The organism is Paenibacillus lignilyticus, assembly GCF_017942085.1.
GTDB classification, from domain to species: domain Bacteria; phylum Bacillota; class Bacilli; order Paenibacillales; family Paenibacillaceae; genus Paenibacillus_Z; species Paenibacillus_Z lignilyticus.
The window spans coordinates 1-43861 of sequence record NZ_JAGKSP010000028.1; the positions used below are offsets into that span (position 1 = coordinate 1).

The following is a 43861-nucleotide window of genomic DNA, read 5'->3' on the forward strand; positions in this document are numbered from 1 at the left end:
CCTGCGGCTTCGCCGCCGGCCGCAGCCCCGGCTGCGCCAGCCTCGCCTGCGGCCGCGTCAGGCTGCGCCCCGTTGCCTGCCTCCCCGGCAGGCAGCAGGGCTTCGCCGGCGGCACCGCTGCCCGGTGCCGCAAAACCCGGCGTCGGCTCAAACGGCAGCCAGCCGACGCCCGGGAAAAACACCTCCACCCAAGCGTGCGCATCACTTGCACGCACGGTGTACAGCCCCGCTGCACCGCCGGCTGCGCGCTGGGCGGGCTCGCCAGGGGCAAACCCCTTCACATAACGCGCGGGAATGCCTTGCGTCCGCAGCATAACGGTCATCGCCGATGCAAAATGAACGCAGTACCCTTGCTGCTGGCGGAACAGAAAATCATCGACGAAGTCGGCTCCCTCAGCCGGAACCGACGACTGCAGCGTGTACGCGTATCGGCTGCGCAAATACGCCGCGATCGCCTCCACCTGATCGTAGCGGCTCGCCGGATTCCCGGCATCCGCAATAACCTGCGAAGCCAGCTCGCCAACCCGCGCAGGCAGTTCCTTAGGAAGCTGCGAATACGCATCCTCCAGGGCTACCGTCTCGACAAAAGCACGCGTCCCCGCTGCCTCCGTACCGCTTCTGTCTTCGCTAGCAGCCTTGCTCTCCGCACTACTTACATTTCCCCCTGCACCTGCCTCCGTACCTTTTCCTGCTTCATCCGCACTACCCTCTTCATCACTTGTCCCTTGTTCTCCGGCACTCCCCGCGCCTCCCGCCACCGGCTCCACACTCGCCGACAGCTTCCTCAGCTCGTCCAGCGCCAGCTCCGGCAGCTCCGCCGCTACCGTATAACTCACTACCCGGTCCTTCTCATCGATCGGATAGAGCGCTCCCGTTGCCGCATCGCGCCGGTAACCGGCCGTTTCGCCGTCCAGCATCCGGATAGCGGTAATCTTCGCCTCCGCACCGCCTGCCAGCAGCGGCCATCCGGCTGTCGGATGAACGGCCGTTATCGTTTGCACCAACAGCCGCGCGTCTTCCTCCGCTTCGTAGGTCGAGACGTTCAGCGTGAGCCAATCGTGGACATTTTGCACCCAGCCTTTGCCGGTATAGTCGGATTTGCTTTCCGCACGCAAATAGGTCGCTTCCTTCGAAGCTACGGTGAATAAGACCGCACGGTCCGGCGTTAACGATCCGCCAAGCACCTGATCATCGATCCCATAACCGGTTAAGCCCGAGTCGCCTAATCCCGCGGCAGCCATCGCTTCCTCCGCAGTAGTAACGTGACCTTGTCGTCCCGCTCCCCCGCTCTGATGCTCCAGCAGCTTCTGCTGTCCCCAATCTACGGCTTCCGCAGCCCATGGGGCAGGCTCGTTTGGCGTCTGTCTCGCTAAGCCCCAAACGGCGCCAATGCCTACCGCCAGAATGAGAACGACCATCCATGCTGAGCCGTTCCACCAAGGAAGCGACCAGCCTGCCATCTGATTGTTGCCATCCTCCCTCGCGCGGACGAACAGATTGGATCCGATTAAACGCTCCATCCGGGGCACCGTAACCAGCGCGCCGAGCAGCAACCCTTCCGCAAGCGCGCGCATCAGATTCGGAAACACCTGCAGACCCAGGAAACCATACAGCATCAGCAAATACACGACCGTCAGCGCGGCAAGCCCAAGCCCCCACTGCCTTAGCCACACTAAGGACTGCAGCGCCAGCGCCATCATCCCAAGACCGCTGACAAGCAGCACCGTTCGCATTTCTCCGCTCAGCACGATTTTTCCCTGGAGCAATTGGCCTACATCATGGGTGAACGCATGCACCAACCCCATCAGTGCATCCTGCCCCGAAGCATACTGCCCCTGAAACAGAATAAGCACCGTCCCCATCGTAATGACGCTATTGAGCACAATCGATAACCACGTCGGAGGCACAAAAAGACCGACGGCGAGAAACAGACCGACAGTCGCCAGCAGCGGCTCAACCTGATACAGCTCCGTATATTCCTTCAGCTGCGCAAGCGGGAGAAGCCATTCCACGATCAGCCCAAACAGCAGCAAGCTCGTTATGAGCCGGCGCGATCCCACTTGAAAAAAATCCAGTCCCGTCCGCTCTCGCTGCCGCCTCGACAGCTGCGCACCGCCGCCACCGCTGTTAGCTGCTTGCTGTGCTGACATCCAAGGCGCCTCCTTCCCTGTTCGCAGTCATACTGAGTTCCGCCATCGCAGGCGCTTGTTTCCGGTAGGACAGCGGCACAGGCAGCGCCTTCACGCTGCAATCCGTGCCTTGAAGCCGCGCGCGCCAATTCACTTCCGCCGGAGCCGCCTCGGTCTCCGCAAATGAAAGCAGCAGCACCAGCTTCACGCCCCGCACAGCCGCTAGCTTGGCGCCGTAGAAGACATTTTCGGAGGCATTGGATTCCCTCGCTACAGCACCGGCGGCTTTTGTACCCGCAGTCAGGCAAATCAGTGCCGCGCCCCGAGGCATGCCCGCCACAACGTCAGAGAGACGCTGGGACATCGGCTTCCGAGGCGAAGTTCCCCACTGTAAGCGGGCAAGCTTCTCTTCCGCAGCCAGCAGCGTACTTCTCTCTCCCGCGCGCACGACAAGCTCCAATTCATCGGTGGTCAGCACGACAACGCTTTTGCCTTCTCGTACCGCCTGCCTCATTACAAGCACCGCACGTCCGACATGTGCATCGAACAGCCTCATGTCAGCGCCGTATGCGGTTCTCGATGTATCGAGCAGCACAATGAGCTGACCGGCCTCTTCCGCATTGCTGATCCTCGTCTGCATCCCGAGCCCTCTGGCCATCGCCCGCCAATCGACTCGCCTTGGCGAATCGCCGGGGATGTAGCTGCGCACATCCGGACCCGCTCCGCCGCGGCTTGCACGCGCAGCAGCCGTTATCATCTGGCCGCCAAGCGACGCGATCGGCTGGCGCTCGCTGCTCTTTGCACTTGGCCGGAAACCCGGCAGGTCTGCAAAAGCTTCCCCCGCCGGCGCCATCGCATGAACAAGCAGACTTCCCGGACACTCCACTTCGATTTTGCGAACCGTCAAACCCAGCATATCCCCAGCCGATACTTGCAGCGGGTTGAATTTGAACTCCCCCCTGCGCAGTCCTCGAACCGAATAACGAATGTGGAATACGCGCTTAAATCCGGGCAGAAAAGCATACTCCACCTTCAGTCCCTTCCCGGACTGGGCGGTACCCGGCACGATAGCTTCGCTCATCCCCAGCCACATGAAAGGCACGGGCCTGCTAAGCCGCAGCGTCAGCTGCACCTGCATGTCCCCTCCGTCGTATAGTCCCTCAGCATCGACTATGGAGCGTTCAACCGTCATTTTCCCTACCGCCATATACGGCAAAATAATACAGCAAAACGCCACCGCCGCCGTCACCGTAGCAAGCAGCCACTCCACTGCGCCCCCTCGCGCATGAAGCGCCGCCATGCTGGCGCCAAGCAGCAGAATCAACGCTGCGCGCGCCACGAAGCGACTGCGCAGCCTCACTCCTTCGCCTTGCTCCGCCCGTTTCATCGACGCCGCCCGCCATCTCCGGACGGAACCGGAATCGGCTGCGCAGACATAATGGCGCTAAGCACCGCGGCGGCGGTTTTCCCGCGCACCAGCGCTTCATCGCGCACGAGCAGACGATGCGCAAGCACATGCTCCGCCGTTTGCTTCAAATCATCCGGCACGACAAAACGCCGCCCGCTGATATAGGCCGTAGCTTGAGCTGCTCGCACCCAGTCCAGCGTTGCCCGGGGACTGGCGCCAAGCAGCAGATCCTGCGACGTTCTGGTCGCACTTACAATGTGAACCGCATAGGCCATCAGCGCCGGATGAACATGAACGGACAGCGCATCCCGCTGCATCCGCAGCCATTCCTCCGGGATGATGACCGGACGCAGCGATTCCGGCTGCAATCGCTGCGCGGTTTTCCCCTCCAGCATCGCGATCTCATCCTCTGCTGCCGGGTAGCCGATCGACAGCCGCATCATGAATCGGTCCAGCTGCGCTTCAGGCAGCGGGTACGTGCCGTCGTCGCGCAGCGGATTTTGCGTCGCAAGCAGCATAAAAGGCTGCGGCAGCAATCGCGTCTCGCCATCTGCCGACACGCTCCGCTCTTCCATCGCTTCAAGCAGCGCGGACTGCGTGCGCGGCGGTGTCCGGTTGATTTCGTCGGCAAGCACGACATTGGCCATCAGGGGCCCCTGCCGGAATACGAGCTCGCCTCGTTTGCCATCCCAAATCATACCGCCGACCACATCGGCAGGCTGCATATCTGAAGTAAACTGAATGCGGCGGAACTCGCCTCCCATTACACGGGCAATGGCCCGCACGAGAAGGGTTTTGCCGACTCCGGGGACATCCTCCAGCAGCACATGCCCGCCGGCCAGCAGGCTGCTAAACACCTGCGTGACGACTTCTTTCTTGCCAAGCAGCACACTATTCACTCTGGCCATCATGAGCTGCAAGGATTGCTGGGCTGCCTCCGGCCATGCATCCTGCTGCAGACCCTTATCCTCCGACTCCGCCATTCTGCTGCCATACGGCTGCTCCGACATTTGTTTCGGTATCATTTGAGCTTCATCTCCTACTCTTTCAACCTATGAATTCCTCTAGTTGATAGTTTCGCCAGACTGCGCACTCTTTACACCTTCCCCTCAGGTTTCTATTTACATGGAACAGGGCAGGCTGTAGGATGATTTTTACGTACGAGACGCTTTCCCTAAGATGATGCGATGGAGGGTTTGCCATGGATCCCATTATGATTGATTTCCCGAATGAATTTACGACGGACCGTTTGTTCATTCGCCTGCCATTGCCGGGAGACGGCAAAGCCGTTCTTGAGGCTCTGAATGCCTCGATGAACGAGCTGAAGCCATGGATGAAATGGGCACAAGAGGAGCATTCGGAGTATGAGGCTGAACGGGGTATTCGCGAGGCTCACGTGAAGTTCTTGCAGCGGGACAATCTTCGCCTGCATGTGTTTCTTAAAGAATGCGGAACCTTCATCGCGTCGGCGAGCTTGCATGGCCTGGACTGGGATGTGCGCAAGTTCGAGATCGGGTATTGGATCGATAGCCGGTACAGCGGGCAGGGGTATATGATCGAAGCCGTCGAAGGGATCTGCAGCTTTGCCTTCGGGCAGCTGCAAGCACGGAGATTGGAGATTCGCTGCGACACCCTCAACACCAGGAGCATGCTGATTCCACAGCGGCTTGGCTTTGAGCTTGAAGGCATCTTACGGAACGAGGACCTCTCTGCTGATGGCAGCCAGTGGCGGGACACGTGTATTTTTGCGAAGATTCGATAATATCGTTGTTCATCCGGCTATACAAAAATAGGGTTGTCCGGAAGCCAGTCGGCTTCCGAACAACCCTTTTCTACGGCAACCTACAGCGCCTGCGCTGCTTCGAGCACCTCTTGCACATGCCCCTTCACGCGCAGATTGCGCCACTCTCGTACCAGCTTGCCTTTCTCATTGATGAGAAAGGTCGAGCGAACGAGTCCCATATACTCTCTGCCGTACAGCTTCTTCATCTGCCACACGCCGTACAGCTCGCACACGCGATGCTCCGGGTCTGCCAGCAGCTCGTATGGCAGCTCATATTTCTCCGCAAACCGCTCATGCGTCTGTACATCGTCGATGCTAATGCCGAGCACAACCGTATTGCATTCGCCGAAGGCTGCATAGGAATCCCGATAATCGCATGACTCTTGCGTGCAAGCCGGCGTCAAATCCTTCGGATAGAAGAACAACACGACCTTCTTGCCCGCGAATTGACTTAAGCTGACCTCTCTTCCGCCCAAGGCAGGCAGCGTGAAATCGGGTGCTTTTTTCCCTACGAATGCTTTTGCTTTAATCGCTCTTGCCATCGGACTTCTCCCCCACTACTTAAGATCCCGCACCCCGGTAACGCTTCACGCCATGATTCCAGATCGTCAGGCCAATCGCGAATACGACAATCCCCACAACCGGCGTAAGGAGCGCAAGCGACGATAATCCTTCATGATCCTTCTCCAGGAAATAAGAAGCCGGGATGACGCCGACGAATGCAAACGGAAGCAGCCACGTCAGCAGGAATCGAATGATTTTGTTATAAATGTTAACCGGATATCGGCCGTAGTTCGAAATATTGTACATCAGCGGCAGTATACCCGTTGGCGCATCCGAATAGAATGAGATGGCCGTCAGCGAAGTGAACAGCCCTGCGTAGATCATCACCGAACCAATCGTAAACACGGCAAGCATGATAATGTCGGTAAAAGAGAACGCGAGCCCCAAATCTCCCCAGCTAAGCACCATAATTATAAGGCCGACAAGCGAACCGAACAAGGACGGCGGATCGAGATTTTCCAGCAGCACCTGATACAGATTATAGGCCGGCCGCGTTAGAACGCGGTCCATTTCCCCTTTGACAATATACCGTTCGCTGAAGTTCCAGATATTGAAGACGGCACCGAAGATGCCTGCAGGCACCATGAAATAGCCATAGACGAAAATCACTTCCGCCTCGGACCAGCCTCCAAGCGACGGCGTATGTTGAAATACGATCAGGATAAAGATCAGATTGACCCCTTGGAACAACAGGTCGGATAAGAGCTCCACCCAGAAGTCCATCCGGTAGGTCAGTTTTGTTTTGGCATAGTTCTTAATGTATTCCACCGCGAGCGACCAATAAAACATGTCCTCAACCTCCCTGCACGAACAATCGGGACCGCGCCTGACGCCACACCCATGCGATGGGAATGATTAAGACGACGAACCAGATCAGTTGAATTCCGAACACTCGCAGCACGTCGTCGCCTGCCGTACGGCCGGTGAAGACGGAGCTCGGCAGGTAAGTGATCGCTTGGAACGGCAGCCATTTCATCGTGACGGCAAGCCAGCCCGGGAAGAAGGAAATCGGCACGATCACGCCGGAGAACAAGTCGACAACGACGCGCTTCATCCGCAGCATCCCCTCGTTATTCTCAACGAAGAAAGCAAACAAACCCACGAGCATATTGATTTGCGTATTGATTAAGAAGCTGAACAGCAGCATCACTACATAGATGCCCCATACGCCGGGATCCGTCGGCAGCTTCACCGGGAAAATAAGACAAACGATAGCAAGTCCGGGTCCCATGAACAGCAGCAAACGGAACAAACCTTCGCCGAAGCCCTGCATGAGCTTCACGAACAAATAGTTATAGGGCCGGATGAATTGAACCGCCACGCTGCCATCACGGATTTCATTGGCGATTTCACGGTCCAGGTTATTGAAGTAGAACGCCCTCGCCATCCAGGAAACCGCTACATAGGTCGTCATTTGGGCCAGCGTGAATCCGGCCAGCACCTTCTGCTCGCCGAAGATCGCTTCCCACAAGAAATAATAAGCGCCGATATTGATCGTGTAGATGACAATGCCGCTGTAATAATTGACGCGATAGGCCAGCATCATGAGAAACCGAATACGGATAAGGTCTAGGTAGGCGCTGTTCATGATTGCGGCTCCTTCTCCCTATCCGAAGCGGCGGCGACCGGCACTTTGACAGCTTCATTGACGGCTTCCGCCGTTACGGAGCTTTGGCTCAGCTTCTCTGTCGCTTCCGTCGATGCGGAGCCGGATTGGTAAATCTCGCGAACGATATCGTCGGTATTCGTCTCCGTGATCTTAATATCCCGGATATCCGCTCTGCTGCCGACTACGCGGGCAAGGGCGTCCGACACATTGACTTCATGCGGCAGCCACATCGTTGCGGTCAGCTCGTTGTCGATCGTCCAGTGTACGCCTTCCAAACCTTCCGTCAGCTGTTTCAGCACATCATGCGAAGGCATCTCGCCGAATTGGAATTGCAGCTCGCGGCCTTTTCTCCATCTCGACTTCAGCTCCTCCAAGCTGCCGTCATAAATGATCCGTCCATCGTCAAGCATAATAACGCGTGAACACAGGGCTTCAATGTCCTGCAGGTCATGGGTGGTCAGCAGAATGGTCGTGCCGTGCTCGCGGTTTATTTTTTTGAGAAACTCCCGAATCTCCGTTTTCACTACGATATCCAGTCCGATCGTCGGCTCATCAAGGAACACGATCGATGGATTGTGCAGCAGTGAAGCAACAAGCTCACAGCGCATCCGCTGACCAAGGCTCAGCTTCCTTACGGGACGGTTAAGCAGATCGCCAAGGTGCAGCCTTTCCACGAGTTCATCCAGCCGCACGCGAAACTCCGCTTCCGGTACGCGATACACCTTGCGAAGCAGCTGGAACGACTCGATCACGCCGATATCCCACCAGAGCTGGCTGCGCTGACCGAAAACAACCCCGATCTCGCGAACGAACTTTTCCCGCTCCTTATATGGAACGTAGCCGTTCACTTGGAGATGGCCGGAGGTCGGCACAAGAATGCCAGTCAGCATCTTGATCGTGGTGGATTTGCCCGCCCCGTTCTCGCCTATGTAGCCGCAAATCTCCCCTTGAGGGATTTGAAAGGTGATGTCATTAACCGCCGTGATATCGTTGTATTCCCGCTTGAACAGATCCTTCAGCGCACCGCCGAGCCCTTCGCGGTTCTTCTGAACCTGGAACTGTTTTCGCAAATCTCTTACATCTATTGCCAGCATAGGATGCTAAGCTCCTCTCTTCTTCGCCTTCGACATTTCCTGGGAAATATCTGGCTTTTTCGATTCTATCAGATAAAACTTGCTTCTCTACGACAAACCATTTTATAATTTTATGATATGTAATGCTATAGTGAATTTATCGGCACCGGACAACTAACCCTAAATTATAGCTGTTCACTAGGACTCATTACCCCTGCTCCGCGTCGGCTTCGGATTCTCCGCCGCACACGGACCTATTACAAGGAGGAACAGAACTTTAATGTCACGCTCCCAGAAAAATAAGAAGAAAAAGCCCTGGAAATGGGCACTGTTTGGCGGACTCGTCGCAGTTGCTTTGGTAGTCGGCTATTTCGTTTATCAAGGTGTCGGCGTCTACAACGGACTCGATAACTTCAGCAAGCCTAAGGAAGAATCCCGCTTCGGTCAATTCGAAGAGGTTGCTGAGGAGAAGCCTCCTGAATGGGAAGGCACGGAACGCGTCAACATTCTCATTATGGGCGGCGACAACCGCGGCTTGAAGAAAAGCGAAACCGCTCGTTCTGACTCCATGATGGTCGTTTCGGTGGATCCGGTGACGAAGAAAGCTCATCTGTTCTCCGTGCTGCGCGATACGTACGTCGACATCGAAGGACATGAAGATGGCCGAATTAATACGGCGCTGGCGCTTGGCGGTCCTAACCTGGCCATGAAGACCATTGGCGGCTTGCTTGGACTGGATATTCAATATTATGTGTATACGGACTTCGAAGGATTCAAATCTCTGATCGATGCGATCGGCGGCATTCAGAACTTCGAGGTCGAGAAGAATATGAACTACGTCGATAATGCGGACGGCAACCGGTACGACATTCATTTGAAGAAAGGCATTCAGGATCTGGACGGCACGACAGCGCTGCAATATGTACGTTTCCGTCACGATGCAATGAGTGATTTCACCCGTACCGAGCGCCAGCGCAAGCTGCTCAACGCGGTTGCGGATAAGATGAAGAACGGCTGGAACCTGCTGAAGATGAAGAAGATCGTGGACAGCATTCAGCCTTACGTAGAATCCAACATTGATGTTTCCGACATGATCAAACTTGCGCAGCTGGGTGTTCAAACCCACATTGCGGGTCAAGCGCAGGTGCCTCCAATGGAGCTTATCGGCGACAAGAAAGTCGGCGGCGCTTCCGTACTGTCCGTACGCGATGACAATGAACTGCTGCAGTTCGTGCAAGACGAGCTGACGAAGGATACAGCCGCAACTCCACCGGCCGTTGCCGGCAGCGGCAATGCTACCGAGAGCAATGGCACGAATGCCGGCTCGAACGGGAATACGGCAAACGGCAGCAAATAAACGCAGGATATGAGGGTGAATGGGCCGATGGCGGTCTGTTCACCCTCTCTTTGGTTGTACTGCTGCAGTTTCTAGCGTTACAATAAGGTATTGTATAGATTGTACGAAGTAGTACAACTGCAAGGAGTATCGTGCGTATCGCGTGTATCGTACTCGTAAAATATTTAGGAGGTTTCACCATGTCCATTCAACGACCGCGCTCGGAGCAGCTATATGCCGAAGCGCTTGAGCATATTGTCGGCGGCGTCAACAGCCCGTCCCGCTCGTTTAAAGCGGTAGGCGGCGGTGCGCCTGTCTTCATGAAACGCGCGCAAGGCGCGCATTTCTGGGATGTCGACGACAATCGCTATATCGATTATTTGTGTGCTTATGGACCGATTATTACCGGTCATGCCCACCCGCATATCACGGAGGCGATCACGACTGCTGCCACGAACGGCACGCTCTATGGAACGCCAACGGAGCTGGAGATTCAACTGGCGCGCATGCTGAAGGAAGCGATCCCTTCCATGGATAAAGTGCGATTCGTCAACTCGGGCACGGAAGCCGTTATGACGACCATCCGCGTCGCGCGCGCCTACACGAAACGCAGCAAAATCATCAAGTTCGCCGGCTGCTATCACGGTCATTCCGACCTGGTGCTCGTTGCGGCAGGCTCAGGACCTTCCACGCTCGGCATTCCGGACAGCGCAGGCGTACCAACCAGCATCGCCAGCGAAGTCATTACGGTGCCGTTCAATGATCTCGATGGCCTTCGTGTCGCGCTCGACACCTTCGGCGACGAGGTCGCAGCCGTTATGGTCGAGCCCATCGTCGGCAACTTCGGCATGGTCATGCCTATGCCGGGCTTCCTTGAGGGTCTGTGCAAAATGACCCGCGGTGCCGGCGCGCTTGTCATCTACGACGAAGTCATCAGCGCCTTCCGCTTCCACTACGGCAGCGCGCAAACGTACCACGCCTTCCCGGATCATGCTGCCATCGAGCCGGACCTTACCGCGCTTGGCAAAATCATCGGCGGCGGCTTGCCGATCGGCGCCTACGGCGGCCGCAAGCATGTGATGGAGCAGGTCGCGCCGCTCGGACCTGCTTATCAAGCGGGTACGATGGCCGGCAATCCGGCATCCATCTCCGCCGGGATTGCCTGCTTGGAAGTGCTGCAGCAGCCCGGCGCTTATGAGCGCATGGATGCTTTGGCCGCGCAACTCGCGAATGCGCTTCAAGCGTCAGCGGATAAGCATGGCATCGCGCTTACGATCAATCGTATTCGCGGCTCGTTCTCCGCTCATTTCTGCGATCATCCCGTTACCAATTACGATGAAGCGCAGGACACGGACGGCGAGAAGTTCGCGGAATTCTTCCGCCTCATGCTGGATCAAGGCATCTGCCTTGCCCCATCCAAGTATGAAGCGTGGTTCCTGACCACCGCTCATACGGACGAAGATATCGCAGCGACCATTGCCGCTGCTGAGCAAGCTTTTGCCGCGATGGCGAAGTAAATGAAGAAGGCTGACCAGGAGTGGATCTCCTGGTCAGCTTTTTTTGTGTGAATTGGTCTCGGGTCGGGCGGGCCCTTCGCCTTCTTCCTGCGCCCGATGGATCGCGCATGCTCACTTTTCGATCCCCGAAATTCTAACGAATCCTACGAGCCTTATTTCATCAAAAAGCAGCGATTTGATATTCTAACGAATCCTACAGGTCTTATTTGCTCCAAAACCCGTGTATCTCTGCCCATTTCGGCCAAATAAGACCTCTGTGATTCGTTAGAATAATGAATGAGCCATTTCCCCTCAAATAAGGCTTCTACGATTCGTTAGAATATCCAAGGAGACGATTGGCTGCCGTGAAGTTAGCGAATGAAGGAAGGAGCGGCTTGGGCTGTTGATGTGAAGGTGGCGATTGACAGCGAGAAGTTAGCGAACGAAAGACCGGCTTGGAACTGTTGATGTGAGGGCGGCAATTGACAGCGAGAAGTTAGCTAACGAAGGACCGCTTGGAGCTGCTGATGTGAAGGGCGGAGATTGGATGACGTGAAGTTAGTGAATGAAGGAGCGACCTGTGCCTGTTGATGAGAAGGTAGCGATTGGCAGTCGAGAAGTCAGATGAAATATCGCGCACGTTCACTTTTCGATGCCCAAAATTCTAACGAATCATACGAGCCTTATTTCATCAAAAAGCAGCGATTTGAAATTCTAACGAATCCTACAGGTCTTATTTGCTCCAAATCCCATGTATCTCTGCCCATTTCGGCCCAATAAGACCTCTGTGATTCGTTAGAATAATGAATGAGCCATTTTCCCTCAAATAAGGCTTCTACGATTCGTTAGAATATCGAAGGCGGAGATTGGCTGACGTGAAGTTAGCGAATGAAGGACCGGCCTGGAGCTGCTGATGTGAAGGGCGGCGATTGACAGCGAGAAGTTAGCGAACGAAAGACCGGCTTGGAGCTGTTGATGTGAAAGAGGCGATTGACAGCGAGAAGTTAGCGAACGAAAGACCGGCTTGGAACTGTTGATGTGAGGGCGGCAATTGACAGCGAGAAGTTAGCTAACGAAGGACCGCTTGGAGCTGCTGATGTGAGGGACGGCGATTGACAGCGAGAAGTTAGCGAACGAAGGACCGACTTGGGGCTGTTGATGTGAAGGTGACACTTCGACGCTGCATGATGATCACGGCAAGAAGAGAAAAGGGCAAGCCATACAAGGTGGTCGCCGATCGCTTGAGCAAACAAGCTTCTCCTTCGCATTCACGCCATCCTATGTATAAGGGAGCCCTATAAGTCATATCCCCATTCACCCAAAACCCTTCGCGCAAATGAACCACACGCTATTCCATCAGCGCCACCACGCCGGCTATAAGGAACGGAATCGCGAACAACGTCGCGATCACCAGCCACCCCATCGGCCTCCCGAAATTCAATGTCCAACCGATGCCATATTTCTTAGGCACAAATATGGACGGATCCTGCGGATTATAATAGATGCCGCCTGCCATCCAGCGTCCCTCTTCTCCCAGATCGCCATCACTCTGCTGCGATAAACGCAGCCTCCTGATGTATATGATGAGAAAAGCTAAACCCCCAATAATGAGCAGAAACAAGGCTATCGTTCCAATGAGAAGAAGCGGTCTCGACCAGCCGTAAAGTGTAGTGGCTTGTACATAACTGAAGTACAAGACGAGCAAGAGCGACAGTCCATATAGAAAAACACTGTTCGCATACCGAAATTGCCGGCTTTTCTCATTCGTCATCTCCAGTCCCCTTTGCTGCTTCGCATGCTTTACAGCGTAGTCCGCTCCCATCAGGATGGCGAGCAGAAACAGCTGCACGATGTTAAAGAGGAACACCGGACCGAAACCCTTCGCAGCGTAGCGATCGGGGTGAAAGGAACTATTGTAATGCACCGCAAGCGTATCGGGAATCTGTTCCCACAGCAGTACTGCGGATATGGCCGATACCGCAATTAAACCCACTTGAAGCAAATACCAGCCGGGTGCAACCGACTGTTTGTGATTCTTGTTCATTCCAGTGAATCTCCCATCCTCGTCAAATCGCTTCGATATATGGTCAGACAAGCTTTGCTGAATTCAGCTTCCGTCATCCCTCTGGCTCGGCCTTCCGCTGCTAATGCACGCAGCTGCTTTGCAAGCCGTTCCCTGTAGCCGTCCGTTACGCGCGGCATTTCGTTAAGTGCAGGGATGAGTACGCCTAATTTGCCATCATACCGCTCCTGCAGAAATCCTTCCTCCATCAGCGTATGATAAGCTTTATGAACAACCGTTGATTTTACCCTTAGATCCGAAGCCAACCGCCTTGCCGAAGGCAAGGTTTTGCCGGGCTTCAGTGTTCCGGAGGCAATGCCCGCTATGATTTGGTGCGCAATTTGCTCCTGAAGCGGCACGTCTCCGTGCACATCGAGCTCAATAAACATTCTGCCCGCCTCCCCTCATGAAAGCTCCCTACGCTATCATATGCAAAAGAACGCCTCTTCTCCCGTCATACTTGACGGTTGCAGAGACGTTCTCGAAACTTAACTGCCTGATTCCGCTTGCTGGAGCGCTTGCACAAACTCGTCGTGAATATGTCCGTTTGAAGCTGCCACATGGCGTACACCCAGATCATATGGACTGCCTTTTACATCTGTTACCCGTCCGCCGGATTCTGTAATCAGCAGCGAGCCCGCCGCCAAATCCCATGAATTAAGGCCGATCTCCCAGAAACCGCTGAGGCGCCCGGATGCAACATAAGCCATATGCAGCGCCGCCGAGCCGCCGGAACGAATATTCCGCACCTGCGGTACCAGCGCTTGAAGCCCTTTCATATTGAGCGGAAGCGCATACTGCTGATCTGCCGGGAAGCCTGTCGCGATCAAGCTGTCACGCAGCGTTTCCTCCGCGGAAACCCCCATGCGGCGACCGCGCACATAAGCGCCTTTGCCTTTCTCCGCCACGAACAGTTCGTCTCGAATGGGATCATACACCACGCCAACGATTACTTCGCCTTTATGCGCAAGCGCAATCGATACCGAGAAGAACGGGAAGCTATGTACGAAATTCGTCGTTCCGTCCAGCGGATCTACGATCCACAGATACTCCGCATCTCGCACGCTTTGCAGCGCTTTGGTCGATGCCTCCGGTCCCGGCTGCACGCCTTCCTCACCCAGAAAAGAATGCTGAGGGAAATGCGTCATCACCAAATTGCGAATCATCGTCTCCGCGCCTTTGTCCACTTCCGTAACCAAGTCTTGTGCGGAATATTTTAGCGAAAGGCTTGTATGATTGCCAAGCTTCGTCTTAATCCATTCTCCGGCCTTCGCTGCACAGTTAATCGCGACAGCGGTAAAGCTCTTACCTCCGACAACCTGCTCACTCATGGTTAAACCACGCTACTTTCCTATGAGTTCATAAATGCTTTACTACTATACGTTCGTGTTTGGGCAAAGTTTCGTTCAAAATCAAGGAAGTCAAGTTCAACATCTTACCTATTTTACTCTAATTAACATTACAAATGCCAGCAGTGATCCCATAAAGAAAACCCCGAACTGCCAAAGCTATAGCAATACGAGGTTTCAGCGTCAACAGTCGCTCTGCGTTCGAACGATCGCATTTCATATTTATCCACAATTTGACTGCAGAGCAGTTGATCTTTTTCCTCAAGAATAAGATACAAGTTGTATACAAGAGTGTGTCGAATGATGCTTTTTTGCAAAAGAATTCAATTTCTCCAATCCAACTGCTTGTTTGCTACCTATTCACCGAGCTTACCAGACTTAAAATGTCGAATAATCGCGAATAACAGCGGCTTTCTTTTATCAAAATCGCAATCTCGACTTCCACCTCTAATTTGCCTGCTTATCGGAGACGTTCACACTATTACTATTACATTTCTCCATACACTGTTTCACTTTTTCAATGGTTTCACCTAGCGCTTGGGATTGGAGCAATATGATTACCCATTCTATTTCTTTGGCTTCATCTTTTGCAGCGTATAACATAACCGTTCGACCCCTCCATTATGTCATTTATATTCACTACAGCAAGGAAACTAGGGCTAATTGCCCGAAAGCCAATAAGATCTCTCTTCCATAATCATACAATTTTCACACAAAAAAGGATGTCGAACGGTGTTTTCCGTATAAATATTTTATATTGCCCCAAAAACCCTCATATTCACAGCATTTTCTCAAGGAATATTAGAATGTTCATGTCGTTACAACACGAACATTAGCAGTGTATGTTAATAATTCCCTCTAACTCTGCCATTAGTAACACCCAATAAAATACAATTTGTATCGTATTCCTCACATAAAACAAAAAAAGACGACCCCCGAAAAAGAACCCGGCTTCCGCCGACTTCCCTCAAGAATCGCCTCTATATTACGCGCCTACCTTATACCCCGACGATATTGTATCCATTATCCACATATATGATTTCGCCTGTAATGCCGCGGGACAGATGGCTGAGCAGGAACATCGCCGTATCGCCGACCTCTGCTGCTTCCGTCGTTTTGCGAAGGGGGGATTTCTCCTCCACTTGGCGAAGGATCGAGTTGAAATCCTTGATCCCTTTGGCAGCCAGTGTCCGGATCGGACCTGCCGAAACCGCGTTGACTCGAATGTTGTGCGGCCCCAAATCTGCAGCGAGATAACGAACGGAAGCTTCCAAAGCCGCCTTCGCCACGCCCATGACATTGTAGTTGCGGAGCGCACGCTCGGCACCGAGGTACGTCATCGTCATGATGCTGCCCCCTTCGGTCATCAGCGGATATACGCGCTGAGCTACTGCCGCAAGCGAGTAAGCGCTGATGTCGTGCGCCAGCGCGAAGCCCGCACGCGAAGTGTCGACGAACATGCCGTCAAGCTCCTCTGTTTTCGCGAAAGCGATGCTGTGAACAAGGCCATGCAGCACGCCGAACGACTCTTTCAGTTGAACCGCAAGCGATTCGATTTCCTCATCCACCGTAACATTGCATTGGAGGAACAAAGAACCCGGAATGGTCTCCGCCAGCTTGCGTACCCGCTCCTCTACGCGCTCATTCTCGTATGTAAAAGCTAGGCGAGCCCCCTGCGCAGCAAGCGACTGAGCAATTGCCCAGGCTATACTGCGGTCATTCGCCACACCCATCACAAGCACATTTTTCCCTGCTAATAATCCATTCATCGTTTCACAGTCCTCTCGAGAATATTTGTGAGTCCATGATGATTGACCAGGGTGTGATTGCACCTTAGGAAATTCCATAGAAATGATAGCGCTTCCTTAACCAAAAATAACCTAAGGGACTGAAAAGATCAAGCTTTTCCTGTCCCTTAGGTTATCTCAATACTTCCGCCGTCGATGACGCGAATTCCTGCCCCTTCGGCTTCCAGCTGGCGCATATCCGCCATGAGCTGCAGCAGCGCCGCATCCTTCTGCTTCGCTTCGATCATGACGTCCAGCTGATCGACCGAGCCGGCCGTTTCACGAAGAAATCGCAGCAGCGGACCAACGTCGACATTGTCGGCATGGCCGCGCGGATCGCGCTCGCTCTTCGGGCTGGATACATGCAGCTTAGGCGGCAATGCCAACGGCTGTCCGTCCGGCCCCGTCCATGTCCGCAGAATGCGCGGCCACAGCTCGCCATACAGCGTACTGTCCGTTTCGCCCCCGTCATTGACCGCATGATGATGGATATCCAGCACCATCGGCGTTCCGACCGCTTCGGCAGCGCCGAGCGTTTCGCGGACGGTAAACGTTTTGTCGTCATTTTCAAGCGTGACACGGTTGCGGATCCGATCGTCCAACTGACCGAACTGCTGCACGAACCGCTCCGCAGACGCAGGCTTGTCCCCGTACGCACCGCCGACATGGATGTTGCACTTCGCCGACTCATCGAGTCCCATATGCTCCAGCATCCGAACGTGGTACTCCAAATCCTCCTTGGACTTCGCCAGCACCTCCGGTCTAGGCGTGCTGAATACGCAGAAGTGGTCGGGATGAAATGAAAGCCGCATCCCCTTCTCCTTCGCATACTGCCCAATCTCGGCAAAAGCTTGCTCCAGCGGCGGATACGGGTTCCAATCCTTCAGCGCGTCATGGGTAGCAAGCGGAATGATCTTCGAGGTCATGCGATATACAAACACGTCATGACCTACGCAGTGCCGCATTAAGCGCAGCGTGGTGCGAAGATTATCCTCCGCGATCCGCTCCAGTCTGCGAAGCGCAGCCTCGCGATCATCCAGCTTGGAAAATGTCGCATACGTCATGGTCCGCGAGGGCGAAGCGTTATCGAGCAACACGCTCATGGCAACGAAGCCGAAGCGGACAATCATGCCTGTTCCCCGAAGAACATTTCATAAGCCAGCGCCGTCTGCACGCGCGCTTCTTCCTCCGTTAGCTTACGTACTAGTTCCATCTCCACTTCCGTAACTTCCTCGCCTTGAAAATTAATTTCGGCAATGGATACGCGAATCTTCACGATTGCGATCGCTTCATTCTCCGGCGTGTAAGCAATAACCTTCTGACCGGTTGGATAGACGCGGAAGCCGCTCTTTACCATTTTGCCCCGGCCGTACTCCAGCAGCTCGTACAGCTCTTGCTTGGATTTGAATTTGCATACGGAGTTAAACTCGGTTTGGAATCCCATGAACAAACCTCCAATAGTTAATAAAGTGTGGTAAAATCCTCGGTCGCTGTGAGCTTGTACGCAAAACAACCAATCCGAGCCTGGAAAGTTGCCGTTTCTGCAACAATTTCAAGCTTTAGGCCGCAGCCTAGCCAGCCCGGCAGTCGTTCACACTATAGCCTAGACAACGCGAGCCCACCTATGTAATGACTACAAAAAAACGGGGAAAACCGGCCCTTAAGCCGGCGTTCCTCCGCTATAATCGATCAGCTGCTTTTCGGCATGACGCTCGATCGCAAGCGCGATCAGGGTATCGAGAAGTTCCGTGTACGGAACGCCGCTTTCCTTCCACATCAGTGGATACATGCTGTATGGCGTAAAGCCCGGCATCGTATTCACTTCATTGATAAACAGCTGCCCATCTTCCTTGCGCAGGAAGAAGTCGACACGCGACAAACCGGAGCCGTCAATCGCAAGGAATGCACGAAGCGCCATTTCGCGAACGGAATCCGATACTTCAGCCGGAATGTTGGCCGGAATATGCATCATCGACTTCCCATCGATGTATTTCGCTTTATAGTCGTAGAACTCGCTTGAAGACGTAATTTCGCCGACGACCGAAGCACGCGGCTCATCGTTGCCAAGCACGCTCACTTCAATTTCACGCGCATCTACAAACTCTTCGACGATGACTTTACGGTCGAATCGAAGCGCGTATTCCACAGCTGCGATCAGCTCTTCGCGGTTGCGGGCTTTGGAAATGCCAACGCTGGAACCAAGGTTCGCCGGCTTCACGAAGCAAGGATAGCCGAGCGCAACTTCAATTTCCATAATGTAAAAGTCCGAATCCTTCTGCCACTGCGTGCGGTTAAAGTAACGGAACACGCATTGAGGCAAGCCTTCTTGCGCGAAAACTTTCTTCATCGTGATTTTGTCCATGCCCACTGCCGATGCCAGAACGCCTGCTCCGACATATGGAATGTTCGCCATCTCGAACAAGCCTTGAATCGTGCCGTCTTCCCCGAAGGTACCGTGCAGCAGCGGGAATACGACGTCGATCTGACCATCATCCGCCGTTTCGACCGCATCGACCTGTTGACCCACGGAAGAAATCTTCACTGCCCCCGGTACCGAAGAGATGTCGATCGACGCATCCGGAATCTCCGGCGACTGTCCCCCGAATACCGGCATAAGCGCTCCGGTACCGATGATCGCATCGCCGCCGGCAAGACGCAGCTGCTCCAGAGCGCTTGGCGGAGCCAGCAGCGTATCCCCTGCGCGCCATTCGCCGTCTTTACCGATATAGAAAGGTTTAATTTCGTATTTGCTGTAGTCAAAAGCTTTCATGACCGCAAGAGCGGTTTGTAGAGAGACCTCGTGCTCGCCCGAGCGCCCTCCGTAAACAAGTCCTACGCGCACTTTCTCCCCCATGATTCAGTCCTCCGGTTATGTTAAAATTCCCATGCTTATGGGTTGTCATACTCTCCTGGGTTAATGCGCAGGTTAAAACTCATCCGCAATATGAAAAAAACGGTATTTCGTCTGCTCCGTCCATGCATAGGAATCCTGATAATCCCAGTATCGGTGACGGCTTGCAACCGTGTTGGCGTTCACAAGCGGCATGCCGGCTGCATCGAATGCAGTCACAACCGTACTATGCTGGAAACGGTTATCGCCGCTCCAGTCATACGTGATAATATCGCCAAGGGCAAGCTGATCGGCGGAATCGACAACAGTCGCTCGCAAAGCAGAGCTGTGAGGAGCCGACAAATAAGTCTTCAGCGCATTGGATACAGCCCAGCTGTAGCTCCAATTTTCTCGGCCGCCGCTGAAGCCGCGGTACCACCAGCCGGAATCCCTTTTACCAGTATAGTTCATCGGTGCGCTGCCTGCAAAGAGACATTGGGACACGTAATTCGTGCAATTCACCTCAAAATTCTCGTACGCGGGATTAGGTTCGTTCCACCAACGATCGGCATAAGCGGCCGCCAAATCCCTCCTATATCTGACACCTGCCCGAGTATGTTTGAAAAACGGCAAAACATCATAATTTATATAAGGTATGGATTGCTGCTGACTGCCGGCAGTAGCTTCCCGCTCCTGCATCAGCTCGGCGGCAAGGATGGCATCGGACGAGCTGTAGCGCGGCCTACGCTCCGAGACGATTGGTTCAATACGGGAGATAACGTATTCGTCTCCCTCGGCGCTCAGCCACAGCCGTTCACGATCACAGCGTTCCTCCTGATACGTGCGTCCATTATGATCAATCGTTCGTTTGATGCGCAGCTCAATAAGCACCACCACCTCCGACCGCGAGCTGGACTCGCTGATCCGGATAAGCTCGGCGCTCGTTTCGCTGCGCGAAGGAAGAACGCCGCGAAGCAGCTCCTGCTCACGCAGCCGGTCCAGCCTCTGCGCAAACCGATGCAAGTGATCCTCATCGCGGATGATCTCTTCGAACGGCGGCGCATAGCGGTCGATCTCGGCCTGATTGTACAGCTTGACGTAGCGATGAACAGCAGCCTTCCAGCCTTCCGGCTGAGACTGCTGCGCTGACACCCGGGATGGCGACTCCGACTTAGGCTCGCGGCTGCGGCTCGGCTTGCCGCTGTTTCTCGGTTCCGCTCCCAGTAGAGTCGCCCGGCTCTGCACCGTACTTTTTGCGGGAGCTGCAGGTTTGTTGCTTCCGACCCATATTCGCGTTCGCGGCACGCTGGTTCCCCTCCTTGTTCTGCCATTAGGACAGCACGGAACCGAACACCGGATGCGTGCGTGGACGGTTCATGCGTAACTATAGCCGTATTTTTCCTTGGACCGATAAAGTTGGTTCATTATATGTGCAGGCGGGCGAATTCATGTAAAAACGGGCGAAACATCTTCACCGGAAGGTGATATTTGGACTTTCTAAATGGAATAAAAAACGCTATACTTAGGGTATCAAATGTTTTTTGAAATTGTGTTTCACACAGTGAAACCACAACAAAATGATTATGGATGCCAAGGAGGCGCGAATTGCAAATGACACATCAAAACGAATACTCCGTTCGCGAATCGCTTGAAGTCGGCGGTAAGCCTTATGCTTACTACCGTTTGGGCGGTCTGGAAGAGCAAGGCCTGGGAAAAATCTCGAAGCTCCCTTTCTCCATCAAAGTGCTTCTTGAGGCAGCTGTCCGTCAATTCGACGGTCGTGCTATCACCAAAGAACATGTCAAGCAGCTTGCGACTTGGGCTGATGGCCGCGAAGACAAAGAAATTCCTTTCATCCCTGCACGTATCGTCCTGCAGGACTTCACCGGCGTACCGGTTGTAGTCGATCTGGCAGCAATGCGCGATACCGTGAAGAAATCAGGCGGCGATCCTAAACAAATCAACCCGCTCGTTCCGGTTGACCTTGTCATTGACCACTCGGTTATGGTCGATGCATTCGGTACTCCTGAAGCACTTGAGTACAACACGGACATCGAATTCAAACGTAACGGAGAGCGTTACCGCTTCCTGCGTTGGGCGCAAACGGCATTCGAGAACTTCCGCGCAGTACCGCCGGGCACGGGTATCGTTCACCAAGTTAACCTGGAGTACTTGGCTTCCGTTGCAGCAACGAAATCCATTGACGGCGAAACTGTCGTTTACCCGGATTCCCTTGTAGGTACGGATTCCCATACAACGATGATCAACGGTCTTGGCGTAGTCGGCTGGGGCGTTGGCGGTATCGAGGCAGAAGCAGGTATGCTTGGCCAACCGCTTTACTTCGTTACACCGGAAGTTATCGGCTTCCGTCTGACAGGCAGCTTGGCAGAAGGCGCTACAGCGACTGACCTTGCCCTGACAGTTACGCAAATCCTTCGTAAGAAAGGCGTAGTCGGCAAATTCGTCGAGTTCTTCGGCCCTGGTTTGTCCAACATCAGCCTTGCTGACCGCGCAACGGTTGCCAACATGGCTCCTGAGTATGGCGCTACAGTCGGTTTCTTCCCGGTTGACAGCGAAACGCTTAACTTCCTGCGCGCTACAGGTCGCGAAGAAGAACAAATCGCACTCGTTGAAGCTTACTACAAAGCACAAGGCATGTTCCGTACAGACGATACGCCGGAGCCTGCATTCTCCGATATCGTTGAACTGGATTTATCCACAATCGTACCTTCCCTTGCAGGTCCTAAGCGTCCGCAAGACCGCGTTGAGCTGACGAACATGAAGGAAGCGTTCAACAGCATCATCCGCACACCGATCGACAAAGGCGGCTACGGTCTGAGCGACAACAAGATCGAAGAGTTCGTTGAAGTGAAACACACGAACGGCCAAGTCAGCAAAATGGGTACGGGCGCAGTTGTAATCGCAGCTATCACCAGCTGTACGAATACGTCCAACCCGAGCGTTATGCTCGGCGCCGCACTCGTAGCGAAGAAAGCCGTTGAGCGTGGTTTGAAGAAACCGGCTTACGTGAAGAGCTCCCTAACTCCGGGTTCCCTGGTTGTTACCGAGTACCTGAAGAGAGCGAACCTGCTTGAGTCCCTTGAAGCACTTGGCTTCCACGTTGCGGGCTATGGCTGCGCAACTTGTATCGGTAACTCCGGTCCGCTTCCGGATGAGGTAAGCAAAGCGATCGCCGATAACGATATGACGGTTGCAGCTGTGCTTTCCGGTAACCGTAACTTTGAAGGCCGCGTTCACGCACAAGTGAAAGCCAACTACCTGGCATCTCCGCCGCTTGTTGTTGCTTACGCGCTTGCAGGTACAGTGAACATCGACCTGTCCTCCGATCCAATCGGTTACGACAGCAAGAACGAGCCTGTGTACTTGAAAGACATCTGGCCAACATCCAAAGAAATCGCGGATACCATTGCTGCAGCGATGAGCCCTGACATGTTCCGCGACAAATACGCGAACGTATTTACGCAGAATGAGCGTTGGAACGCAATCGATGTACCGACAGGCGAAAGCTATGAGTGGGATGACAAATCCACTTATATCCAGAACCCGCCGTTCTTCGAAGGCCTTGGCGCTGACATCGGCGACATCGCGGACATCAAAGGTTCGAGCGTACTCGCGCTTCTTGGCGATTCCGTTACGACTGACCATATTTCGCCGGCTGGTAACATCAAGGCTGACAGCCCTGCAGGCGAATACCTGATCAAACACGGCGTAGACAGAGTCGACTTCAACTCCTACGGTTCCCGTCGCGGTAACCATGAAGTTATGATGCGCGGCACATTCGCCAACATCCGTATTCGTAACCAAGTGGCTCCGGGCACAGAAGGCGGCGTAACGACTTACCTGCCAACCGAAGAAGTCATGTCGATCTACGATGCTTCCATGCTCTACCAGAAGAACGGCAAGAACCTTGTCGTTATCGCAGGTAAAGAGTACGGAACGGGCAGCTCCCGTGACTGGGCGGCAAAAGGTACGTTCCTGCTCGGCGTGAAAGCCGTTATCGCAGAAAGCTTCGAGCGTATCCACCGCTCCAACTTGGTAGGCATGGGCGTACTGCCACTGCAATTCCAAGCAGGAACAAGCTGGAAGACGCTGAACATTACTGGCCGCGAAACATTCGATATCGTCGGACTGGGCAACGATGTAACACCTGGTCAAACGGTTCAAGTAGTCGCTACTCGCGAAGACGGAACAACGTTCGAATTCCCGGCTATCGTTCGTCTTGACTCCACGGTTGATGTCGATTACTACCGGAACAGCGGTATTCTTCAAACCGTTCTCCGTCAAATGATCGCAGCAAACAACAAGTAATATCGGCAATAACCAATAAGCGGGTCCACTCCTCATGGAGCGGACCCGCTTTTGCGCTTCGATCTATTTATAAATGCTAATACTTCGGCTTTCGCTGCGATAAGCTCTTTAGCATATTCATAAAGTTAGTGGTGTATTTCTCGGAAGAGAAATGCTGTTTAATATGCTTCTCGGCGTTTTTGCGAATGGTATTGCGAAGCGTAGTGTCCTTCATTAGCGATTCGCCTTGGACGACGGCTTGATTGACGTTGCCGCGCGCATACAGCTTCCCCGTTACATCATGAATCAGAAATCTGCGGATACCGTCCGAATCCGTTGTCAGCACCGGACAACGGCAGAGCATCGCTTCCGCTACCGCATAGCCGAAGCCTTCCAGAATGGAGGTCGAGCAGAGAAATCCCCCCGAATCCCCAATGACCGAGAAATAGTCTGCAATTTGCTCATGTGGAATGTTCGAATAAACAATGAGTTTATGTTGTAATTGCAGGCCGTTAACCCATCTGTCATAATGCTCCTTCTCCGCCGGATCGCCCAATGTCGTATCGCCAAAGATCCACAGATAGCCTTCAGGATGTTTTTGCAGCATGCGGGAACCGATGAGAAGAAACTCCCGCCAATTCTTATTCGCCTCAATTCGGCCGACCCAGCCAATGATCGGGAACGGCTTCGGCGGGTAGGAGCTGTAGCCGAAGCACTCCGTATCCAGCGGGTCGTCAAAGCAGAAATGAGGGATGCCGTGCAGATATGCCGTCATCAGCTCCTGCAGATGACTCGTCTGCGGGTACAGCACGCCGTCTGCCGCCTGCAGCACGCGGGCCGATATATCTTTAAGCACCGCGCTGGCGGTTTGCAGCGTTCCGAGCCCTTGAATTTCAAAGATAAGATGTCCTTTAAAACCGGCCTTCTTAATGGTCAGCAACATCGTCACATCTGTGCATACGACGATGGCATCGTAGTTTTGCCTCTGGATCAGCTTGCCGATGGACGCCTCGTCATTCATCACGAAAGTCGGAATGTCTTTAATGTTCTTGCGCCCCTCGCCATCCAATGAATAAAGCAAGTGGCATTCCACATCCATTTTCATGAAGGCATGACAGCGGATCCGATTGAGTGTTTCCATGCCGCCGCTTGGATTAAAGAAGGTAAATAAAAGTTTCATCCCAGATCACTCATTTGAGCAAAGTTTGCTTTCACATAGTCAACCAGGCTTTGCCTGCGGAACAGCTCGTCGTACATCCCGGCTTTGCCAATATGGATACTGGAATGCCGATAGCCGACCGCGCTTCCATCCTCGGTATAGTAGTTGGACATGAGTTCGGGAGCGGCTTTCTCCATCTCATTGTGCAGCACCGTAAGCTCCATTAAGTCCTTGAACAGGCGCGGTCCGAGAATGTAGCTGTAAGGCGTTTGAACCATCTGGATAGCGTGAAGCAGAGCTGTTGCCACGTTGGCATTCGGGAACCATTTGAAATCCGTCGTCGGATGAGAAATGTGCGACAGATCAGCCGTTACCCGCATGTCCGGAGAGAGATCCAGAATATAGCATGTATAGTTACTGAAGGTTTGCTCGTAGAGGTTCTCGATTCGCGCGATGGCCTCCGGGCTGGACTCCTTCACCGGAAATAGTATCGTCGTGTAGGGGGCAATCCCCCTGCGCATCCTGGCACGATGTCTCGCCAAATGATACGCGTACCGCCATATGCGGTGCTGGGCAGTCGATTGCAGCGATGCTGATACGCTAAACGTGGAATTCACCCGATAATCGAGCAGCTCCACAGGAATATACTTGATTTTGCAATGCTCCGTGATACGCAGCCAGTAATCATAATCTTCTACCGGCACAAGCTCATAACCGTCAATCTGTTTGGCATAAATCGATTTATACATAAAGGAGACACCGATGAGAGAGGAATCCAGCAGCTTCTCAATCGGCTGCGATTGATATTGGCGCTGGACGGCAAGCAGCTGCTCATCATAGATCTTGTTGCCGTCGTTATCGACCGATTGGAACGAGCTGTAAACAAGGCCAAGTTCCTGCGGTCCTTTCACTAAGGCACTGCGAAGCGTCTCCAGAAATCTCGGATAGTAGATGTTGTCGCTGGACACCCAAGTTAAATAGGCGATATTGGGCATGTCATAAAAATATTGAAAACCGGTGTTCAGCGCTTTGGCGACTCCCTGATTATAAACATGGGAAACGATTTGCACTCGATTATCGCCTTGAATGAGCATGCGGACGAGCGGTTCCATTTCAGGCGCCCCGTCAATGACAATAATTAGCTTGAACTGCTGGAACGTCTGCTTAAGCACAGATTCCAGCGCCGCTGCAAGAAACGCCGGTTTCTGTTTGTATAGTGGCATGACAACCCCTAAGTCGATCATACTGTCACTCCTTCCAATGCACCATCCTGTACTATTGTATTTCCATGGCACCCGTTTGCTTGTGCGGCTATCCCTTGAGGCGATAGCCTTTTCATAATAAATGGGAGTTCAGCGCTAATTCGCTGAACTCCCATCGCTGATTATGAAATGCTCCACTAAGGCGTTGTCGAGAAAGCAGAAATTTCCTGCCAATCCATTGCAAGCATCTGTTGGCCAACAACAGGTAAACCATGATCATCGACCCCGAACGCTGTAAAAGCTACCTCCGAAAGTACCCCTGAAGCATTTACCTGTATTTCATAGGCAATGCCGCCAGCAATATTAAACTCACGTGAATCACTCGATTTTCCGGGCAACATGTAGCCGGTCAGATAGATAAGCGTAAGCGCATTCGTCGTTGGAGGTACAACATAGACTTCGATCAACACCAATGCCGTCGTGCTGGTGATGTTCCGTGCGTTTATAACAACACTTGAAGCAGGTTTCGGCAACTCGTTATGAATCAATCCTGAAGTGAACGGCATGTCCTCACCTCCTGTATGTCAATTAATTACATTTTATTCTTTCGCAATACAGAATGATTGGGAAATTAACCGCCGGCAATGACACATTTTCTTCCTTTTCGAGATAGATAAACAAGCATTATACAAATATTTTCGTAGAATACACTATGGAAATATTACGGATTGATAAAGGAGGAAAATCGGTGACCAATTTCAATTTTCAAGTGACACCATCAGGGAACCCCAAATTCGAACCCAGCGTCGCCGTCAATTTGCTCATTCCGGGCATTATGCTTTCGGTTGCCGTAGATGAATCATCTGGGCCCCCTCTTATTGGTCTATATCGTTCCTTAGACGGAGGATTCAGTTGGGCCAACAGCTTGCTTCCTTTGCCTCCGGGCTTTAACGGAGCCGAGGCTCCTGTTGTGGCGTATGGATTTCCCAATATTTTTATCGTTACGGCCCATGTTTTCCCCGGAGAAGAATATGGTACGACCGTCGTATACAAATCCGTTGACAATGGTGCGACATTCAGCGCTCCCGTGATTGTCAGTCCTGGCTTTGGTTCTTATATTAACAACGATGAAACGAACTGCACGCTCGATGCCTCGCAGGCAAGTCCTTTTATCGGCAATATGTATGTTACCTATAACCGTCAGTTCAACGTGGATAACGGCGGTAACTCGGTCGCTTTCTTCAATCGTTCCAGAGATAACGGCGCTACCTGGGACCAGCCTTTGCTGCTCTCGAACGAAGCCGATCAAGTAGAACGGCCCGATATAACCGTCGATCTGGTCGGTGTTGTCGATGTCGCTTATGTCACAGTCGACCCCAGCTTCAACTTCATCGTTCGTCAATCGCTTGACGGCGGCGCTTCCTTTCCCAACGCTGTTGTCGTCTCGAACGTCGTCCCTGTCCCTTCCCCGCTGCCCGTTGTCGGCTACAACTTCCGCGTACTCACCTTCGCAAACATTGCAACCGATCGTTCAGTAGGACCCTTCACGAACCAAGCTTACGCCGTATGGCAGGATAACCGCCTTGGTTACGCCGATATCTTCATGTCCAAACGTGCCCCCGACACGAATAACTGGACGACGCCGGTCAGCATTACGGGCGCACCTGCCAATTCGCAGAACTTCTTTCCCGCCATTGATGTCGATCCACTGACAGGGGTCGTCAACATCATCTACTACAGCAATCAGATTAATGGCTTCGATCTCGACGTGTATGTAGCCCGGTCGATTAACGGCGGTCAAACCTTTACGAATACCCGGATTACCAACGTCTCGTTCAACCCGAATGCCAGCAGTCCTACACCGGTTCCGCTCATCGGCGATTATATCGACATCGTCAGCGTTCCTCCGGGTGGCTATATCGGCGTATGGATGGATACATCGCCGGGTACGTTCTGCATCTTTGCCGGTTACTCTGATGTCATCATTCCATAGTTTCTTTGCTCAAAAAAAAAGAGTCAAGCTCGAAGGCAGAAGCCCTCGGCTCGACTCTTATTTATTTATTTCAGCATGACGCCAAGTCGTCGTGCCGCTTCGATAACAGCAGGCGCTTGACTGCGCATGATTTCGGTCGTGAGCCGATTGGCCGGACCGGATACGGACAATGCCGCGACCAGCTTGCCCGTGCGAGAGAAGACCGGCGCCGCTACCGCCGCCGCACCCTGTTCGCGCTCCTCCACGCTCATCGCGTAGCCGAGCTTCTGCCACTCCGCCATCTGCTCCCGATACTGATGCCGATCGAAGGCAGTCGGCCACGAGGCGTCAGCAAGCAGCTCTTCGCGTTTGACAGGCTCCTCGAAGGCGATAAGCACCTTGCTTGAAGCGCCGACGTAGAGCGGCAATCTGGCTCCGATCGGAGCCACCCTGCGTATGGCCTGGATGCTCTGGACCGCTTGAATGCGGATCCGCTCATTGCCGTCGCGCAAATACAAGCTGACGGTTTCCCCCAGCATATCGCGCAGCCGCTCCATCTCCGGCAGTCCAATCACGGCCGGGTCGTCCGCCCCTGACATATTAGCCGACAGTTCCCAGATGCGAAGCCCGAGCTTATAGCGATCCGAAGCCGCATCGCGGGCCACGAAGCCTCGTTCCTCCAGCGTGGCGAGCATCCGATGCACGGTGCTTTTATGCAGCCCGACGTTATCGGCAAGCTCCGTCATCGCCCACTCTTTCTTGACCGTAAAGCAAAGCAATATATCCAGTGCCCGTTCGACAGCACGAACCGTTGATTTTCCATCCTCAGCCATAGTAGGTTGGCTCCTCGCTATAGTTTCACTGAGTGAAACTTGGTTACAGTCAGTATAACGTAAGGACGGCGGCCCGGTAAAGCTTTGGCATCCGAATCGACTTATTTTACAGCCATGTTACAGGACGCTAACATTACGTCGACACGCATTGACAGGCCATGGCGGCGCGCCATACCATAGGAATATAGAACTAGTTAAGCGCTTTCATAATTCAATAAGCAAATGTCAATATAATCACTCTTCTTAAGGGGGCCTCCACCATGAGCGCAACAACAATGAGTCCTGCACTACCCGCAGCCGGCGGATTTACGCCCGGACTGCTCCCCCCTATGCTGCCTTCGCCGCAAGCTCCCGAACGGGCGCTTGCCGGAACACGCACTCGACGCAAACACGCTGCGCTTGCCGTACTTTCAGCCCTGGCAGCCCTGCTGCTGTTCACTGCGCTCGCCTTTCACGGCTATGTCGCATGGGTAATCGCACATCCTTATGTACCTGCGTTATATTCTAACCCGAAGATTGCTCAAGGGCTCGATTACAGCGATGTCTCCTTCCCCAGCAAGAGCGGCCGCACTACCGTTCACGGCTGGTATATCCCTGCAGTCGGAGCGGAAACGCATTCCGACAGAACGGTTGTATTCAGCCACGGCTATGGCGCGAACCGCGAGGAAACATGGGTGCCCATGTATGAACTGGCCGCCCTGCTGAATCGGCTGCACTATAATGTATTCATGTTTGATTACGGCTACGCCTCCTCCGGACAGCGTTCTCCGGCTACAGGCGGCAAGGAAGAGTCGCAGCAATTGCTGGCGGCGGTCAACTATGCGCGGTCGCAGGGCGCTGACGAGGTAGTCGTCTGGGGCTTCTCCATGGGAGCCGGCACTGCGCTTCAGGCAGCGCTCCAAACGGATTCGACGGACAGCATCGATGCCATGATTCTCGACAGCACGTTTCTTCCAAGCTCGGATTCCTTATACAATAACGTACGCCAATACATGGATCTGCCTAAGTATCCGTCCATCCCGATTATCGAATGGATGCTCCCTTTCTTCACAGGCGTAAACTTTAATCAACTGCCTGTCGAGCAAGTGCTGCAAACGACCTATGACATGCCGCTCTTCATCATGCATGGTACAGCCGATGCTAAAGCTCCGGTGGCCACCGCAGAGCAGGTCTCTGCAAGCCAGTACAATTCGCTCTCGCGTGAGTGGATCGTGGAGGGCGGCATGCATGAGATGCTGTTCCGCACGCATCCGAAGGAATACATTCAGCGCGCTGCTCTGTTCCTTAGTCAAGTAGATGCCGCTCGCAAATCCACCTCCGCCGCTTAACTTTAAAATGGTATTATCCCCTTACGGTAGAAAGTAAAAAAGAGTTCATCCTAGGATGAACTCTTTTTAGGCCGGAGGGGATTTTTTCATGGGTTTAAGTCAGTACTGACCGTTCGCTTTCATTAACGCGCGATCTTTCTCTTTCAGACGCGGGCACGTATAGCAATAGTTGAATGTCCTCTTGAGGCGATAAGGAAGGCAATAGGCAAGGCAGCAAGCCGTCTTCAATGCCACTTTTTTATTCGCATCCGCAGGATCATCAATATAGCTGCGTTTCGCTGCAAAGGGATTTTTCGGAAGTCCGAATGCGCTGGCATCGATATCGGTCAGTCGTGTCCGGTAGTGATAAATAATGGCCTGTCTGCGTTCCTCGTCCGTGACTTCGCTGAGCTCCTCCTCCATTTGATCATAAGCGGCATCTACGATTTGCCCCCATAATTCAATGGGTCCCATTCGAGCCAGACGCGCCAGCGTTTGGCTCATAGGCGTTACTTGTTCCCTGTAAAAAGAATCCAGCGTTTTCTTCAGCCAAACGTCGCGGTCCGCATTTGGAATTGCTGTGTATCGGATATCGTTGAGTTGAAATGAATACTGAGGATAGGATGCTTCGGCAATTAATTAGCTTACCGGCATGCGGACCGTAATTTCTATCCGCACAAACAAAAACCGGCACATGCCTGTTGGGGGCTTGTGCCGGTGTGGGACGAATGCTTAATTCCAATTACAAGAATGTGCCCTTACTGCTTGAGCAGCGACAGGAACTCCGAACGGAGCGCCGCGCTTGTACGGAAGTCGCCGCGGACTGCCGACGTCACCGTCTTGCTGCCCGGCTTCTTCACGCCGCGCGCGCACATGCACAGATGCTCGCCTTCGACGACGACCATAACGCCATGCGGCTGCAGCACTTCATCCATGATATCCGCAATCTGCGAGGTAATGCGCTCTTGCACTTGAAGACGGCGCGTCACCGCTTCAACCAGACGCGCAAGCTTGCTTAAGCCCGCAATCTTGCCGCTTGGAATATAGCCGATATGCGCTTTGCCGAAGAACGGCGCCATGTGGTGCTCGCACTGACTGTAGTATACGATATCGCGTACGATAACCAGTTCTTCATGCTGCTCGTCGAACGTAACGCCCAGCACTTCGCGCGGATCTACCTCATAACCCGCGAAAATTTCCTCATACATCCGTGTTACGCGTGCCGGTGTTTCCAGCAAACCTTCGCGCTCCACATCTTCTCCGATGAGCTTCAATATTTCACGAACGTGATGCTCAATTTGTTCCCGATTCGATGAAACGGCTGAGTTGACGTAATCTTTCCTGCCCGCCATATCTGCAACGTCTCCTTTCCTGTGAACCAATCGCCGGTACTTCCTTCTTATCTCCGTCCGCCCGGGCGATTGTTCCCCTTCGTAAATTGCTGGTTCTTCATCATTTGCTGCGCTTTTTGCATTTGCTGGTTATTCATATTGTAGCCCATTTGCTTTGCCATCTTTTTCAGCATTTCCGGATCGTTTTGCATCTTCTCCAGCTGCTTGCGCAAGTAGTATACGCCCGCGAAAAAGCCGCCAACAGCGCCGACTATGAGCGTAATGATCGAAATAATGACCGTCCACATTGTCATCTCACCTTGTCCTTATCTGTAAGTATATTGCAACTTATAATAGCATGTAGGACCATGCGTTCGCAAACAATCTGTAAAGGTAAGAAGGACCTTGTCCGGCAGACGAGATCCTCCTTCATGTTCATAGGCATCTCAGAACCGAAATAGCATTCTGCAACTCGGATATCACTTCCCGCTTGCTCTTGCCATACCGCGAAAATCTAACGAACCGTTGGTGGAGTGAGCTCCCATAATCGACCGATTTTCCGTACTACGGAATTCTTACGAATCGCAGCAGCCTTATTGGGCCGATTTTCCGGGCTTCGAGGATCTAACGAATCGTGGAAGCCTTATTTGGGCAAAATCGGCTCCCAAACCATCGCAAACCGTCAAATAAGACCTCTACGATTCGTTAGAGTTTTTTGAATGTCGTTTTGAGGCAAATAAGCCCTGTACGATTCGTTAGAGCATTCCTCGTTTGAACTCGCACACCCGACATTCCCACCTCATTCGTACTCGATACTCCTCAGTACCACCACCACCATACTACGCACCTCACTCGCGTCCCACATCTGCTCCCAGGCTCGTCTCCGCACTCAACGTGCATAACAACGCTCACCACGCCTGTTCGATCCTCAAACACAAAAAAACCTGACCTTCAGAAAACAAGGTTAGGTTCACTTTCTCGCTTTATAACCGCCCGGCCTAGCTTAGCCCAATACCTGTTCGATAAAGACCGTCGTATGCTTCGCCAAATCAATCTCACGGCTTTCGACGCTGTCATTGGACTCACGCTGAAGGACCCGTACGATTGGCCGGCCCGGCAGTCCGCGGTGCTGTCCGACGACAATGCCCGTTTCCTTCGTCGTGAGCCTAACCGATACGCCGTTCGGGTAGATCGAGACGATCCGCATGAAATGAACCAGGATCTCGCGATCCAAGCTCGTCCCCGACATCGCCATCATCTGCTCGCAGGCTTCGTGCGGCAGGAGCCCTCCGGCGCCTTCGCCGCCGCTTGCAAGCAGGTTATCGAAGGTGTTGGCCACCGCTACAATTCGGGAGTACAGGTGAATTTGATCCCCGATCAGCCCGCGCGGCTCACCTGTTCCATCGACATGCTCATGGTGCTGAAACGCAACATGAGCGATAAGAAGGCTGAACTCGCGCTTGGCCTTCAGCAGCTCGAAGCCTCTCCATGTATGGCGCTTGGGTTCGTCATTCTCCCCATTCGCCTCAAGGTCCGGCTTCCCGAGATCATGCAGCAGCGCACCGATCGCCAGCTCCTTCAGCTGCACTTGATTCAGCTGCAAGCTGACGCCAAGCAGCGCCGAGAGCATGCAGACATTCATCGCATGAATGTACTCCGCATTATCCCGCGTACGGATGTCGTTCAATTGAACGAGCACATCCTTATTGCGAATCACATCGAAGAGCAAATCTTCAATCGTTAAACTGATCGCGCGCGAGTTCAAATCTTTACCGGAGCGAATCGAATCCATCGTCTCGGACATCTGCTTAATGAGGCCGACTTTGGTTTCTTCCGACAGAATCTCCTCTTGCTCCTCCATCTCCATGCCGGCATCTTTAATATAGACATTCGTGACGCCGATACGTCTTAAAGTGCTGATCATAAAGACCGTTAGCTGCACTTTCGAGGAAAGCAGCACCGCCCCGTTGACGGCGTAGATCGTCTTGCCAAGAATATCGCCTGGTTCAACCGCTTCGATATCGACATATTTCATGATGTCTACCTCTTCCCCATATCTTTACGTCGAAGCTGTCATGCTCATGAGCGCGTCCTTGATCGCTTGCTGAACCGTTTCCTCCTGCTCGCGCATCGCGGCCGTTCGGAGCACCTCCGCCGCATCCTCGCCGCCGATTCGGCCAAGCGACCAAGCAGCAGTTGCTCGCAGCTCAAAGCGCGTATCGCTGCGGAGCACTTCCGCAAGCGCAGGCACGGCGCTTGCATCCTTGAAGTTGCCAAGCGCGATGACCGCGTTGCGCTGGATCGGCTTCCTCCCGCGCCAAGCCGAGGAGCTGTTGCCGTACTGCTCCTTGAACGCCCGATTCCCGATCGTGAGCAGAGGTACCAGAAGCGGCTTTACTTTGTCGTGATCGGGCATAAGCTCCGGATGGTGCGTGGCATTCTTCCCCTTGTTCTCGGGGCATACAACCTGGCACGTATCGCAGCCATAGAGCCGATTGCCGATCTTGCGCATCAGCTCATCCGTCACGACACCTTTCGTCTGCGTGACGAAGGAGATACAGCGCTGTGAATTCAGCTGTCCCGGTGCTACGAGCGCATCCGTCGGACAGGCATCGATACAAGCCGTACAGCTGCCGCAGCTCTCCGTGACAGGCGCATCGTGCGGGAGCGGCAAATTCGTAATCATCTCGCCTAAGTACACCCAGGAGCCCCACTCCGGCGTAATAATCGAGCAGTTGCTGCCAAGCCAGCCGATGCCGGCCCGCTCCGCTACCGCGCGGTCAGAGAGCGCTCCCGTATCCACCATGCTTAAGAAGCGTCCTTCGGGCACGCGCTCCAGCAGCCAAGCTTCCAGCCGTCGCAGCCGCTCGCGCAGGACGCCGTGATAGTCATCGCCCCAGGAGGATCTCGAAAACAAACCGCGCCTTGCTCCCGGCTCGGATTTCGGTGGATCCTGAAGTTTAGATGGATACGCGATTGCAATCGCAATAATGGATTTCGGATCTTCGAATAACAGCGAAGGCTCCGTCCGTTTATCAAGGTCCGGCTCTTCGAAGCCGGACTCATAGCCAAGCTCCCGATGCCGCACCAGCCGCTGCTTCAGCTCCGTGAACGGCTCCGCGGAAGCGATTCCGATTTTGTCAATGCCAAGACTCGCCGCAGCGTCCTTCATCTCGGCTTTTAACTGTTGCCAATCGATCTTGTTCATGCTGCTCCCGTCCAACTCGGAGTCTCCTTTTAAACCTACAAATGGTTCAATTTGCTGATCGGCCACAGAATGTAATCTGCACGGCCAAGAATCATATCCCGCGGCACAGCCTGAAACGACCGGCTGTCGCGGCTCGCCTTATTATGGCGATTGTCGCCCATCACAAAATAATGATCGGCTGTGACCGTCTCCGGTCCATAATCCGAATCTTCAATTTCGATGTCTGTATAAGACTCTACTACGAGCTTTCCGTTTCGATACAGCTGCCCTTCGCGAATCTCGATCGAATCACCCGGCATCCCGATAATCCGTTTAACCAAGTATTCTTTATGTTCGATTCCGTTTGAAGGATCCTTCAGAATGACCACATCACCTTGTTTAGGTGAGCCCATTAAGTAAGTAGCCTTATTCACAAACAGCCATTCCTTCTCATACAAGGTCGGCTCCATGGACTGCCCTTTGACCGTAGAGAGGTTAAACACGAATACATTCAAGCAAAGAACGACCACAGCGGCAATCGCGAGTGTGATAAACCAGCTGCGCAATTCAGCAACCCAAGGCGACAGCGCCTTCGACTCCTTGCGCGTAGAAGAAGAGGAAGTCCTTGCAGCCTTTGCTTTCACCTTAACCTTCGGGGAGCTCGACCGTTTGCGCGGCCCGAATTCTGCCTGCTCCGCACGCTGCGAAGACTCCGTATCCGAACCGGGATTGACGTTCATAGCTGCTACACCTCGCCCATATGTTTGTTCCACGCCTCAAAATAACCAAGAATAAGGTCATCGTTGAAAGGGGCTTGTCCGTTCTCGATCCGCTTCAGCAGCGCACCGAGCCCCTCCATTACTTTTCGGTTAACTTCTTCCGAATAGTGATAGGCAATCTTATGGAGCTCATATTCTTCTTGATCGACGACTTGCGCTTTCCCTCCGCGGGGTACAATAACATCGAGGTCGTAATCAATGTAGGTGAGAACATCATGTTTGAAGAAAAGTGGGGAGGCCACATTGCAATAGTAGCGAACGCCATGATCCTCGAGCAAACCAACCACATTGAACCACTCGCCGGGGATAAAGAAGGATACCGCGGGCACTCGGCTAATCCACTGCTTGCCGTCCGCCTCTTGGATCGGTGTCTGTCTGTTGATGAACACATGCATCGATTCCGCCGCATGTTCGCTTGCCAGCAGCTCTGCCGGGACCTGCCAATTCTCCAGCCACATCCGGTGCAAATGGCCGTTATTCTTGAAACTCTTGATAACACAAGGACGGTACGTTGTCATAAGCGTAATACTCCTAGCGAGGTACTTTCTTACTATAAGAAAAGCATATCTGTACGCCAAAATCAATGACGCCTTAGATATGCTTGTCCATAATTGCTTATTTATAAGTGCTTGAATCGAATTGTCGCTTAACCGGCAACAATGCTTAATTTCTGAAAGGAACGGAAAAAATCCGTTGTAGCGTAACCCAATGATTCATAAAGCGAAAGAATCGGCTCGTTATGTTCGTCAGCCGTCACCATGATTTTCGTTACATTCCGCTGCTCAAATCGTCCGCGCAGGGAGCGAATCAGCTCTTTGCCCAATCCTTGACGTTGGTAATTCGGATGTACGGCAATACGGTAATAGTAACCTCTGCCCTTGTCTATCGTCCCGATAATGATACCTGCGATTTCATCTTCAACCGCAGCAACGAGTACCAGCTCACTGTCCCATGATAGTTGGCGGCCGAAAGCCTCCATCGTTTGTTCATAGCATTCTTCTGACAGCACAGTCTCCAGCAGTTCCGTAACGGGCCGATAATCAGCTAATTGGAAGGATCGAACGTCCATAACTTTAAGCTCCTCTTCAAACGCAGTATGGAAATAACGGCATAGCCAGGGAAGAAATCAACTTCGCTTCATGCAGACAGCGACAGCCCTTCTTCTTTAGGTAAAATTAATAATACGACAAATTCGCTCGAATTCCTTCTAAAATCTTTAAAAATCCTTAAAAAATATAATAAATCTACATTATTCTATTGAAAACGCTTTAATTTAAGCGTTTTCATAACATTAACGCTATCAATCAACCCAAAAAAGTGCCGCATGGGCACTTTTCCTTACGAATGCTTCATATAATGCGCCAATGCTTCCCGCCATGGTCTTAGGTCTTGCAAACCGGCCCGCTCGATCGCGGCGTGACTCATGACGGAATATGCCGGTCTGGCCGCAGGTCTCGGAAATTCCGCTGTCGAACAAGGCTCAAGCGTGATTGTCGCATTGGCCCCGTCCCTGCTCCGTACAATCTCTTGCGCAAATTCAAACCATGAGCAGCTTCCGGTATTGGAGGCATGATAGACGCCATACTTGTCGGTTTGAACAAGCTCGATCAGAAAAACAGCCAGATCAAGCGTATAGGTAGGAGATCCGATTTGATCGCGGACGACCTTCAGCCGGTCTCGCTCACTCGCCAGCTTGAGAATGGTTCGGACAAAATTATTCCCGTATTTCCCATACACCCACGACGTGCGAACGATGTAATAACGATCGAGCTGCGCCGCAACCTCCAATTCGCCGGCAAGCTTCGTTTGCCCATAGACCGTTTGCGGATTGGTCGGCTCCTCGATCTCGTAAGGCTCATTGCCTTTGCCATCGAACACATAATCCGTGCTGATGTAGCAGAGCTTGGCTCCGCATGCTTTCGCGGCCATTGCGACATTGCGCGTGCCCCATGCATTGATTCGGTACGCTTCATCCGCGTCGGATTCCGCCTTGTCCACAGCTGTGTAGGCGGCGCAATGGATAATGACATCCGGGCGATAGGCCTTCACGACATCGGCGCACTGCTCCGAGTTTGTAATATCGAAGTTGTCTCGCCCATAACCAAGAATATGTATTCCCGGCCGGACATTCAGTTGCACGAGTTCTTTTCCCAGTTGACCGTTAGCGCCTGTGACGAGAATCTTCAGTTCATCCTGCTTGGCAGCTGTCATGAGCGACCTCCCAAGTAAGCGCCTGAGCGAATATGTTCAATCCAAGCTTGATGATTCAGATACCACTGAATCGTGGATTTTATGCCTGATTGGTAATCATACTTGGGCGTCCACCCCAGCTCTGTTCGGATCTTGTCCGCATCGATGGCGTATCGGCGATCATGTCCCAAACGATCTTGAACGAACGAAATGAGCGATTCCGGTTTGCCGAGCTCCGATAGGATGGTCGAAACCACTTGGAGATTGCTGCGTTCATTGTTTCCGCCCACGTTGTACACTTCGCCGGGACGCCCCGCGTGCAGCACGCGGTCAATGGCGCCGCAATGATCCTCGACATGCAGCCAATCGCGCACGTTGAGGCCATCTCCATAGACAGGCAACGGCTGATCGGCGAGCGCTTGTTGAATCATGAGCGGGATAAGCTTTTCCGGAAATTGATAGGGGCCGTAATTGTTCGAGCAGCGCGTGATGTTCACGTTCATGCCGTACGTTTCATGATAGGCGCGGACAAGCAGGTCGCTTCCCGCTTTGCTGGCCGAATACGGACTGTTCGGCGCAAGCGGCGTCGACTCCGTGAACAGCCCCGTGTCGCCAAGCGTCCCATATACCTCGTCGGTGGATATATGAACGAACTTCGCCACATCGTATTGTTTGGCCAAATCAAGCAGTGTCTGCGTGCCGAGCACATTTGTACGGATGAAGATATCCGGCTGCGAGATGCTCCGGTCCACATGGGATTCAGCGGCAAAATGAACGACGGCGTCAAGGCCCTCCGCGAAGATCGGTTCCATCGCGGCTCGATCCGCGATGTCGGCTTGCACAAACCGGTAGTTCGGGAGATTCGCAATCGACATTAAGTTAGCCGGATTGCCTGCGTAGGTTAACGCGTCGACATTAATGAAGGTGTAGCCGGGATATTTCGCGATCATATACTGCAGATAATTGCTGCCGATAAATCCGGCCCCGCCGGTTACAATCAGTTTCACAGGCTCGCTCACCCTCCATAATAGAAATTTTTCTCCGCGGCGGACAATGGGGGATGACCCCGATCCTTATCCGACAATATCGGATTTGTTGCAGGCCAATCAATCGCAAGCAGCGGATCATTCCATGCGATGCCGCGGTCATGCTCCGGTGAATACAGCTCGTCGACTTTATATTGCACCTCGCAGTTTGGAACCAGCGTACAGAACCCATGGGCGAAGCCTCGCGGTACGAGCAGCTGTCTTTTGTTCGAGGCGCTTAGAACGAATCCCTGCCAGTGGCCGTAAGTCGGCGACCCTGCGCGAATATCCAAGACAACATCATAAATCGCTCCCGCCGTGACGCGGACGAGCTTCGTTTGCGCTTTCGGATTCAATTGATAATGGAGCCCGCGGAGCACGCCCGCTTCGGCTGACAACGAATGATTATCTTGCACGAAAATATGGGGGATGCCCTGTTGCACGAACAACTCCTGATTGTAGCTCTCCATAAAAAAACCACGATGATCGCCATGTACCGCTGCCTCGATCAATTTGACATCTTTTAACCTTGTTTCGAATATGTTCATCGTTACCCCTCGTTTGAAAGACATTGCCCTCGGACTATATCAAGAAGTTCTACTATCTATAGATATATACAAAATAAGACGGCATTGCCTTTAGGCGTCCGTGGTTTTTCATGAAAATAGACAGCTTTATTTCCTTTTCCATGAATTGCAAAGTGTTAATTTGATCATGCTAGAAGGTGTTCCGAAGGTATTGTCAGCAGGTCGTACTTTACAAACATTTATGTTGATTTATTGCCCGAGAACGAGCATAATGGAAATGAAAAACGATACATATTATAGGAGGTATTTAATCAATGGCACACCAATTGCCCGCTTTGCCTTATGCAAACAATGCGCTTGAGCCGCATATCGATGAAACAACGATGATGATTCACCACGACCGTCATCATAACGCTTATGTAACTAACCTTAACGCAGCACTGGAGTCCGCTCCTGAGCTTGCAAGCAAATCCATCGAGGATTTGATCGCTGATCTGAACAGCGTACCGGAAGCTATCCGCACTGCTGTTCGCAACAACGGCGGCGGCCACGCTAACCACTCCCTGTTCTGGGAAACAATCGGACCAAACGCAGGCGGCGCACCAACAGGCGCGATCGCCGATGCGATCGCAAGCGAACTGGGCGGCTTCGATCAATTCAAAGCTGACTTCGCGAAAGCGGCAGCAACTCGTTTCGGCAGCGGCTGGGCTTGGCTTGCACTTAGCCAAGACGGCAAGCTGAAAGTATACAGCCTTCCGAACCAAGACAGCCCGATCATGGAAGGCGACACGCCTCTTCTTGGTCTGGACGTTTGGGAGCACGCTTACTACCTGAACTACCAAAACAAACGCCCTGACTACATTGCAGCGTTCTGGAACGTTGTAAACTGGTCCGAAGTTGGCAAACGTTACGAAGCAGCGAAATAAGTTCTCGCTCGCATCCGGAGACCTTCGTGCTATATGCACGGAGGTCTTTTTGCTTTTGCATTGCGATTCTGCGTCTAACTACCTAACATGAATTTGCGATTTTCAAAGAAATTCATTATTTTTAGACAATTTGAACTATTTCCATGTTATAATTCCTCCCATATATCTAAGTAGAGAGATGGGGATACCTAATGTTTGATTGGTTGGGATTTCGCAAAGGATTGCCCTTATGGTGGTCGTACAAGCTCAATGCAGGAATGAAAGAGGATGTAGCGGATATTTTTGAAGGTATCGCAGATACGCGGATGAATATTCTAACGGGATGGACGACGGAATATTGGGATCATCTGGACCGGCTGCACCATCAGCTGTCCTTCCGTCAGCCCGGGGCGGCAGATGACGAAGCTTGGGATCCTTCCGCCTTGGAGCGTTTATTCGCAGGAACTCGGGCACGTGCCTCGGATTTCTCAGAGATCTTCATGCTTGACGAGAACGGCCGCGTTGCTTTCTCAACAGAAACACGCCATACCGGCGAGCTTTATGGAACGGGCAGTCTGCTGGAGCCGGGCCTGGCCTATTCGAAGGACGGCGCGCCGAGCGGCCGCAACTGCTTATTCGGCCCCTATGCCGATCCTTGGACGCTGAAGATCGGGCCGAGCTCGTCTTCTTTTCACGATAAAATGACGCTCCTCTTCATCTCTCCAATCCTGCTAGGCGGCAAGTGGAAAGGCGCGCTCTGCGGCCGAGTGCCAAACGATGTCATCGGCGATCTTATCCAGCGGGAATCCGGTCATGTGTATCCCGACTCCGGGGATAACTATCTGTTCATGGCGCGTCCTGTGCTGAATACGCATATCGCACCGGGAACCGCTTTATCGCGAAGCAGGTTCGAGGACCGCACGTTTACTCATGGCGAGAATTTGATGGACGGTGTAACCACCGACTGGGGCGTCGTTTCCGTTAAGGAACACACGGAGCTGGAGCTCGTATTCACGGATCCCGCTACAGGACAGCTCCACCCCGGCGTGGCGAACACCATTCGAAACGGCAGCAACCTGTTCGTAGAGTTTCCGGGTTATTCGGATTATCGCCATATCCCCGTTATCGGCAAAGGCGTGACGTTCCGGCTTCCCCATTGTCCGGATGAGTGGGGGATGATGTGCGAGGGTGATTTGGAAGAAGTGTACCGCATCCGGAGCATTCGATTCACCCAATTCAGACTTGCGTTAGGCTGGCTGGCAGCGCTAGGTGCGCTTGGAACTATTCTCGCGTACTATCTGTTCACGAATGCCATGCCGGTTGCAGGCGCTGTTATTGTCGGCGTCTTCAATTTCATTTTCGGACTGGCCATGGTATGGTCGTTGGATCGCAAAGGCAACCTGGTGACCTCCCTCCAAATGCGCAGGTTGAACCGGTTTATCCGTATTAATGCCGAGGGAAAAGGCGACCTCACTCAGCGACTGGATACGAGCTTGTTTCCCGCTAACGAAACCCGTGAGCTGGCCAAATGGATTAACAACATGATCGACTCCCTCGAAGGCGTCATGCTGCAGGTGAAGCTCGCTTCCGGCGATGTGTTGACGAATCAACGCGCATTGCTTGAAACTACCGGCGCGACTGCCAGCACAACAGAGCGTGTCAGCGGCCGGATCGGGGATATGATTCTCAGTATTCGTAATCAGCTGAAGGATATCGACATCGCCAAGGATGTTGCCGGTGAGATGCGCGAGACGCTGCGACAGCTTGAAGATAAGGCATCCGCCAACATCAGCGTGGCGCAAGGGGAATTGCTCCGTATCGGCGATAAAATGGAGCAGATCGCCGGCCGCGTTACGGAAACGAACCGATCGATCGAATCGTTCATGAAAACAACGGATGAAATTCGCAATGTCCTCGGTGTTATCGAGGAAATCTCGGCGCAAACGCATCTGCTTGCCCTGAATGCTTCCATTGAAGCGGCGCGCGTCGGCGAGCAAGGCAGAGGTTTTGCCGTTGTTGCGGGTGAAATCAGGAAGCTGGCCGCCCTCACCAAGAAATCGACGGAAGAAGTGCACACCATCGTCCAAGATATCTATGTCCATGCCAAGGACGCTACTACCACGATGGCTCAAGGCACGCTTGTCGTGTCCGAAGGGACGGCGCTTGTCGCGGCGGCCTCGGAGCTCCTCAGCAGCACCCAGGAAGATGATTCGCTCAAATCGCAAATTATCGACGAGGTCGTTGTGATCATGGAGAAAATCGCGGCGGTCAGCAAGCAGAACCGTCGCATTTCGACCGAGGTCGAGGGCAATGTGCAGGAGCTGCTTGGCGACTTCGTCAACGTCCGCCATACTTCCAATCATGTCGAAGCCATCACGGCGTTCTTGCAGCAGCTGGTCGGACAGTTCCAACTGAGCGAGGCTCGCAAGCGCTGAGTGATGGGATGAATGAGGGATGATTAGGAAGGCGAAGCCCCCCGATTGCGGTTATTGCGATTTGGAGGGGCTTTTTTTGCGGAAAGCTATAGTTCGGTTCAGTCATAGATAGGCGTGTGCGGGCCTAGTTTGCCTGTGAGTACGCTCAGCAGCTCCCGGTTGAACTTCTCCCTTTCATCGCAGAACAGGCCATGACCGCTATCCTCGAAAGGAATGAATCTGGAGTTCCGGATGCCTTGATGCTGAAGCTCGCCAAGCGCGAACGGAACGATGCGGTCTTGCTTGCCGTGCAAAATCGTTGTCGGCACATGGACATGGGCCAAGTCTGCGCGAAGATCCTCGTCCCGCAGCGCTTTCGTCCCTCCGATGGCACCGTAGGGGGATGATTCGAATCCAAGGCCGTTGAACCATGTGCGGAAAGGGTCGCTGATCGGTTTGTGGAAGAACAGTTGGCCGAAGCCGTCGATTGTTTTCGGTCTGTCGGTCATGAGCCCAAGGAGCGTAGCTTCGGATTCGGAGGCCGGTTTGCCGTAGGGATACCCGGGGCGCTGGGTCATCAGCGGCGCAGCGGCAGCCGCGAGGACCAGTCCGCACATTCCGCGGGCTGCATGTCGTGTAATGTAGCGGATAGCGATGGCACCGCCCATGGAGAAGCCGACCAGCGTTGCGTTCTGGATGCCGAGCGACTCCACCACCATGCGAATGTCATCGGACATCCGATTGTAATTGTACCCATGCCAAGGAGCATCCGACTTGCCAAAGCCCCGCAAATCGATGCTGATGCAGCGAAAACCATATTTCGGCACCACATTCAACTGGTACTCCCACATTTGGCGATTGACCGGCCAGCCGTGCACGAAAACGACCGGTCTGCCGTATCCGACATCTTCGACGTACACCTTTACTCCGCGCTCTGCTTCCACATAGAACCCCATCGATCAGCCACCTTTCTCCCATCTCTATATGTATACCGCGAGGCGGGCGTATAGTATCGAAACCTGCCAAAGTCAAACACCAGATAGGCGATAGCCGCATACACTGAACCGAGACAATTACCTATCCACGTTTTTGGAAAAGGAGTTTGATACATGAGTTACTACACGTATATTCCTGGTGCGCCTGCCGGCTACTCCAGTAAATATTCGGATTGTGGCTGCGGCGGACCACGCGCGTTTCCCGGAGGCGCAGGCGGCATGCTTCCCGGCGGCGGCGGTTTCCCCGGCGGCGGCGGCGGCTTCCCCGGCGGGGGTGGCGGCTTCCCCGGCGGCGGCGGCG

40 protein-coding genes are annotated in these 43861 nt (G+C 53.3%); 9 read left to right on the forward strand and 31 right to left on the reverse strand.

Annotated elements, in window-relative coordinates; translation table 11 throughout:
* From I8J30_RS30265 to I8J30_RS30275, 3 genes are all read right to left on the reverse strand, one after another.
* Positions 1-2150, reverse strand: a 2150-nt coding sequence (locus I8J30_RS30265; protein WP_240548494.1) for a transglutaminase-like domain-containing protein, incomplete at its 3' end; no start/stop codon positions are given.
* Positions 2128-3516, reverse strand: a complete 1389-nt coding sequence (locus I8J30_RS30270) for a DUF58 domain-containing protein (RefSeq protein ID WP_210664144.1) — start codon at positions 3514-3516, stop codon at positions 2128-2130. The genes I8J30_RS30265 and I8J30_RS30270, both read right to left, overlap by 23 nt.
* Complete coding sequence (locus tag I8J30_RS30275; RefSeq protein ID WP_240548495.1) at positions 3513-4562, reverse strand: AAA family ATPase; 1050 nt, start codon at positions 4560-4562, stop codon at positions 3513-3515. Before I8J30_RS30275 ends, I8J30_RS30270 begins: the two co-directional genes overlap by 4 nt.
* A gap of 176 nt (positions 4563-4738) precedes the next feature.
* Between I8J30_RS30275 and I8J30_RS30280 the strand changes: the two genes are divergently transcribed.
* Positions 4739-5299 (forward strand): GNAT family N-acetyltransferase, encoded by a 561-nt coding sequence (locus tag I8J30_RS30280; protein ID WP_210664145.1) that lies wholly within the window; start codon positions 4739-4741, stop codon positions 5297-5299.
* 80 nt (positions 5300-5379) lie between these two features.
* Here I8J30_RS30280 and bcp read toward each other — a convergent pair whose 3' ends face one another.
* From bcp to I8J30_RS30300, 4 genes are read right to left on the reverse strand one after another with little or no spacing between them, the layout of a single operon-like run.
* Positions 5380-5862 carry a thioredoxin-dependent thiol peroxidase gene (gene bcp / locus I8J30_RS30285; protein ID WP_210664146.1) on the reverse strand — a complete coding sequence of 161 codons (483 nt, stop codon included), beginning with the start codon at positions 5860-5862 and terminating at the stop codon, positions 5380-5382.
* A 19-nt stretch (positions 5863-5881) separates the two neighbouring features.
* Complete coding sequence (locus I8J30_RS30290) at positions 5882-6673, reverse strand: ABC transporter permease (protein WP_210664147.1); 792 nt, start codon at positions 6671-6673, stop codon at positions 5882-5884.
* 4 nt (positions 6674-6677) lie between these two features.
* Positions 6678-7472: an ABC transporter permease gene (locus I8J30_RS30295; RefSeq protein ID WP_091224106.1), complete on the reverse strand. Its 795-nt coding sequence runs from the start codon at positions 7470-7472 to the stop codon at positions 6678-6680.
* Positions 7469-8587 (reverse strand): ABC transporter ATP-binding protein, encoded by a 1119-nt coding sequence (locus tag I8J30_RS30300; protein WP_210664148.1) that lies wholly within the window; start codon positions 8585-8587, stop codon positions 7469-7471. Before I8J30_RS30300 ends, I8J30_RS30295 begins: the two co-directional genes overlap by 4 nt.
* A gap of 259 nt (positions 8588-8846) precedes the next feature.
* Here I8J30_RS30300 and I8J30_RS30305 point away from each other — a divergent pair, with 259 nt between their 5' ends.
* Together I8J30_RS30305 and I8J30_RS30310 are read left to right on the forward strand one after the other, a co-directional pair.
* Positions 8847-9923, forward strand: coding sequence for an LCP family protein (locus I8J30_RS30305; RefSeq protein WP_210664149.1), 1077 nt, complete (start codon positions 8847-8849; stop codon positions 9921-9923).
* 179 nt (positions 9924-10102) lie between these two features.
* Positions 10103-11419, forward strand: coding sequence for a glutamate-1-semialdehyde 2,1-aminomutase (locus I8J30_RS30310; RefSeq protein ID WP_210664150.1), 1317 nt, complete (start codon positions 10103-10105; stop codon positions 11417-11419).
* Positions 11420-12746: 1327 nt separating this feature from the next.
* Here I8J30_RS30310 and I8J30_RS30315 read toward each other — a convergent pair.
* The 8 genes from I8J30_RS30315 to I8J30_RS30350 all read right to left on the reverse strand — a co-directional run bounded on the left by I8J30_RS30315 (position 12747) and on the right by I8J30_RS30350 (position 20731).
* Positions 12747-13442: a DUF5808 domain-containing protein gene (locus tag I8J30_RS30315; protein ID WP_210664151.1), complete on the reverse strand. Its 696-nt coding sequence runs from the start codon at positions 13440-13442 to the stop codon at positions 12747-12749.
* Positions 13439-13849 carry a GntR family transcriptional regulator gene (locus tag I8J30_RS30320; protein ID WP_210664152.1) on the reverse strand — a complete coding sequence of 137 codons (411 nt, stop codon included), beginning with the start codon at positions 13847-13849 and terminating at the stop codon, positions 13439-13441. Before I8J30_RS30320 ends, I8J30_RS30315 begins: the two co-directional genes overlap by 4 nt.
* Positions 13850-13948: 99 nt before the next feature.
* Positions 13949-14791: an inositol monophosphatase family protein gene (locus I8J30_RS30325; RefSeq protein ID WP_091224113.1), complete on the reverse strand. Its 843-nt coding sequence runs from the start codon at positions 14789-14791 to the stop codon at positions 13949-13951.
* Between the two features lie 1016 nt (positions 14792-15807).
* A complete protein-coding gene (gene fabI, locus I8J30_RS30330; protein ID WP_090978824.1) occupies positions 15808-16578 on the reverse strand; it encodes an enoyl-ACP reductase FabI in 771 nt (256 codons plus the stop codon).
* A gap of 146 nt (positions 16579-16724) precedes the next feature.
* On the reverse strand, positions 16725-17726 hold the full coding sequence (gene uvsE / locus I8J30_RS30335) for a UV DNA damage repair endonuclease UvsE (protein WP_210664153.1): 1002 nt from the start codon (positions 17724-17726) through the stop codon (positions 16725-16727).
* Positions 17723-18040, reverse strand: a complete 318-nt coding sequence (locus I8J30_RS30340; RefSeq protein WP_210664154.1) for a hypothetical protein — start codon at positions 18038-18040, stop codon at positions 17723-17725. Before I8J30_RS30340 ends, uvsE begins: the two co-directional genes overlap by 4 nt.
* A gap of 216 nt (positions 18041-18256) precedes the next feature.
* Entirely contained in the window at positions 18257-19450 is a 1194-nt protein-coding gene (locus tag I8J30_RS30345) for a D-alanine--D-alanine ligase (protein WP_210664155.1), read from the reverse strand.
* A 72-nt stretch (positions 19451-19522) separates the two neighbouring features.
* Positions 19523-20731, reverse strand: coding sequence for an amidase domain-containing protein (locus I8J30_RS30350; RefSeq protein WP_338044978.1), 1209 nt, complete (start codon positions 20729-20731; stop codon positions 19523-19525).
* A gap of 306 nt (positions 20732-21037) precedes the next feature.
* On the opposite strand from I8J30_RS30350, the gene acnA reads away from it, so the two are divergent.
* Entirely contained in the window at positions 21038-23755 is a 2718-nt protein-coding gene (acnA, locus tag I8J30_RS30355) for an aconitate hydratase AcnA (RefSeq protein WP_210664156.1), read from the forward strand.
* Between the two features lie 76 nt (positions 23756-23831).
* Here the strand turns inward: acnA and I8J30_RS30360 are convergent, their stop codons facing one another.
* The 3 genes from I8J30_RS30360 to I8J30_RS30370 all read right to left on the reverse strand — a co-directional run bounded on the left by I8J30_RS30360 (position 23832) and on the right by I8J30_RS30370 (position 26661).
* The gene (locus I8J30_RS30360; RefSeq protein ID WP_210664157.1) at positions 23832-24914 is read right to left on the reverse strand and encodes a glycosyltransferase family 4 protein; all 1083 of its coding nucleotides are present in this window, start codon (positions 24912-24914) and stop codon (positions 23832-23834) included.
* Positions 24911-26137, reverse strand: a complete 1227-nt coding sequence (locus tag I8J30_RS30365; protein ID WP_210664158.1) for a glycosyltransferase family 2 protein — start codon at positions 26135-26137, stop codon at positions 24911-24913. The genes I8J30_RS30360 and I8J30_RS30365 overlap by 4 nt, the downstream gene beginning before the upstream one ends.
* Before the next feature lie 155 nt (positions 26138-26292).
* Complete coding sequence (locus I8J30_RS30370; RefSeq protein WP_210664159.1) at positions 26293-26661, reverse strand: hypothetical protein; 369 nt, start codon at positions 26659-26661, stop codon at positions 26293-26295.
* Between the two features lie 182 nt (positions 26662-26843).
* On the opposite strand from I8J30_RS30370, the gene I8J30_RS30375 reads away from it, so the two are divergent.
* Positions 26844-28088 (forward strand): exo-alpha-sialidase, encoded by a 1245-nt coding sequence (locus tag I8J30_RS30375; protein WP_240548496.1) that lies wholly within the window; start codon positions 26844-26846, stop codon positions 28086-28088.
* Between the two features lie 65 nt (positions 28089-28153).
* Here the strand turns inward: I8J30_RS30375 and I8J30_RS30380 are convergent, their stop codons facing one another.
* A complete protein-coding gene (locus I8J30_RS30380) occupies positions 28154-28900 on the reverse strand; it encodes an IclR family transcriptional regulator (protein WP_210664161.1) in 747 nt (248 codons plus the stop codon).
* Positions 28901-29160: 260 nt separating this feature from the next.
* On the opposite strand from I8J30_RS30380, the gene I8J30_RS30385 reads away from it, so the two are divergent.
* The gene (locus I8J30_RS30385; protein WP_210664162.1) at positions 29161-30228 is read left to right on the forward strand and encodes an alpha/beta hydrolase; all 1068 of its coding nucleotides are present in this window, start codon (positions 29161-29163) and stop codon (positions 30226-30228) included.
* Positions 30229-30327: 99 nt separating this feature from the next.
* On the opposite strand, the gene I8J30_RS30390 is transcribed toward I8J30_RS30385, so the two are convergent.
* The 11 genes from I8J30_RS30390 to rfbC form a co-directional block, all read right to left on the reverse strand.
* Positions 30328-30711: a hypothetical protein gene (locus tag I8J30_RS30390; RefSeq protein WP_210664163.1), complete on the reverse strand. Its 384-nt coding sequence runs from the start codon at positions 30709-30711 to the stop codon at positions 30328-30330.
* Positions 30712-30965: 254 nt separating this feature from the next.
* Positions 30966-31559, reverse strand: a complete 594-nt coding sequence (gene folE / locus I8J30_RS30395; RefSeq protein ID WP_091224126.1) for a GTP cyclohydrolase I FolE — start codon at positions 31557-31559, stop codon at positions 30966-30968.
* A 47-nt stretch (positions 31560-31606) separates the two neighbouring features.
* Entirely contained in the window at positions 31607-31846 is a 240-nt protein-coding gene (locus I8J30_RS30400) for a YneF family protein (protein WP_091224127.1), read from the reverse strand.
* 695 nt (positions 31847-32541) lie between these two features.
* Positions 32542-33573 carry an HD-GYP domain-containing protein gene (locus I8J30_RS30405; protein WP_210664164.1) on the reverse strand — a complete coding sequence of 344 codons (1032 nt, stop codon included), beginning with the start codon at positions 33571-33573 and terminating at the stop codon, positions 32542-32544.
* Positions 33574-33597: 24 nt separating this feature from the next.
* Positions 33598-34746: a tRNA epoxyqueuosine(34) reductase QueG gene (queG, locus tag I8J30_RS30410; protein WP_210664175.1), complete on the reverse strand. Its 1149-nt coding sequence runs from the start codon at positions 34744-34746 to the stop codon at positions 33598-33600.
* 35 nt (positions 34747-34781) lie between these two features.
* Positions 34782-35465 (reverse strand): signal peptidase I, encoded by a 684-nt coding sequence (gene lepB / locus I8J30_RS30415; protein ID WP_210664165.1) that lies wholly within the window; start codon positions 35463-35465, stop codon positions 34782-34784.
* Positions 35466-35470: 5 nt separating this feature from the next.
* Complete coding sequence (locus I8J30_RS30420; RefSeq protein WP_091224130.1) at positions 35471-36022, reverse strand: DUF402 domain-containing protein; 552 nt, start codon at positions 36020-36022, stop codon at positions 35471-35473.
* Positions 36023-36150: 128 nt separating this feature from the next.
* Positions 36151-36573, reverse strand: coding sequence for a GNAT family N-acetyltransferase (locus I8J30_RS30425; RefSeq protein ID WP_091224131.1), 423 nt, complete (start codon positions 36571-36573; stop codon positions 36151-36153).
* A 269-nt stretch (positions 36574-36842) separates the two neighbouring features.
* Positions 36843-37691, reverse strand: a complete 849-nt coding sequence (gene rfbD, locus I8J30_RS30430; protein ID WP_210664176.1) for a dTDP-4-dehydrorhamnose reductase — start codon at positions 37689-37691, stop codon at positions 36843-36845.
* A gap of 20 nt (positions 37692-37711) precedes the next feature.
* A complete protein-coding gene (rfbB, locus tag I8J30_RS30435) occupies positions 37712-38701 on the reverse strand; it encodes a dTDP-glucose 4,6-dehydratase (RefSeq protein WP_210664166.1) in 990 nt (329 codons plus the stop codon).
* An 8-nt stretch (positions 38702-38709) separates the two neighbouring features.
* A complete protein-coding gene (gene rfbC / locus I8J30_RS30440) occupies positions 38710-39267 on the reverse strand; it encodes a dTDP-4-dehydrorhamnose 3,5-epimerase (RefSeq protein WP_210664167.1) in 558 nt (185 codons plus the stop codon).
* 293 nt (positions 39268-39560) lie between these two features.
* On the opposite strand from rfbC, the gene I8J30_RS30445 reads away from it, so the two are divergent.
* Positions 39561-40172: a superoxide dismutase gene (locus I8J30_RS30445; protein WP_210664168.1), complete on the forward strand. Its 612-nt coding sequence runs from the start codon at positions 39561-39563 to the stop codon at positions 40170-40172.
* A gap of 191 nt (positions 40173-40363) precedes the next feature.
* On the forward strand, positions 40364-42586 hold the full coding sequence (locus I8J30_RS30450) for a methyl-accepting chemotaxis protein (RefSeq protein ID WP_210664169.1): 2223 nt from the start codon (positions 40364-40366) through the stop codon (positions 42584-42586).
* A gap of 98 nt (positions 42587-42684) precedes the next feature.
* Here I8J30_RS30450 and I8J30_RS30455 read toward each other — a convergent pair whose 3' ends face one another.
* Positions 42685-43521: an alpha/beta fold hydrolase gene (locus I8J30_RS30455; RefSeq protein ID WP_210664170.1), complete on the reverse strand. Its 837-nt coding sequence runs from the start codon at positions 43519-43521 to the stop codon at positions 42685-42687.
* A gap of 153 nt (positions 43522-43674) precedes the next feature.
* On the opposite strand from I8J30_RS30455, the gene I8J30_RS30460 reads away from it, so the two are divergent.
* Positions 43675-43861 (forward strand): hypothetical protein (locus I8J30_RS30460; RefSeq protein ID WP_210664171.1); only part of this gene is annotated, 187 nt, incomplete at its 3' end.

What these genes read in the sequence shown, in the direction of transcription:
- I8J30_RS30295 (WP_091224106.1), bottom strand. Translation starts at nt 7,472, where the DNA reads ATGAACAGCGCCTACCTAGACCTTATCCGTATTCGGTTTCTCATGATG.
- I8J30_RS30405 (WP_210664164.1), bottom strand. Translation starts at nt 33,573, where the DNA reads ATGAAATATGTCGATATCGAAGCGGTTGAACCAGGCGATATTCTTGGC.
- I8J30_RS30305 (WP_210664149.1), top strand. Translation starts at nt 8,847, where the DNA reads ATGTCACGCTCCCAGAAAAATAAGAAGAAAAAGCCCTGGAAATGGGCA.
- I8J30_RS30385 (WP_210664162.1), top strand. Translation starts at nt 29,161, where the DNA reads ATGAGCGCAACAACAATGAGTCCTGCACTACCCGCAGCCGGCGGATTT.
- I8J30_RS30380 (WP_210664161.1), bottom strand. Translation starts at nt 28,900, where the DNA reads ATGGCTGAGGATGGAAAATCAACGGTTCGTGCTGTCGAACGGGCACTG.
- uvsE (WP_210664153.1), bottom strand. Translation starts at nt 17,726, where the DNA reads ATGATTGTCCGCTTCGGCTTCGTTGCCATGAGCGTGTTGCTCGATAAC.
- I8J30_RS30370 (WP_210664159.1), bottom strand. Translation starts at nt 26,661, where the DNA reads ATGCCGTTCACTTCAGGATTGATTCATAACGAGTTGCCGAAACCTGCT.
- I8J30_RS30420 (WP_091224130.1), bottom strand. Translation starts at nt 36,022, where the DNA reads ATGACAACGTACCGTCCTTGTGTTATCAAGAGTTTCAAGAATAACGGC.
- I8J30_RS30315 (WP_210664151.1), bottom strand. Translation starts at nt 13,442, where the DNA reads ATGAACAAGAATCACAAACAGTCGGTTGCACCCGGCTGGTATTTGCTT.
- I8J30_RS30270 (WP_210664144.1), bottom strand. Translation starts at nt 3,516, where the DNA reads ATGAAACGGGCGGAGCAAGGCGAAGGAGTGAGGCTGCGCAGTCGCTTC.
- I8J30_RS30310 (WP_210664150.1), top strand. Translation starts at nt 10,103, where the DNA reads ATGTCCATTCAACGACCGCGCTCGGAGCAGCTATATGCCGAAGCGCTT.
- queG (WP_210664175.1), bottom strand. Translation starts at nt 34,746, where the DNA reads ATGAACAAGATCGATTGGCAACAGTTAAAAGCCGAGATGAAGGACGCT.
- I8J30_RS30290 (WP_210664147.1), bottom strand. Translation starts at nt 6,673, where the DNA reads ATGTTTTATTGGTCGCTCGCGGTGGAATACATTAAGAACTATGCCAAA.
- I8J30_RS30360 (WP_210664157.1), bottom strand. Translation starts at nt 24,914, where the DNA reads ATGAAACTTTTATTTACCTTCTTTAATCCAAGCGGCGGCATGGAAACA.
- I8J30_RS30425 (WP_091224131.1), bottom strand. Translation starts at nt 36,573, where the DNA reads ATGGACGTTCGATCCTTCCAATTAGCTGATTATCGGCCCGTTACGGAA.
- I8J30_RS30445 (WP_210664168.1), top strand. Translation starts at nt 39,561, where the DNA reads ATGGCACACCAATTGCCCGCTTTGCCTTATGCAAACAATGCGCTTGAG.
- I8J30_RS30300 (WP_210664148.1), bottom strand. Translation starts at nt 8,587, where the DNA reads ATGCTGGCAATAGATGTAAGAGATTTGCGAAAACAGTTCCAGGTTCAG.
- I8J30_RS30455 (WP_210664170.1), bottom strand. Translation starts at nt 43,521, where the DNA reads ATGGGGTTCTATGTGGAAGCAGAGCGCGGAGTAAAGGTGTACGTCGAA.
- I8J30_RS30325 (WP_091224113.1), bottom strand. Translation starts at nt 14,791, where the DNA reads ATGAGTGAGCAGGTTGTCGGAGGTAAGAGCTTTACCGCTGTCGCGATT.
- acnA (WP_210664156.1), top strand. Translation starts at nt 21,038, where the DNA reads ATGACACATCAAAACGAATACTCCGTTCGCGAATCGCTTGAAGTCGGC.
- I8J30_RS30450 (WP_210664169.1), top strand. Translation starts at nt 40,364, where the DNA reads ATGTTTGATTGGTTGGGATTTCGCAAAGGATTGCCCTTATGGTGGTCG.
- I8J30_RS30340 (WP_210664154.1), bottom strand. Translation starts at nt 18,040, where the DNA reads ATGGGATTCCAAACCGAGTTTAACTCCGTATGCAAATTCAAATCCAAG.
- bcp (WP_210664146.1), bottom strand. Translation starts at nt 5,862, where the DNA reads ATGGCAAGAGCGATTAAAGCAAAAGCATTCGTAGGGAAAAAAGCACCC.
- I8J30_RS30280 (WP_210664145.1), top strand. Translation starts at nt 4,739, where the DNA reads ATGGATCCCATTATGATTGATTTCCCGAATGAATTTACGACGGACCGT.
- rfbC (WP_210664167.1), bottom strand. Translation starts at nt 39,267, where the DNA reads ATGAACATATTCGAAACAAGGTTAAAAGATGTCAAATTGATCGAGGCA.
- I8J30_RS30275 (WP_240548495.1), bottom strand. Translation starts at nt 4,562, where the DNA reads ATGATACCGAAACAAATGTCGGAGCAGCCGTATGGCAGCAGAATGGCG.
- lepB (WP_210664165.1), bottom strand. Translation starts at nt 35,465, where the DNA reads ATGAACGTCAATCCCGGTTCGGATACGGAGTCTTCGCAGCGTGCGGAG.
- I8J30_RS30345 (WP_210664155.1), bottom strand. Translation starts at nt 19,450, where the DNA reads ATGGGGGAGAAAGTGCGCGTAGGACTTGTTTACGGAGGGCGCTCGGGC.
- folE (WP_091224126.1), bottom strand. Translation starts at nt 31,559, where the DNA reads ATGGCGGGCAGGAAAGATTACGTCAACTCAGCCGTTTCATCGAATCGG.
- fabI (WP_090978824.1), bottom strand. Translation starts at nt 16,578, where the DNA reads ATGAATGGATTATTAGCAGGGAAAAATGTGCTTGTGATGGGTGTGGCG.
- I8J30_RS30400 (WP_091224127.1), bottom strand. Translation starts at nt 31,846, where the DNA reads ATGTGGACGGTCATTATTTCGATCATTACGCTCATAGTCGGCGCTGTT.
- I8J30_RS30365 (WP_210664158.1), bottom strand. Translation starts at nt 26,137, where the DNA reads ATGATCGACTTAGGGGTTGTCATGCCACTATACAAACAGAAACCGGCG.
- I8J30_RS30390 (WP_210664163.1), bottom strand. Translation starts at nt 30,711, where the DNA reads ATGAGCCAAACGCTGGCGCGTCTGGCTCGAATGGGACCCATTGAATTA.
- I8J30_RS30320 (WP_210664152.1), bottom strand. Translation starts at nt 13,849, where the DNA reads ATGTTTATTGAGCTCGATGTGCACGGAGACGTGCCGCTTCAGGAGCAA.